The organism is Paraburkholderia haematera (assembly GCF_905220975.1).
Lineage (GTDB): Bacteria > Pseudomonadota > Gammaproteobacteria > Burkholderiales > Burkholderiaceae > Paraburkholderia > Paraburkholderia haematera.
Genome location: NZ_CAJNBK010000007.1, coordinates 172,814 through 228,790 on the forward strand (window position 1 = coordinate 172,814; position 55,977 = coordinate 228,790).

The window sequence follows — 55,977 nt, forward strand, 5'->3', positions numbered from 1 at the left end:
ACCGACCACGCCCCAGACACCTGGCTCGCCGGCCAATGCCGCGATCGTCACAAACGACGGCTGGTTTCCCGACATCGACATGAACGCCTTGCGCGCGTCGATGCGGCTCGACGGCACCGCGACACATGAGCGCTTGCGCGACGCCACGATCGATGCGATTGCCAGCATCAATGCTGAGCTGGGCACATGGCAGGCCGGCCAGCTCGCGGCCGGCTTTGTCGATCTGGCCGCCGTACCGGCGCCAAACATCGGCGGCGAAAGTGTGCAGCTCGCGCGCTATCGCCGCGCCGTTTTCAACTGCGCACACGCGGACCTCACCGAGCGGTACCGCGATTTCGATTCGACGAAATCCGGTGGCCAGAAGGCCGAAGACCTCGAAACGACCATATGCGATGCGCGCCGTAACGTGCGCTGGGCACTAAGCGACATGCGCGGCCTGCCGCGCGCCACGATTGAGCTGATCTGATGATCGTCACCGCACAACAGGGCGACACCGTCGATTCCCTTTGCTGGCGCCACTACGGCCGCACCGATAGCACGGTTGAGGCGGTACTCGAGGCGAACGCTGGCCTCGCCGATTACGGCGTATTTCTGCCGATCGGCACGCCTGTTTTTCTTCCCGAGCTGGCGAGTGTCGATACATCGACGCCGCTCTTGCAACTGTTTGACTGATTGACACACACGGACCCAGGAGCCGACATGGCCGAACCGAGCACCACCACCCTCGCACTGTCGGCCGCGATCGGCCTCGCGAGCCTCACGCCGGGTATCGACGGCAACGCGCTGATTGGCGCCTTCACGGGCGCCGCGCTCGTCGTCGTCACGTCGAAAGATATCGGCGCGTTAAAGCGCGTCGCCTACATGCTGATTTCGCTGGTGATGGGCTATCTGGCCGCGCCTGAGATCGTCAACTCGACACCGATCAAGTCAACCGGCGTGGCGGCGTTCTTCGCGGCCGCACTGGTTATCACCGTGACGCTGCAACTGATCGATCGGGTCAAAACGCTCGACCTGTTTGCGATGTTCAGGAAAGGAGGGTAGGCCGTGCTGACTCCCGTTGCCTTGATCGCGCTCGCGGCCTACGTCGCCGCAATCGTGCGCGTGCTGACGTTTCGCAGGCAGGGCGCGCGGCACCGTCGCCATGTTTCATGGATCGCCTGGGCGCTTGTCGTCGTCATGGGCGGCTCGGCGATCGAGCTGGCGCTCCACGCGAAATCTGTCGGCATTTTCGAAGCTGGCTCGGCGGTACTGCTGGCCCTGTTTGTGTTTGGCGTGCGCGGCAACGTCGCGCGCCTGCTCTGGAGCAATGAATCATGATGACGCACCGTTTTGGCGACCACGGCGACGACGTGGGCCTGTTGCAACGCCGCCTTATCCGCGCCGGCTTTGCCGTAGAAGTGACGCACCTGTACGACGGCGCGACCGAAGCCGCGGTGATCGCGCTGCAGAAGAAAACCGGCCTGATCGATGACGGCGTCGCCGGCCCGAAGACGCTGGCCGCGCTCGCGACTGGCCGGCGTGACCCTAAACACCTCGCGCTGGCCGATCTCGTCGCGGCGGCCGACAAACTCGGCGTACCGCTCGCATGCGTGCGCGCCGTCAATGAGGTGGAATCAAGTGGATCTGGTTTTCTGCTCGATGATCGGCCGGCGATCCTGTTCGAACGCCACAAATTCTGGAAACAGCTACAGGCGCGCGGCATCGATCCGGCGCCGATCGCGGCGAAGTATCCGAACATCCTTTCGCAGACGGCCGGCGGCTACCTCGGCAAAGCGGCCGAGTACACGCGCCTGGCATCAGCCGAGCTGATCGACGCCGGCGCCGCGTACGAGTCGGCGAGCTGGGGCGCATTCCAGGTGATGGGCTATCACTGGCAACGGCTCGGCTATTCGAGCATCGACGATTTCGTCGCACGGATGGAAAACGGCGAAGCCGACCAGCTCGACGCGTTCGTGCGCTATGTGGCGGCCGATGCGGGCTTGCTTTCGGCGCTGAAGGGCAGGAAGTGGGCGGCGTTCGCCAAAGGCTACAACGGCGCGGATTACGCCCGCAACCTGTACGACGCGAAGCTCGCACAGGCTTATCTCAAGTACGCCGGGCCGACCAAGGCGGCCGCATGAACGCGTTCGCCGCACGTCTTGTTGCCCGCGTCGTCGCCGGCGTCGTCGCGGTGCTGCTGATCGTCGCCGGCGTCCAGTACGTGCGCGGGCTGCGCGCCGAGCTGGGCGGCGCACAGGACGCCGCCAAACGTGCCAAAGACGATCTGGCGGGCCGTGACGAAACAATCAGGCACCTGCAGGACGATGCGGCCGACAAGGCAAGGCAACAGCGCAAGCTCGATGCCGATCGCAACGGCATCGACGCGAAGCTCGCCGGCATCCGTGACGAAATGAGGAGATACAACAATGAAAGCGCAGAACTCCGCGCGTGGGCTGCTGGTGCTTTGCCTGCTGACATTGTCCGCATGCACGCAAGCCCCGCTCTCACCGGCGCCGCCGATTACCTTGCAAGAGTGCCAGGCGGTGACGCGGTGCACGCTGCCGGCGATGGCACCGACAACTAACGGCGCCCTCGACGACGCGCTACAGATGGTTAAGGCCGCGTGGGCAGCATGCGCGTCCAAGGTCGATATGGTGTTCGACTGCCAGTCGAAACTTAGGGCGCGGACGGCCGACCATGATTAAACCTGCAAGCCTACGCGCGGCGCTCGTCGCCGCAATTCCATCGCTGGCGACCGATCCCGAGCGCCTTACCGTTTTCATCGACGCCGGCCACGTTGCCGCGACCGGCACGCGAACGCCGTCATTTGAATACCGGTACACCGCGCATGCGATGGTGCTGGACTTCGCCGGCGAAGCCGATCACGTCTTTATCGCTATCGTCGAATGGGCGCGCGCCAATCAGCCTGACCTTGTTACGAACGCCGATCAACGCGAATCCGGCATTACTTTCGAAGCCGATATCCTCAACAATCAAACGGTCGATCTGTCGATCAAACTGCAGCTCACTGAAAGTGTCGTCGTATCGACCGACGCGAGCGGCAAGCGCACAATCAGGCACGTCGACGACGCGGCCGATCACTGGCTTGGATGATGGACAACGATCTACACGCGCTCGACAAGTGGGCAGGCGGGCTGCTCGCGCAGCTCGCGCCGGCCGGCCGGCGCGCTGTTACGCGTGACATAGCGCGCGAGCTGCGGCGCAGCCAGCAAACGCGCATTGGCGCGCAGCGCAACCCCGACGAAAGTCCGTTCGCTGCACGCAAGCCGCGAACAGGGAAGGGCGGCAAGCTGCGCGAGAAAAAAGGGCGCATCAAACGCGCCGCGATGTTCGCGAAGCTGCGCACGGCTCGCTATCTCAAGGTCGAATCCGATGCGATGGGCCTCGCTGTTGGCTTCGCCGGCCGCGTCTCGCGCGTGGCGCGCGTCCACCAGTTCGGGTTACGCGATCGTGTCTCACCGAAGGGCGCCGAATACCAATACCCCGCCCGGTCGCTGCTCGGCTTCACTGCCCAGGATCGCGAACTGATACGCGACGTGCTGCTTAATCACATCACGAAATAGCCCTTGTTGAGGGGCTTTTTTTGTACCCAAACCCCTTACGATTCCGATGACTCGCATCGCGCGTGTGCGGCCGGCAACATGGTCGGCATGGACGCTAACGAAATCCGACGACTGATTATCAACATGATCCGCAAGGGCGCGATCATGGAGGTCAATCACGACAGCAACCCGCCGACCTGCCGCGTGTCTGTTGGCGACCCGACCGACCCGGACGGCGAAGGCCTGCAAACGAACTGGCTGCCGTTCATTTCGGCACGCGCTGGCGCGACACGTGAATGGAATCCACCAACCAAAGACGAAAAGGTCGTGCTGTTCTGCCCGATGGGCGATCCGGCGCAAGGTGTCGTTCTCTGCGGCCTTAATTCCGACGATGCGCCGGCGCCAAGCAATAGCCCTGACACGCACACGCGCGCCTATCCCGATGGCGCGATCGTTGAATACAACCACGCCAATCACTCACTCTCGGCCACGCTGCCTGACGGTGCGACCGTGCTGATCGTCGCGCCCGGTTCTGTCACGGTGCGCACCAAAGAGGCCACCGTGAAGGCCGACGCAATGACCATCGACGCAAAAACCACGACCGTGACCGGGTCGATGCTCGTTAAGGGTGCTTTCGAGTTCCAGTCCGGTATGACGGGGTCCGCCGGCGCTGGCGGCGGCTCGACCATGAAGATCAACGGCGCGGCCGACTTCACGGGCGAAGTGAAATCACAGGGAATCAGCCTGCCGAAGCACACGCACATGGAACAGGGCGACGGTAAAGAAGTGAGTGCCCCGCGATGAGAGGCATGGACGCAAAGACCGGCCGTGCCATTTCCGGACTGGCTCACCTTTACCAATCGATCGCCAAGATCCTGACGACCTCGATCGGCTCGCGCCTGAAGCGCCGGCCGTTCGGCTCTGAAATTCCCGACCTGATCGACGCGCCGAACAATGGTGAAACGCGCGTGCGCCTGTATGCCGCGATCGCCACCGCCCTCATGCGCTGGGAGCCACGTCTAAGGCTTAACCGTGTGCAGCTCTCGACCGAAACAACCGGGACCGGCGCTGGCGTACAGGTTGTCGATATCGAAGGCACGACGATCGATACGGGCGACGTGGTATCGACCCGCATTCAGGTTGGCAATGGGGGGGCTGCATGAGCGTAACGCCAATCGACCTGTCACAACTGCCGTCCCCTGACGTTGTCGAGACGATCGACTATGAAACGCTGCTGGCCGTACGCAAGGCGCGGCTCGTTTCCCTGTATCCGGCCGCCGAGCAAGCGGATGTTGCGGCCGCGCTCGAGCTCGAATCAGAGCCGATGGCGATCCATCTGCAGGAGAACGCCTATCGGGAAATCGTGCTGCGCCAGCGTGTCAACGATGCGGCGCGCGCGGTGATGCTCGCCTATGCGATGGATAGCGACCTCGAACAGCTCGCCGCGTTCTTCGATATCAAACGGCTGACGCTCACGCCGGCCGACCCTGCCAACGGCGTGGCGGCCGTGATGGAAAGCAATACGGACCTACGCAAGCGCACGCAGCTCGCGCCGCAAGGGTTTTCTGTCGCCGGCCCCGAAGGCGCCTATATCTCGCATGCACTCAACACCGATGGCCGCGTGCTGGATGCCTCGGCGATTAGCCCCGCGCCGTGCGAAGTGCTAGTGACGGTCCTGTCGCGAGACGGCGACGGCACTGCGCCGAAAGACCTGCTTGACGCAGTAGCCGCGAACCTGCAGGCCGACGATGTTCGCCCGCTGACCGACAAGGTGACAGTGCAGGGCGCGACCATCAACCGCTATGCAGTGTGCGCGGATCTGGTGTTCTTTTCCGGGCCTGATCGCTCCGTCGCACTCGCGGAAGCTCGTAAGCGCATGGCTACTTACACGACCGAAATGCACAAACTCGGCATGGAAATCACGCTTGACGGCATCTATGCCGCGGCGCGTCCGGCCGGCGTTCAGAAAGTAATTCTGCGTAGTCCGCTTGCTGACATTCCGGCGTCGAAAGCGCAAGCGCCTTACTGCACAAGCATCGATCTGCGCGATGGAGGCGTGTACAGCAATGTCTGATCTGCTGCCGCCAAACTCGACCGTGCATGAGCGCAACCTTGCGAGCGTCAATGGACGCATCAGCGACATTACAACGCCACTGCGCGACCTGATGAACCCGGACAGGATTCCGCTTGAGCTGCTGCCCTGGCTCGCGTGGCACATGGGCATCGACGCCTGGAAAGACTACTGGCCCGAGCAAATCAAGCGCGCCCGCGTCAAGGCGGCGATTCCGATCGCACGAAAGAAGGGTACGGCGGCGGCAGTGCGCGAAGTCGTCGCGACGTTCGGCGGAAATATCGCACTACGCGAATGGTTCGAGATGAACCCGCCAGGCGTCCCCGGCACATTCGACATTGTCATGACGGTAAGCGGCCGTGATGGTGTGCCGGTCACGGCCGCCTATGTCGCGGACATCATCGCCGAGATCGATCGCACCAAGCCGGTACGCGCTCACTACACCTTCACGCAAGGCTTTTCGTTGCAAGGCTCACAACGCGTAGCAGCGGCTGTTCGGCCGGCCCTGTATCGCCGTCTTTCACTTACGGATAAATGACCATGGCCGGAGCCCTCATAAACATCACCGATGCAGGCCGCGCGGCGCTCGTCGCGCCCGGTAATACCGGCACCAATGCACACAGGATCGTCGAGATCGGTCTGAGTACGGCTCTCTTCGATGCGACCGATCGCACGCTCAGGAAACTGCCGAACGAGCTGAAGCGGATCACCACGTTTGGCGGCGACAACGTCGCGGCCGATACGGTTCACGTGACATTGCGTGACGACACGCCCGACCAGTACAAGCTGTATGGCCTTGGCCTGTACCTCGAAAACGGCGTGCTATTCGGCGTCTACTGCCAGAAGGCCGAAGACGGCCCGATCATGGAGAAGGCACCGGCGGCACTGCTGCTTCTCTCGGCTGATATGCAGTTCGTGACGATCGATGCGGCCCAGCTCGTTTTCGGCAATGCGAGTTTCACGAACCCGCCGGCGACGACCGAACGTCAAGGCGTCGTCGAGCTGGCGACGCAAGCCGAAGTCAACGCCGGCGCCGATGACTCCCGCGCCATTACGCCAAAGACGGCGGCCGCCCGCTATGCGGCGCTCACTGGCGCCACGTTTAGTGGCCAAATTATTCTGGCCGAAGGGAGCGTTTCGGTTCCAAGCCTGACGTTTGACAAGGACGGCACGCCTGACACCGGCCTGTATCACATCGCCGATGGTTCGTTTGGCATCACGTCTAACGGGAAATCTGTTGCCCGCTTCACGCCAGGCGGAACCGTATTCGACAAGGGTATTCAAGTGGCAACCGGCGTCCGCGCGCTGTTCGGCACCGCGACCGATGACGGCACGAACCTCGTGCAGATTGGCGGCAACGCGAGTACGCGCGGCGTCCATACGTTCGGCTATGGCGTGACAATCGGATGGGTCACGGCCGACGCGACGATCGCCTATTTCCGTTCGAACGGTCACGTATCGGTCGGCTCTGAAAGCACGGCGGGATTTCTCGACCTCTTTGCCGGCAACGTCGCCCGCGCCCGAGTCCTGCCCAATGGCCGCATGCTTGTTGGCACAACAACCGATGACGGCGTTAATACGCTACAGGTGAAAGGCCAGGTAAAAGGCTCGAATGACGTTGGTAGCCTCGTCGCCTCGAACGGTAGCGGCACAGGCCAAACATCGATCCTGCTGACGCGTGAAGGTGCCGCGGCCGACGAAAAGCGCTGGGAAATTCTGCATACATCGACCGGCGCATTCTCTATCCGATCGATCAATGATGCGTACTCGGCTGGTCGCTCGGCCATGGAGATAGTGCGGCCCACCGGCGGCGGTATTGCGGCGACCCTCATGAAACTGATGCTCGACGGCGGCCGCGTGCTCGTCGGTACATCGGCCGATGACGGTTACAGCCGGTTGCAGATAGCCGGGCATATCTCAGTCAACCGGGCCGCCGGCGAAGGCCAACTGGCGCTTGGCCAGAATGATGGCTACCTCTACGGCAACACTGCGGCGGCCGGCTGGTATTCGCCGACCAAAGGATCGTGGAGCTACAACTACACGCAGAAGAATCTTTACGTCAATGACTCTGCGGTATGGCATGCCGGCAACCTTGTACCGCTCGATGCGAACAAGGGCGGCACGCTCAATAACGATGTGACGTTCGCAGCAGGGAAGCGGCTAATTCTGAGTGAGGGGAGCGCTGTCTATCCGTCGCTTACGTTCATCAACGATGGTGCGCCCGATACAGGCCTCTATCACGTCAACGATGGGACGTTCGCCGTGACGTGCAACGGTGTGACGACTATTCGATTTACCCCAACCATCACCGCATTTGATCGACCGCTTACGGGGCCGACGCCGGCGGCCGGCGACGTGTCGACGCTGATCCCGACGACCGAATGGGTTACGGCGGCGATCGGCGCGGCCACGATCGGGCAAATCGTCATGGAGCCGCGTACGTCCGCGCGAGCGGGTTATCTCAAGGCTAACGGCGCAACGCTGAAACGGGCCGACTATCCCGCGTTGTGGGCGTATGCGCAGGCAAGCGGCGCAATGATGACGGAAGCGCAGTGGAGCGGAGGCAGTTGGGGCTGTTTCTCAAGTGGCGATGGCGCAACCACGTTCCGCATTCCCGAGCTGCGCGGCGAGCATCTGCGCTGCTGGGATGACGGGCGCGGCGTTGACGGCTCTCGCGCGATCGGGTCATGGCAAGACAGCCAGAACCGCTCGCACGCGCATGGCGCCTCGGCCGCGGGTGTTGGCGACCACGGCCACAGCGCCTGGACCGACACCCAGGGCTGGCACGGTCACGGAGTGAGTGACCCAGGGCACGCGCACGGCTATGTCGCCGGCAACATCGCAGGCGCCAACAGTGGCCCTGGCGGTGCAGTGTCGAACGGCAACAGTCAGGTCCGCTGGCCTGGAACAGAAGCCGCCGGGACCGGCATCGGAATTAACGCCGACGGCAACCACGGCCACAACGTTGGCATCGGCGGCGGTGGCGCTCACAGCCACGCAATCACCGTCAACGCGGATGGCGGTGCAGAAACGCGCGTTCGGAATGTCGCGCTGCTCGCAATGATCCGCGCTTACTGAGTTAGAGAGAACGAACCATGCTGATTCACCAATTCGACAACACGACCGGCGCCTATCTGAATAGCTGCCTGGCCGATGCGGATCCGCGCAACGATGGGCGCTGGCTTATCCCTGCCTTTAGCACGTCCGACACGCTGCCCGAGCGCACGCCGCTTTCATGGCCGTTCTATCGCGAGGGCGCATGGGTTCTGCTACCTGACTACCGCGGCCGTCCGTTCTATCGCCAGGACACCGGCGAGCCGACCGAGATCCTCACCGCCGGCAGGACGCCGGCCGAGCTGAACCTGACCGACAAGCCCCGGCCGTCCGATCGGCATACGTGGATTGACGGGGAATGGGCGGTATCGGCCGAACAGCTCGCACAGGAAAAGCGCGCCGCGATGATGGCCGAATTCGAGCTGCGCATGTCCAGGGCGCGCGCGCAGAACGCCGGTAAGGCCGACGCGCTCGCGGCCGGCCTGCTCAATGACGAAGAAACGTATTACTTCAAGGCCTGGTCGGCGTATCAGATGGCGCTTGTTCGTGCGATTGAAAGCGACACATTCCCCGGTTCGGTCGAATGGCCGGATACGCCGGCCGCCTACGTGCCACCGCCACCGCCGGAACACGAAGCGCCTGCAACCGACACGCCGGCCGACGATGCGCCGGTGCAAGAGCAAACCCCGGCTTAGTGCTGATTCACCCGGCCGGAACACCGAGCCGGGAAGACTCCCGCTTTCTCTCACCATAGGAGCTGTACAACATGGCGCAGGACTATCACCACGGCGTACGCGTCGAAGAAATCAACCAGGGCACGCGGCCGATTCGCGCAATCTCGACGGCGATCGTCGGCATTGTCTGCACGGCCGAAGACGCTGACGCAACCGCGTTCCCGCTCGATACGCCCGTGCTGTTGACGAACGTTATTTCGGCGCTCGGCAAGGCTGGCAAGAAAGGCACGCTTTACAGGACGCTGAACGCGATCGGCAAACAGACCAAGCCGATCACGATCGTTGTGCGTGTCGCAGAAGGCAAGGACGAAGCCGAGACGACCTCGAACGTGATCGGTAAGGTCACGCCCGAAGGCAAATATACGGGCCTTAAGGCGCTGCGTTCCTCACAGGCCTCGCTCGGCGTGAAGCCGCGCATTATCGGCGCACCATTTCTCGACACGCAGGCCGTAGGGACCGAGCTGGCCGCCACCGCCAGGGCGCTGAAGGGGTTCGCGTACATCTACGCCGCCGGCGCCAGGACGAAGGAAGAAGCCACCGCCTACCGCAAGCAATTCAGCGCGCGGGAAGTCATGGTGATCTGGCCGAATTTTCTTGCGTGGGACGACAACGAAAACAAAACCGTCGAAGTGCCGGCCACGGCTTACGCCGTTGGTTTGCGCGCCCTGATCGACGAAGCAACCGGCTGGCACAAGACGCTTTCCAACGTGGCGGTCAATGGCGTGACAGGTATCAGCATTCCGGTTTCGTGGGATCTGCAGGACCCGGCCACGGATGCGGGCTATCTGAACGAACAGGACGTGACGACGCTTATCAACCGCAACGGGTATCGCTTCTGGGGCTCGCGCACCTGTTCCGATGATCCGCTGTTCGCATTCGAGAACTACACACGTACCGCGCAGGTGCTGGCCGACACGATGGCCGAAGCACAGATGCCGGTCGTCGATGGCCCGCTCAATCCGTCGCTCGCCCGCGACATTATCGAAGGCATCAACGGCAAATTCCGCGAGTGGAAATCGCAAGGCTACCTGATCGACGGTTCGTCATGGTTCGACCCGGAGCCGAACACGACCGATGTTCTGAAATCGGGTAAGTCCTACATCGATTACGACTATTGCCCGGTTCCGCCACTCGAAAACCTGATGCTTCGCCAGCGTATCACCGATCGCTATCTCGCCGATTTCGCCTCGCGTGTCACGGCCTGATCTACTAATATTAGAAGGAGTCTTAAACGATGGGCATGCCACGCAAACTCAAGGGGTTCAACCTGTTCCAGAACGGGGCGAACTTTGTCGGGCAGACAAAGGAAATCACGCTGCCGAAGCTGTCGCGCAAGATGGAGGAATACATGGGCGGCGGCATGAGTGGCCCGATTCAGATCGACTATGGGCAGGAAGCCATTCAGCTTGAATGGACGTGCGGCGGCTTCATGCCAGAAGTCATCAAACAGTACGGCATCACGAAACACGATGGCGTTCTGCTGCGCTTCGCCGGCGGCTACCAGGCCGAAGACAGGGACACTTACGACGCGATCGAAATCGTCGTGAAGGGCCGCCACAAGGAAATCGACCCCGGCACCGCGAAGCCGAAGGAAGACACCGATTTCAAGGTGACGACCGTGGCGAGCTATTACAAGCTCTCGATGAACGGCGAAGACCTGATCGAAATGGACTTCATCAACATGGTGGAGAAAATCAACGGCGTGGATCTGCTGCAGCAACTGCGCAACGCCATTGGTCTGTAACCCCTAGGCCTGTAGTCCCTCGCGCCTGCCCCTCGACCGGGCAGGCTGCACACCCAAATTCATCACTCGCACGGATAGACCATGAACACGCAAAACACCGCCTCGCAGGACCACGACACCGCCGCGCCGGCGGCAAAAGACCCGAACACGCACACGCTTGATTTTCCGATCGTGCGCGGCAAACAGACCATTACCGAAATCACGCTGCGCCGGCCGAATTCGGGCGAGCTGCGCGGCACATCCCTTTCGAGCCTCGTCGATCTGGATATTGCAGCGCTCCAGAAGGTGCTGCCGCGTATCAGCACGCCGACGCTTACCGAAATGGACGTTGCGCAGATCGACCCGGCCGACCTCGTTCAGCTGGGGGGTATCTTCGCCGGTTTTTTAATGCCGAAGGCCATGAAATCGAAACTGGAATCCCTGAACGCGTAGAAGACCCAATGGCCGATATCGCGACGGTGTTCGGATGGACACCGGCCACGATGGACGCCTTCAGCCTTACCGAGCTGATGGAATGGCGCGAGCGAGCGCGGCAACGTAGCGGAACAAATAGCGATGGATAACGCCCTGAAACTGCGCGTGATGTTCGACATGATCGACGGCATCACGAAGCCCCTGAAAACCATGCTGGCCGGCAACAGGGGGCTTGCCAGCTCGCTTAAGGACACACGGCGCGAGCTGGCCGAGCTGGGCAAGACGCAAAAGAACGTCGCCACGTTCCGCGAAATGCATGCGGGTCTGTCTGCGACCGATAGCAAGCTCACGGCGGCCCGCAAACGCGTCAAGGAAATGGCCGATTCGCTGCGCGCGTTTGGGCCGCCCTCGCAGCAGATGACGGCCGATCTGGCGAAGGCACGTCAGGCCGCGTCGCAGCTCAACGCCGAACAGAAGAAACAGACAGCCGGCCTGCAGGAAATGCGCGAACGGCTCGCCGGCGCCGGCATCGACACGCGCAATCTGTCGCAGCACGAACGCGAGCTGCGCACGAACATCGCCGCCACTACGGCAACGATGACTGCGCAGATGGGCAAGCTCGACGCAATCAGCCAGCGCGAGCGAAAGATGGCGGCCGCCCGTTCGCAAATGCAGGCCATGCAGGGTGTGGCCGCCGGCATGGCGGTCGGCGGCTATGCCGCGCGATCGACCGGCATGCATATGCTTGGCGACATGCGCGAATCGCTCGACGAATCGAAGAAATATGAAATCGAAGTGATGCGTATCCGGGCGCTCGGCCTCGGCGATCACGCGTCAGAAGACGCGGCGAAGTACGCACGCGCGATGAAAGTCTATGGCACCAGCACGACCGACAACGTGACGATGATGCGCGACGCGCTGACGATCTTTGCGGACGAACATCATGCGCAGATGGTCATGCCGACGCTGTCAAAAATGAAGTTTGCCAATGAGGCGATGTTCGGCGCGGAAGACGCGCACGCGAACGAAGAAAAGTTCATGAACATGCTGAAGGTGATCGAGCTGCGCGGGGGCACCAAAGACGAAGCCACGTTCAAGGACGAAGCGAACATGGTGCAGAAGGTGCTGACGGCCACGGGCGGCCGCGTCGGTGGCGATGAGTGGCGCAACTTCATCCAGACCGGCGGCGTCGCGGCCAAACAGATGCGCAAGGACGCGTTCTATTACCAGATGGAACCGCTTATTCAGGAAATGGGCGGGCACGCTGTCGGCACCGGGCTTATGTCCGCATACAGCAATGTCTATCAGGGCAAGACGACCGTGAAAGCGGCCAAGCAGATGATGGCGCTCGATCTGCTCGATAAGCACAAGGTCGAGTACAACAAGATTGGCATGATCAAGCAGATTCGACCGGGCGCGCTCGCCGGCGGCGACATGCTCAAGGCCTCGCCACTTGAATGGCTTGAAAAGGTGCTGCTGCCGAAGCTGGCCGCAAAGGGCATCACCGAACCGGACAAGGTCAAGGACATGATCGCCACGATTTTTACGAATCGGACGGCGGCGAATCTGTTCACGACGATGTACATGCAGAAGGATCAGATTCACAAAAACGAGCGGTTGAACGCCGGCGCCGATGGCATCGACGAAGCGAACGCGAAAGGCCAGCAACTCACGCACGGCCGCGAAATCGCAGCGCTCGCCAAACTGCGCGACCTCAAGCTCGAGATCGGCGAAAAAATCTCGCCGCTCTATAACGCCGCCCTCAAGGCAACGGCCGCGGCGACCGATAAGGTCGTCGGTTTCATGAAAGAACACAGCACGGCTGCTCGCGTGATCCTCGTTACGCTGGCCGCGCTCGCCGCATTGTTGGTCGTCGTCGGCACGATGACAATCGCGCTTGCCGGCGTACTCGGCCCGCTCGCGATTGTGAAATTCAGCATGAAAGCGCTGGGCATGGAAGGCGGCCTTCTGACTCGCGCGCTAGGCGCCGGCGCGACCGCATGGCGTGGCTTTGGCTCGGCTGCCATGTTCGCCGGCCGCGCCGTGCTGGCGACGCCGATCGGGCTGGCGATCGCCGCGATCGTCGCGGCCGTCGCCGTCGCGGCGCTGGTGATCCGCAAGTATTGGGAGCCGATCAAGGCATTTTTCGGCGGCATGTTCGACGGTCTGCTTTCTGGCCTCGCGCCGATCGGCGCCGCCCTCGGCGCTGTGTTTGGCGCGCTCAAACCGATCTTTGCGCCGGTTATCGACCTGTTTGCAGGCGTCTGGAACTGTTTTTCCCAACTGCTCGAACCGGTACGCAGCACAGGCGCTGAATTGAGCGCGGCCGCCGGTTACGGCCGCACGTTCGGCGAAGTACTCGGCGGGGCGCTGCGACTCGTTTTCCTGCCACTGGACCTGCTGGCGAAGGGCATCGCAGGATTACCACGCGTCATCGAATCATTCCTGGCCGATGCGAACACCGCGTTTAGTGGCGGCCTCGCTGGCATCGCTGCCTTAATTCTCAACTGGTCGCCGCTCGGCGTTTTCTATCAGGCATTCGCCGGCGTGCTGTCATGGTTCGGGTTTGAGCTGCCCGCGAAGTTTTCGGAGTTCGGCGCGAACATCCTTTCCGGCCTCGTCAATGGCATCACCAGTGGGCTAGGCGCCGTGAAGGATGCGATTACGGGCGTCGCCGACTCGACCGTCGGATGGTTCAAGGAAAAGCTCGGCATCCATAGCCCTAGCCGCGTATTCGGTGAGCTGGGCGGTTTCATCGGGCAGGGCGCGGCGATCGGCATGGAAGGCGAACAGGGCAGGGTAGCGAAAGCGGCGATCGGCCTCGCCACGATCGCGGCGACCTCGTTCGGCATGCCCGCGCTGGCTAACGGCGCAGCGACCGCGCAGGCGGCCGCCGTGCCGATCGTACGCGCGACCGTACCCATTGACACCCGCCCGCCTCTCGGAGCGTCACCAGAGGCCGCCAGAGCGGCGGGCAATGCGGCGCCGGCGGCGATCGGCCCGATCACCATCAACATTTATCCGCCGGCGGGCATGGACACGGCCGAAGTCGGCCGCATGGTTCGCGCCGAGCTGGAGCGCGCGCAGCGTGCACAGCAGGCGCGCAAGGGTTCAAGCCTGTCGGATTCGTGAACGGAGAAAAGAACCATGATGATGTCCCTTGACCAGTTCGTGTTTAGCCTGGCCACGGCGCCCTATAAGGAGCTGCAACGCCGGCGCAACTGGAAACACAGCAGCAGCTCGCGCGTAGGCGCCCGCAATTCAAGCCAGTTCAACGGCCCCGGCGAAGACACGATTACGCTTACCGGCACCGTCGCGCCCGAGTCGATCGGCTCGATCGCGTCTATCAAGCAACTGGCCGACATGGGCGATACCGGCGATGCTAATGTGCTGGTGGACGGCGCTGGCAACGTGTACGGCGCCTGGATCATTGACGGACTGGACGAAACGCAGACGTATCACACGCCCGAAGGTATCCCGCGAAAGATTGAATTTTCGCTGACGCTCAAGCGTGTTGACGACGACATGATCTCGATGATCAAACGGAAGAAAGAGAAGGCGAGCGAATAATGTTTGCTGCGCAGAGCAACGCAACGGCACGCACGGCCGACCCGATCGATCGCGTCGAGCCACAAGCCGACTACCGCATCACCCTCGACGGCCGCGACCTGTCGCGTCTGATTTCCCCGCGCCTGATATCCCTGTCTGTTTCGGAGTCTCGCGGCGACGAAGCCGACATGCTCGACCTCGTACTCGACGACTCAAGAGGCGATCTCGCTATTCCGAAGCGTGGCGCTGAAATCAAGGTGGCGATCGGATGGGTCGGCGACCAGCTCATCGACAAGGGAACATTCACCGTCAATGAAGCGGAACACAGCGGCACGCCCGATATCATCACCGTGCGCGCTCGCTCGGCCTCGATGACGAACGAAATGCATGAGCGAAGGGAAAAGAGCTGGCACGGGCAGACGATCGGCGCGATCGTGCGTGCGATTGCCGGCCGGCACGACCTCAAGCCGGCGATCGGCGATGCACTCGCAAAAATCCTGATCGATCACATCGACCAGACCCACGAAAGCGATATGTCGTTTCTGACGCGCCTCGCGAAGCGTTACGACGCGGTGATGAACGTGAAGGATTTGCGCCTGCTGTTCATGCCGATCGGCACGGGCAAGACGGTTAGCGGCAAGGCGCTAGGCGTTCTCGCCATTACACGGGCCAGCGGCGACCGCCACCGTTACCACGTGTCGCAGCGGGAAAGTTACGCGGCCGTGCGCGCGCATTACCACTCCAATTCAAAGGGCAAGCGCAAATCTGTCGTGGTCGGCGGGGAGAACAACAGGAACGTAAAGGTGCTACCAGAAGACTATCCCAACGAAGCACAGGCCCGCGCAGCAGCACAAGCGGAATACGACCGCACGCAACGCAGCCAGGCGACGTTCGGCTACGAACTGGCACTGGCGCGGCCTGAGATATTTCCCGAAATGCCCGTGACCGTGTCGGGTTTCAAACCTGAGATCGATGAAACGCCGTGGCTTGTGAAGAAGGCGACGCACACGATCAACGCCGATGGCGGTTTTTCGACCTCGCTCGATATGGAGATGCGCGACGACCCGACGACCGAGCGACACCGCTCACATTTTCGCAAGGGCGGGCAATGACGTACACCAGCCGATTTTATGAAGTGTGAGACGGGATGGCTCCCGTAAAACGGCGTTTTGGCCAGACTAACACCAGGCTTTTTTGCCAAAGACTCATGAACCAAACAGGTCGTCGACGATCCGTCGTCCCGCGCTATAACCGCCCATGAGCGCATCAGCTTCGCTTAAAAATGGCTTTCCTTGCGATTCGCCAAAACGCAACGGGGAGAAAACGGCAAGAGCGGCACCGGCCTTGCAGATCCTCACGACCGCGACATATCCCACGCTGGATAACGCACTGCGTCCGGCCTGCCAGCTGGAGTCAGCCTCGACGGCCACCTCGACATTGAATCCGTGATAGTGGTAAGTGCGGTTCATGGGCTCATCCGTTCCGCCTGCTGCGAAATCCGCTGAACGTCGTCAGATTCCAGCGTGCAGATATACCGGAAGAAAAGCTCTACGATTCCACGAGTAGGGATGCTGGCGGAAAGCGTCGCTATCTTGACCGGGACGAACCACCTGCACTTCGAGATTTCGTTGCTGGGCTGCACGCTGGCATGGTGCGCGACGTCAGCGAAAAAGACATGGTGCAAGGTGTTGAAACCGGTAAATTGAAAGAGGTATGTCAACTCATCAGCCACAAGCGTTGTTTCTTCCACCAGTTCACGTCGCGCAGCTTCCAGGGGCGTCTCGTCCCGATGGATTCTCCCGCCAGGCAACGCCCATCTTGATCGTTCTCTGGCAACCAGCAGAATCCGGTTTTCCCGCACACATACTACGGTCGCTCTGTCTTTCATTCTCTCCCTGTACGCTTGGTTTCTTGAGAATCAGTCGAAACCGGCGGTGATGTAACGCCGGCAGACCTTTATCGGGCATTGTAAGTCCTGTCCAAAATACGGCGCGGCAATCTCACAGGTGCTATACCGACAGACGCCCCGATGCCGAATGCGAGAATCCGTGAAGAATTGTTGTTTTCCCCTCCAACAATCGGGAAGATATCGCGTTAGACTGGCTCACTACGCGATCGGGCACTTTTTTGCTTATGCAACTCTAGCGTGCTGACCACGCGCCGGGATAGTTGAGTGCCAGCCGTGCTTAGAGGGTTCAAGCAACCGGCATCGATTCGCTGCGACGCCCGGCCACGCAAGGGCGGAGCAGTGGCGAAGTCGCATGAGCAACGGTTGGACGCCAGGAGTCCAAATCATGATAACGACGTTCACGCTGATCGATCTCGCTGGCTCCGTTGCTCTGCTACTGTTGGGCACCCAGATGGTTCAAACCGGCATGCACCGGGCATTCGGCGCCGGACTTCGGTCACTCCTCGGCAGGTCGCTGCGCGGTGGCTTCCGGGCTTTCATGGCCGGGACGGGTGCGACCGCGGTATTGCAAAGCAGCACGACGACCGGACTCATGATTGAGGGCCTCGCTGCTGAGGGGGGCGTCGGACTTGTGCCAGCGCTTGCGGTAATGCTTGGCGCAAACGTCGGCGTGACATTGATCGTGCAGGTACTGTCCTTCGACCTCGCGGCAGCCGTTTCGCCGGCCCTGATCCTTGTCGGCGCGCTGATGTTCCGCAAGGTATCGAACACACGTGCACACGACCTGGGACGCATGTTCATTGGTCTGGGCTTGATGCTGCTCGCGCTGCACCATCTGCTTGAGCTGATGACCGATTACGAGGATGCCCCCAGCCTGCGCATGCTGCTGGGCGCTGCTTCCACCGTACCGGTCGTCGATGTTCTGCTCGCTGCGGGCTTGACGTGGGCCGCGGACTCGAACGTCGCGGCTGTTCTGCTCATCACCTCGCTTTGTGCGCGGAACGTGGTTCCTCCCAATACGGCTTTTGCACTGGTGATGGGTGCGAACCTCGGCACCGCTATCAACCCGGTGCTGGCGGGCACGGGACCATACGATCCCACATCGAAGCGGCTACCGGTTGGAAACCTGCTCACGCGATTAATCGGCGTTGTGGCGGCCCTTGCGGCGCTCGGACCAATCGGCCGCTTCATGGTTACCATGGAACCGGACAACGCACGTGTGGTTGCGGACTTTCACACACTGTTCAATCTGGTTCTCGCCGGTGTATTCCTGCCAATACTTCCCCTCTATGCGAGCCTCTTAACCCGGTTACTGCCTTCACTCGTGGCGGTCGCTGCTCCGCAGCCGCCGCCTGTTATCGATCCTACCGCGAGGCAGATTCGGAAGGGAGGGGCCGAAACCGCAGCACCCAACGCACTTCGACTCGCCGATCGTTTTGGCGAGATCCTGTCGGGCACCCGTGCGGCACCGACAGATCGCGAGCGGCAGCTCATCGTGGAGATCCGCCAGCGTAGCGATATTCTGGATAGCATGAACAGCGCGGCAAGGACTTACCTGACACCACCTGATCCGGAGCAACTCGCGGCGAGCGCCCATCCGCGCCTCGATGAAAAAGTACATGTGGCTTATCGCGAGGGGAGCCGTGGAATTGGATTGAGAGAGGGCAGTGGCCACTCGCTCGAACACGTCGGGCCTGATGGCAACGCGACGACGTATTACCCAGCAAGCTCACTCTGGCTTACCTTGCAGGATCTCCAGGTCGTTCAGCAACTGGAACCCGCAGAGGGAGAAATGCAATCCGCCCTTACTACCTGTGTCCGTGGGACCGCTTCCTTCGATGACGTTCGCCTGTCAATTATTGGGGAGCCGGTGAACAGCACGCGCGTGGTCCAGATCTGCTTTGCGGCCAGGGAAATCCGTTCGGCAGACCGGCATGGCCTTCGCGAATGGCAAGACGCGCTCGGTACGACTTTCTCGGACGTCCCACTGGGCACTGCAAGGCTCGGCTATAACCGCCCGGACAGGGAGATGCAGGAACCCGATCAGTGGTGGGCGTCTTGCCATGTGCCGGAAAGCAGCATGAAGGCGCTCATCGAGGGCGTTGAGGCCGGCAGGCTCGCTGCGGTCAAGGTCGGCCTGTGTCTAAGGAACGTTTATACGTTGGGGCAGGTGTGTGCTGACCTCCCTGGAGAAGCGTATCTGTTCCTCCGGCCGGGCAAGGAAGACAGCACTGCGGAATCGCCGGAAATCGCGAGCGGATACGTTGTTCATCTCGCACTCGATTTCGGGAAAGTCAGCTTCGGCCCGCTCGACCACAGCGAGAGATCACCCGATGGGCAACAGCAAACAAACGTTAGCGAGGTGAATTCAATTAGTGCACTGGTGGACAAGCTCAGCAAGCTTGTCGCCAGTTTGAAATGGCTTGCAGCGCTTGTCACGGTCCTCGCTCTCGTTTTTGCATTCAAGAATCGATGATTGAACGGCGGCTCGCATTGCGCCTAGTTGGACCGAGCTGCGCGCGTTGTACTCCATATAAGGCGAGCGTCCCGATCGGGAGTAAGCTGAAAGTCGGCTCGATTCTGAACGGGAGAACACGGCGTGAGAACGCGTTCGAAACTCGAGATCTGTTTGCCGCTTGCTCTGTTCGTTGCGGCCTGCCTCTTGTCATTTCCAACCCTGCTGATCGCGTTCGCCTGGATGACGGTTGGCGTTATGTCGGTTGGACATCGCCCACTGGAGAGTTTCCCCACAGACGGAATCCGCCCGGAGTGGCTCAGGGGATACCGCGGAGCTTGCCTGTGGTTCTACCACATTGCCTGGTGGCCCTGGTACATGCGGTCTTCTCTTCGGGACACCGCTGATCGGATCGGAAGGCGGCTGTCGAGAGGGAAGAAAACCCCACGTCACGGGTCGGCGGAGCCGGCGAATGACCTGACGGATGAAAAGAGCGAGGAGGGCAGTGAGGGCGGCAGTGATTCGAAAAGGCGTGATTGACTGGGTCTCGACATATAAGCGTGCAACGAGACTCATTTAGGGGGCGGCGAAGTATGACGGCGGGCGGCTAGGTCCTGCACCTTTTGATCGTCACAGATTTGTCCTACGATAGAAAAATTGAAGCACCACAGTCCGCTCGCCGAGCGATGACAAGGAGCGAGATACCATGCACGCTGAATCTGTGGAGTACAAGACATCGACGATCATGCCTCTAGCCCCGGTTTCCATCCCAGGCTACGCAGCAACAGCGATAGTCACGCACCGAAACGGCAAACGCGTAGCGTTTGGCATTCTTGGTTACTTCGCATCCGAAAGCGCGGCATGCATGTTTGCCGTTGAATACGCAAAAGCCCATATCGATGGTCGGCGACACCCAAAGCCGCCGTTTTCCCTTCGGTAACCGTGCGGATGACTCGCGCACACTCTTGGGCGGTTCCGAATGTATAAAAAGAAGCCGCAGACATTGCTGCGGCCCGAAACACACACGTCGCGCAAGTGGCGCTGGCGTTGGTTCCATCGTACACCTGCGTGCAACTGTTATCGATCCTCGCCAGTGCTTCCGCACATCGACAATCAAAAGATGCCCGTTCAGGAATATTGGGCGTAGCGCCCGCGCGTCTCAGCTAAAACATTGAGCCTTACAACCAGGTGCGGCAAACAGCGCGCATCTAGGGAAATGGCAGTGCAACAGGCCGGGCGCGGGACAGATGGATGTACCCAAGGGTATCGGCGAAGCTCGTCGGCAGGGACTGTTGAAAAAGAAGTCAAGTTGATTTAAACTTATATTTAACTTATAATTGCGTCATGAACGCAATCAACTGGACCCAGAAAGCGGCAAAACAATTGCGCAAGCTCGACCGGCAGCATCAGGTTGCGATTCGTGACGGCGTGAGCACTCTGGCCGCGATGCCAGATTGCCAGAGCGTGAAAGCGCTGACCGATCACGAATACGGCTACCGGCTCCGCGTCGGCAATTACCGGGTCTTGTTCAACTGGGACGGCGCTATCAAGGTCGTCGAGATTGAGGAAGTGAGGAAACGCAATGAACGCACGTACTAACATTCAGGTTATCAACGGACCGGACGGCAAGCCCGCCTATGTCGTGATTCCGTACGCGGAGTATGTCGCCGAGCATAGTGCTGAACGCGGCCTGATTCCGCACGAAGTCGTGAGCCTGACGGTTGACGGTGCGACGCCGGCTCGCGCCTGGCGCGAGCATCTTGGCCTGACGCAAGTTGAGGTCGCTGCACGTATGGGCATCAGTCAATCGGCCTACGCACAACAGGAAGGCAGCGATCGCTTGCGCAAGGCTTCACGTGAAAAGATCGCGACTGCGCTCGGTATCACGGCGGCTCAGCTCGATTTCTGACCGTTCCCAAACCATCCAGATTACATGGGGCGCTAGACGCCCCATTTTTCTGCCCGTACGTCCATCGGCCGTCACGATGCTGTTTTGTCGTGCACGTACGCCGGCGGACCGATGCCCGCAAACATCCGGCCAGAGCGCCACATTCGTGGCAGCTCGACGGCCTGCGTACGCCAGCGCGCGAGTACAGCCGCGAACGTGCCTTCACGCTTGGCACGTCGGATTTTTTCAACTACGTTCCAGCCGCGCACATATAGCGCGAAGCTGCGCCTGCTGGAAAGGTAATGCGGGGCATGAACGCCGACCCACGCAAGCAGTTCAGCCGGCGGGACGTCCGGAGCTGCGGGATCGGGTTCGATATTGGCCACTACAGGCGTTTCGTCGGCCGTCATACCGTCGCAGGAACTGCCTTGCGTCGCCGAGGTTTCAAGCGCGAGCAGGCGAAGCATTTCGATGCGATGCCACGGTATGGGCGAACGGCCAGCGACGTAGTTGCGGATCGTGCGCGAGCAACAGCGCAATGTTCGGGCGACTGCGGCGATTGAAAGACCGTTGGTTAGGGCGAGAAACTCTTGCAGGCAGCCATGCCGTTGTTCTGCAGACACCTGGAATCCTGCTGGAAATCGGAAGCGGCGCGTAATCTAACGTAAACGTTACAAAACTTACAAATAGATACAGCCGCCGGCCGAATGTAGTCCGAGGTGAGCAAGTTAGAGAACTTCAATTTGACATAATATAAATTATCAACATCAGTGGTGTAGAGGCTAAGCTGTAATGTCGTACCTGGGCAAAGCTGAAACGTCGCATGTCATGCTGGCTGACCTTTGACGGGAGGCTCGCATGACGACATCCGGGACGATCACCATGACGATGCGCGAGGTTGACCGGCTCAGGACGATCCAGTCGGTGGTCGATGGCGTGCTGATGCCGTGGCAGGCTGCGGAGCGGCTCCATCTGAGCCGGCGCCAGGTCGAACGGCTGACGGTGCGTTATCGCAGCCAGGGCGCCTCGGGGCTGCTGTCACGGCATCGCGGGCACCCGAGCAACTACCAGCTTGCAGACGGCGTGGCTGAGCGCGCGTTGAACCTGATCCGGGACTGCTACGGCGATTTTGGGCCGACGCTGGCCTGCGAGAAACTGCGCGAGTGTCACGGGCTGGCGCTGTCGAAGGAAACGGTGCGTCACCTGATGACGGAGGCCGGCCTGTGGATCCCGCGCAAACAGCGGCCGCCGAAGATCTACCAGCCCAGAAGCCGTCGTGCGTGTCTGGGCGAGCTGGTGCAGATCGACGGCAGCGATCACCGCTGGTTCGAGGAACGCGCGCCGGCGTGCACGCTGCTGGTGTATGTCGACGATGCGACCAGCCGGCTGATGGCGCTGCACTTCACGGCGACGGAGTCGACGTTCAGCTACTTCGAGGTGACCCGGGCATATCTGGAACAGCACGGCAAGCCGGTGGCGTTCTACAGTGACAAGGCCAGCGTATTCCGCTCGACGCAGACGGCAACGACCGGCGGCAAGGGCGTGACACACTTCGGCCGGGCGATGTTCGAACTGAACATTGACGGACTGTGCGCGAATTCGAGTCAGGCCAAGGGGCGCGTCGAGCGCGCGAACCTGACGTTGCAGGACCGGCTGGTCAAGGAACTGCGGCTGCGTGGCATTGACACGCGGGACGCGGCCAACGCTTATGCGCCCCGCTTCATCGCCGACTACAACATGCGCTTCGGCAAGGCCCCGAAGAGTGCATTCAACGCACACCGACCGTTGCGTGCAGACGAGAATCTCGACACCATCCTGACGTGGCGTGAACCGCGTCGGGTCACGCGTTCGCTGACCCTGCAGTATGACCGGGTGATCTATCTGCTGGACGATACGGACGCGAACCGCAGGCTGGTGGGACGCTACATTGATGTGTACGAGTATCCGGACGGACGCATCGAGATCCGCGCGGATGGCATCGCCCTTCCCTGCACGCCCTATGACCGGCTCTCGGAGATCGACCAGGGCGCGGTGGTCGATCACAAGCGGCTGGGTCACGTGCTACAGGTCGCGCAGTTGATCCAGGCGGATCGCGATAACCGCCGTGCGTCAGGTTCGCCATCACGAACCAATCAGGGGCAGGCGCCAAAGTTAAAGGAGCGCAAGGCTGGCACAAGGAAGCAGCGGGAAATCACCGTTGAGGATCTGAACACCGCGATTGGCAGAACGACGGCCAGCCTCCAGGACCCTGTGCTCAAAACCTCGTCAAAGAGATAACAAAGGCACAAACCACGACATTTCTACTTTGCTGCCGCTACGACACTTCAGAATGGCTTTGACAAGTGGTGTAGAGGCTAAGTTGTAATGTCCGCTTTTAGCTAGGTTCAGATGTCCGCTTTTGGGCGGCATAAGCTTACCCGGCGTCGATCCTCCGGCGCCGGCGGCTGTGGCGCATGCTGCGGGACGATCACCCTCTACCGAAGACCCAGTCGTCGATTAGCAGGCTAACCGCCTACGCTGAACACATCAGCGCTTTGAACAGAATGCGCACGTGCGCAATTCCGTCGCAGCGGTGGCCTGAAAGCAAGGTCTTGGATCGAGAATACGGCCGACAGACGCACATAAAACAAAACGGCCGAGTCTTTCCTGCCGATACAGGCAGGAAAGACTCGGCCGAAAACTGCGCGATTGACGAAAATCGCGCGCTAACACCCAGTATTACAAACCGCTTGCTGCGCCCGAACGAGACGTTCCGTCAGCAGCACCGCCGTATCCTGAAACGGGGGCTTGGGCTGTGGCGTTCTGGGCGGCAACTTTTGCTTCAGCAGCCTGGATGTTCTCCGGGTAGTGAATCCAGTCGTGCGGATCGTAGCCAGCCTGCTCGAGCTGCGCCAGTTCGGCGCGCACCTGCGCCCGACTTACCGGCTGACTTGACTGCGCGAACGACGCTACGGGTGCTGCAAAAAGAGCAGCAATAAGGACTATCCTGGTGACCGACTTCATGATGACTTACCTCTACGATTTTTTTGGTGGCGCTACAAAGAAGCTTCTCTGCCACGATTGAGCCTAGTCTAAAGAGTCGCAATCATTAGGGTAAGTACTAATTTTTCCAAATCTCTGTTGCAGATGCAGCAACAATCGGCCAACAGGCTGTCGACTATTCAGGTCCGAAATCCGCAAGCCTAAGACTTATTGCGCGGCGGAAGGCGCTGCTTTCCCCTTCGCGTTGCGTCTTAACGAAGCGCTAAGGGCCGATCCCGACAACGCTTATTACCGTTGGCTGATAGGCAGTGATCAAGACGGCGTGATCGGACGCGCTCGAGCCGATGCGGACCTTCCCATGAAAATGGCGATGGTTCGCCAACGCCGTCAAAGCCGCCGCTAATCCTTCCGCGAATTTCCAGGCGGAACGGTCCGAACCTGGCGTATCGAGCAGGCCGACAAACACCCGCGACACCGCATCAGAAAAATTCTTGCATATATCTGCATTATCAGATAATGTCTCATCAGAAATAGCCGTGACGTGGATGCTGGCCCACTTGCCCGTAGGCCAGCGCGGGCCGCCGGACAGATTTCCTGGGCGAATGGCGCTTATTTTTTTGCTCATATATCTGACTAATCAGATATTGTGGTTGCCGAGAAATGGGCAGCCAACCTCCGGATCAACTTACAGGATGCAAGATGAACCCGTCGACAACTACAGGCGCTCCGGCGCCATTGACTGGTGCAAGATTCGCACTTGGCACGCTCGCCGTGGCACTCGCCACTTTCATGAACGTGCTGGACTCATCGATCGCGAACGTCGCGATTCCGACCATATCCGGTAACCTGGGCGTGTCGATCGACGAAGGCACGTGGGTCATCACCCTGTTCGCCGCGGCCAACGCCATATCAATTCCGTTGACCGGGTGGCTCACGCAGCGTGTGGGGCAGGTCAAGCTGTTCGTCTGGGCGATCCTGCTATTCGTCTTCTCGTCGTGGTTGTGCGGGCTGGCCCCCACCCTGCCGGTGCTGCTGGCGGCCCGGATACTGCAGGGCGCGGTCGCGGGACCGCTCGTGCCACTGTCGCAGGCGATGCTGCTCGGCTCGTTTCCGAAAGAAAAGAGCTCGAGTGCGCTGTCGCTCTGGGCGATGACGGCCACTGTCGGTCCTATTGCGGGACCGGCATTGGGCGGCTGGATTACGGATAGCTACAGTTGGTCGTGGATCTTCTACATCAACATTCCCGTGGGCCTGTTCGCCGCCGGGGTGATCTGGACGATCTACCGCGACCGCGAAACACCCGCACGTAAATTGCCGATCGACAAAGTGGGCCTGATCTCGCTGATCGCATGGGTCGCGTCACTGCAGATCATGCTCGACAAGGGTAAGGACCTCGACTGGTTCAATTCCCCGGTAATCTGGGTGCTGACTATCGTGGCAGCGATCAGCTTCGTGTTTTTCCTGATCTGGGAATTGACCGAAGAAAAGCCGATCGTCAACCTGCGGCTCTTTGCCGGACGCAACTTCCTCGGCGGCACGGTGGCGATTTCGGTCGCGTATGCCATATTCTTCGCGAATCTGGTCATCCTGCCCCAATGGATTCAGGGCTTTCTTGGCTACCGCTCGGTCGACGCAGGGCTCGTCACAGCGCCGCTCGGCATCTTCGCGGTGATCCTCGCGCCTTTGCTAGGCAAGATCATGCCGAAGTCGGATATGCGGGTGCTCGCGACGTTGGCCTTCCTCGGCTTTGCCGGCGTGTTCTTCATGCGCTCGCATTACACGACCGGCGTCGACCCCTATACCCTCGTGCTGCCGACGCTGCTGCAAGGCATTCCCACCGCCCTCTTCTTCACGCCGCTCACCGCGATCATCCTGTCGGGCCTTTCGCCTGACAAAATCCCGGCGGCGGCCGGACTCTCGAACTTCGTGCGGATCTTCGCCGGCGCGGTCGGGACGTCGCTGCTGAGTACCGGCTGGAACAACCGGACGATCCTGCACCATGCGCAACTGGCTGAACAGACGAGCGTGAACAACCCGACCTTTGTCGACGCCATCGCCAACCTGCAGACGACGCTCGACGTCAGCACCGCCAAAGCCACGGCGTTCTTTGAGACGTCGTTGAACACGCAGGCCACGATGCTGGGCCTGAACGACATCTTCTGGCTGTCGGGGGTCATCTTTCTTGTGATCATTCCACTGATCTGGGTGACGAAGCCCGGCAAGGGTGCAAGCGCGGGCGCAGCGGGTGCCGGTGGGCACTGATGACTGATGCATGAATCAGCGGATAGGAGGATTCGATGGATCATTACTCGAAGGAGAGTTTCATGCTTACGCAAGGCGTCGGCTTCACGCTGTGCACGGCGCGAAACGTGATCACGGCAGAGATGGACGCGGCACTCAAGGATCTCGACATCAGCAGCCAGCAGATGGTCATCCTGCTTTCGCTCACGCGTGGCGCCGCGACGACGCCGTTCGAACTGTCGAAGCTGCTTGGCATCGACACGGGCCTGATGACACGCATGCTGGATAAGCTGGAAACGAAAAGTTTGCTCGGGCGCTCGCGCAGTGTCGACGATCGCCGGGTGGTCAATCTGGCGCTGACTTCGAAGGGTGAGGACGTTGCGGCCCAGATTCAGGAAATCGCGCCGCAGGTGCTGAACGCCCGGCTGAAGACGTTCACCAGGGCCGAGTTCGAGACGCTGTGCCACCTGCTTCGCAAGTTCGTTGGCGATTGAGCCAGTTCTCACAGGTCCGTTTTTTTTGCCCAATTATCTGACAGGTCAGAAAATGAATACACAGATTCATCAAAGCAGCAGCGGCTCTCGCGTGTTGAAACTGGGCGTGTCGGCCATCTTCGCCGCTGTGCTCTCCGCCTGTGCCAACTACGCCGGCATCCACAGCGACAAGCAGATGGCCACGCCGCACCAGTACGAATCCACGCAGAGCGTGCCGGCCGGGGACGGTCACTGGCCGGCTGCCGACTGGGCCGACCAGTTCGGTGACGCGCAACTGAAGGCGCTCCTCGCCGAAGCCCTCAAGGGCAGCCCGACGCTCGAACAGGCTCGTGCCCGGGTCGCCCAGGCGCAGGCGTTCAGCGAAACCGCAAAAGCGAACACGCTGCCGCGCGTCGACGCGGACTACTCGCTCACGCGCCAGCAGTACAGCGGCACCGCGCTCGTGCCGCCGCCCTACGCCGGCGCCTGGCAGACCGAAAACAAGGGCCTGCTCTCCGCGTCCTACGACCTCGACCTGTGGGGCAAGAACCGTGAAGCACTGAAAGCAGCCGTGTCGCAGACAGAGGCCAGCCAGGCCGATGCGGAAGTCGTCAAGCTCACGCTGAATACATCGATTGCACGCACCTACAACCAGTTTGCCCGCCTGTACGCACTGCGCGACATCGCGCAGCAGGAGGTGACGCGCCGCGAACAGATCGACCGCATCACCGCGGGCCGTATCGCTACCGGTCTCGATACCGAAGTGGAGCGCAAGACCGCGCAGGCGAATCTCGCCACGAGCCGCGCCAGTCTCGCGGCCCTCGACGGCAGCATCCTGACCACCCGTTACCAGCTCGCCGCGTTGCTCGGCGCAGGCCCGGATCGCGGCCTGTCGATTGCGCGCCCGACGCTCGGCGTGGGTGACGAGGTGCGTCTGCCGGACAACCTGCCGGCGGATCTGGTGAGCCGTCGCCCGGACATCGTGGCGGCCCGCTGGCGCGTCGATGCCCTCACCCACGAGGTGAAGGAGGCCAAGGCCGAGTTCTACCCGGACATCAACCTGAGCGCAGCCATGGGGCTCGACGCGTTCGGCTTCGGCCGCTTCCTCACTGCCGCGAGCCGCACCGGCTCGGCAGGCGCCGCGATCCATCTGCCGATCTTCGATGGCGGCGAATTGCGTGCACAACTGAAGGGCCGTTACGCCGAATTCGACTATGCCGTGGCCGGCTACAACCAGACGCTCATTACCGCGCTGACCGACGTAGCCACGCAACTCGCGCAGATCCGTTCGAGCGACGTGCAGCTCGTCGACGCACAGACCGCGCAAGAGGCCGCGCAGAGCGCCGACGAACTCGCGATCACGCAATACAAGGCCGGCCTGACCAACCAGTTGACCGTGCTCAATGCCGACATGAACGCGCTGCATGCCGATCAGGCAGTGGCCGATCTGAAGATGGACCGCCGCGACCAGCAGATCGCGCTCGCTTCCGCACTCGGTGGCGGTTATGTCGATACCTCGAAAGATCCAAACCGTCGCGCGGATGCTGCCGCGCAATCCAACCCCGTCGTCGCCGTACGTTGATACGACACGTTCGCATACCTGTCAGGAGAACTGAAATGAGCGATACCACCACGTCCGACCGCAAGACGGCGGATACCGATACCCTCACCCTCAACACCCGCGGCGCGTCCGCGGCAGCTTCGACACCCGCGGACCACGCGCCTGAAGCGACCCCGCCCGGCAAGCGCAAGCTGCTGCTCGCGCTGCTCGGCCTGGCCGTGGTGGCGGCGGGCGCGGCCTATGGTGCCTACTACATGACATACGCCCGCTATCACCAGTCGACTGACGATGCCTACGTCAGCGGCAATCTCGTCCAGCTGACACCGCAGGTCACCGGAACGGTGGTGGCGGTCAACGCCGACGATACGCAGATCGTCAGACAGGGCGACCCGGTCGTCACGCTCGACGGCGCCGATGCAAAAGTCGGGCTGCTCAACGCCGAAGCGACGCTCGGTCAAACCGTGCGGCAGGTCAGCGGCCTTTACGTGAACAACAATTTCTATGCCGCCACAGTGGCTCAGCGCGAGGCCGATCTCGCCCGCGCCAACGACGATCTGCACCGGCGTCAGGCTGTTGCAGGCACGGGAGCGGTGTCCGCCGAAGACATTGCCCACGCGCGCGATGCGGTGAACGTCGCCCAGGCCGCGCTCGATGCGGCCCGCCAGCAGGCCGAGGCCAATCACGCCCTGACTGACCGCACGACCGTTGAGCAGCATCCGAATGTGCAGGCCGCCGCCTCGAAGGTGCGCGATGCCTATCTGAACTACGCGCGCAACACGTTGCCGGCTCCGGTCACCGGTTATGTGGCCCGCCGCTCGGTGCAGGTCGGCCAGCGCGTCGCGCCGGGCACGCCGCTGATGGCGATCGTGCCGCTCGACGGCGTGTGGGTCGACGCGAACTTCAAGGAAGGACAGCTCAGGCACATGCGCATCGGTCAGCCCGTCGAGCTGACGGCGGACGTGTACGGCGGCAGCGTCAAATACCACGGCCGGGTGGTCGGCTTTTCGGCGGGCACGGGTAGCGCCTTTGCCGTGCTGCCGGCGCAGAACGCCACGGGCAACTGGATCAAGGTCGTCCAGCGTCTGCCGGTGCGCGTCCAGCTCGACCAGCGCGAGCTCGCCGCGCACCCGTTGCGGATCGGCCTGTCGATGCAGGTCGATGCCGATACGCGCAACGATTCCGGCACGCAACTCGGCGCGGCAACGAACACGGCCTACCACACCGACGTGTTTGAGCAGTATGGCGCGCAGGCCGACGCCGAGATCGCGAAGATCATTGCCCAGAACGAGGTGGTCTCGCACACGGTTGCCGCAGCCCCGTCAGCGAAGAATGTGGCGACGCGCGATCAGGCGCGCAATGCGGGCTGACACGGTATCGGATTGGGATTGCAGCCCGCAGCGCGACACTCGCGGCGACCCACTCACTGGTGGTCGGCTCGATCGCATTGATTCCGTTGTTTCACTGCCGGGAAGCGGATTGCGTCGCTACAGCGATATCCCGCGCCACGGACACGAGAGCCCGGCTGTGTGCGTTGACCAGCGCATCGTAGCCGGGCCCGCTTACGACCTCGTGTACAACCGTGCGTCCCGTAACAGGTTCTCCTCGCTTCGGCGGTCGCACTGACCAGATCGCCGCCAGCGTCACCGTACCGCTCGTGGATGAATCGAAGCTTTGTACGTCAACGGAAACCCGGCAGGCATTGTCGTCCACGCGTTGTGGATAGACGGATACGATCGAACCCGGGATGAACTGAGTGAGTTCTGCAGCCAGTACGCGTGGAATCTGACTCTTCAACGGATCGGCCCAGCGGGCGAATTCATTGATCGACACACGGTTCGCGTCGATCCTGGACACGATTTGTGGTCGATCGACCAATTCCGGAACCGTAACCGGACCGATCGCAATCGCCATCGCCATGGCCATCGGCTTCATATCCGGCCGCAACTGCGCAACTTGCACAGCGCTCAACGTATAGAACTGCGAGGACGGCGACGTTGCACACCCAACAACAAGGCTTAGCAAGATCACTCCCAACGAAAACGACGAAAATCGGCTCATGGCTTATCCTCGCTTTTGCCACGAATCAGCGCTTCCGGATGGCGTTGAAGATAGTCCGCCAGCGAGCGAACCGAGGCTGCGGCTCGCGATAGTTCTTGCATGGTTTCAGTCGTGCCTTGCTGCAATGGCGAGTCGCTTTGCATCGCGCGATTCGCTGAGTTTAGCGCCTCACGAGCGGCGGCCAGCGTAGCCTTTGCATCAGGTGCCAGATCCGTATTGATGGTGTTCAAAAGCGCATCCGCGTCAGTCATGGTCTTGCGGAGATCTTTGCTGATTCCCTCGAACGGAATGGCGTTCAGCTTCGCGACGAGACTTGCGATAGCGTCTTGCAAACCCTGCAGGTTACCCGGCACCGTTGGCAATTGGGGAATCGGATTACTCCAGTTCACTGTCGCCTTCGGCGCTGCGGGGAAGAAATCGATCGCAATGTACAGTTGCCCCGTAAGCAGGCTCGCTGTCCTCAGTTGCGCTCGCAGCCCTTTCGATACCAGATAGTCCGCAAACGCCCTTCTTTCCGACTCCTTAGTGCCTATGCTGCCTTGCCAGTTCCCACGCGGGACCAGGCGTTCAGGAAAGATGTTGACCTCGACAGGGATGCTGAATTCCTTGCTGACCGGATCGAAGTGCGCCGAAATCGCCGATACCTCACCAATGACTATTCCGCGGAAGTCGATGGGGGCGCCGACGGTCAAGCCACGCACCGAGTCGTTAAAGTTCAGCACGTATTTGTCGACGATCGCATCATGCCGCTTCATCGCATCGGCCCGATCGCCGAAAAGCTGAAACTGGCGCTTCGCGTCTGCTTCAGACGTATTCGTTGTGTCGGGTGGGGTCTCGAACGCAAGACCGCCAATCAGAACGGAGACCAACGATTCGGTGTTGACCTTCACGCCGGTCGTGTCCAACGTCACATCAACGCCGCTCGCTTGCCAGAAGCGCGTGTCGTTCGTGACGTACCTGTCGTACGGCGCGTTGATAAAAACGTGGACGGTCATGCCTGCGCCGTCGGGATCGAGTGCGTAGGACACGATCTGGCCAACCTGAAGCCGGCGAAAGAATACGGGCGAACCGATATCGAGTGAGCCAATGTTGCCGCTCCTGAGCACGAACTCCCGCCCCGGCGCCCCTGAAGCGAGAACAGGCGGTGACTCGAGACCGACGAAATCGCGTCGCACTTTTTGCGACGTACCGATGTCCATTCCAATATGAGAGCCGGATATCAAGGTACTGATGCCCGATACGGTGCCTCCCGCAATGCGGGGTCGAACGACCCAGAAGCGGGTGTCGTCGACAAGCATGCTGGATGCGTTGCGAGACATTTCAGCGCTGGCTAGCACGGTTTTGTGATCGTCGGAAAGCGCGAGACTTTTGATCACGCCAATGTCGACATTCTTGAACTTGATCTTTGTCTTGCCGGCCTCGATACCCTCACCTGTGGCAAAACTGATGGTAATGGTCGGGCCTCTTTGCATGATCGACTGCGCCGCCAGTCCGCCGGCTATCAGCACGGCCACAAGCGGCACGAGCCACACAAGCTGCATGTGCCATCTCGACTTTTTCTCGTGGACCGCCATTGGAAAACCCGCCGTCTCTTCGCTATCGCTCTGCCCTGATGCGTTATTCACCGTCCAGCTCCACTGCATCCCATATGAGCCGTGGATCGAACGACAGTGCGGCGAACATGGTCAGCACGACTACCGAGCCGAACGCGATCGCCCCGGGACCCGCATCGATCGTTGCAACCGAACCGAATTGCACGAGCGCCACCAGAATGGTGATGACATAGATATCGAGCATCGACCAACGGCCGACGAGCTCCACCCACCGGTAGACACGTGTCCGCTTGCGCGGCATGAGAGACGAGCGCAACTGGGTACTCCAGGCGAGATAGGCTAGTGACAGGATTTTGAGCATGGGCACCACGACGCTGGCGATGAAAACGATCGTGGCAAGCACCCACGATCCAGAGGTCCAAAGGAACACAACGCCGCTTAGAATCGTGTCGGATTGCGCGCTAAATAAGGTGCTGGTGACCATGACTGGCAGGAGAACCGCCGGGATATAGAGAACCATCGCGGCCAGCAGGAATGCCCAGGTGCGTGCGAGACTATTGGGCTTGCGCCGATGCAGCACTGCGCTGCAACGCGGACAAATCCCGCCATGAACATGGCTTGGCGGTTTTGACAGCAAGCCGCAATCGTGGCAAACGAATAGACCGGCGCGTGCGGCGGTAACCACATTGGCGCCTGCCTTTAACACGTGTGAAGCGACGTCGCCGCCTGGCGCGCTTTCAATGCGCGCCCATATATCACGCGGATTGAACGAAACAGCCGCTGCCGCGAGCAGCACCATCACCGCGCCGAATGCCCAGATCGCGACGCCGGGAACGACACTCGCGAAGTGCTGGAGTTTGACGAGCGCGACCAGCATGGCAAGCATGAGCACTTCGATCATTCCCCAAGGCGCGACATGCCTTAGTACACGCAGAACGATCTCGGGACGTTGCGGCACACCGCCGATATGCAGCGGCAAGAGCAGATAGATCACCGCCGCTATGTTCAGTGCCGGCATCAGAACCGTCGTCACCAGAACCAGACCTGCAATCGGCCACATACCATCGGCATACAGCGAAGAAATCGCCCCAAAAAGCGTGCTTTCGACGAGCGCGCCCTTCACCCAAAGTCCGACAATCGGAAAACAGTTGGCAATCGCGAACAGGATCCCGGCAGCCAGCGTGAACGCCAGGGCACGATCGTAGGTGGCCGGCAGATTTCTGTAGAGGGCCGCACCGCACCGCTGACAGCGCGCGGTGCCACGCTCGAATAGCGGCGCCTTCCACTGGAGCAGATCACATTCGTGACACGCGATTAATTTGGCTTCGTTCATGTTCTGCATCCACTTGCGGGCGCATACCCCCGCACAATCCACATCCAGACTTGACGACTCAAGTGAGGCGCCAGCGTAACACTGCAATTCCAGGATGTAAACCGCCCAGACGGTTTGTTTTTAGGCCGGACTTTTGAATCAAATTCGGCCACCGGCTTGCTCACCGCTACATCGCGGTTCCTTGCCGGCCGCTCAGGCCTTGATCCATTCGACTTATGCGGCTGTCAGCTCGTGCAAGGCGCGACAGCCGCGCAAGTCAGCCCGCGGACTGCCTGCTGCGTTTTGGCGGCACCGTCTGACCCTGCCAGCGCTCTTCATCGAGGAGACGATCGAACAGCCTGTTGCGAGCCGAATTGCTCACTGGCGACAAGCCCAGCAGAAAGTGAAACGCGAGGCCGCTGGCAGCAAAGTATCGCAACAGCGACAAATCCAGGTCGGTCGCTTCGTCTTGCAGCGCCTTCATTTTCGCCGCGTCAGTCGGCTTCATGTCGTCAAGCAAGGCCGGGCTCTCGATAATCGCCGCGAGAATGGCGCGTGCCACCGAATGCGGCTGATTGACGGATTCCCGATAAATCGCGATCTGGGCTGCCAGGTTCGGTTCGGCCTTCGACGCCCCTTCCTTCGCCATATAGTCGCGCCCTATCTGCTCGAACTGCTGCCGCTGAAAGTCCAGCAGCGCGGACAGCACGCCGTGTTTGGTGCGGAACTGATGCAGCAGTCCGCCCTTGCTGATGCCGCTTTCGCGCGCTAACGAATCGAACGTCAGTCCACCGACACCGTCCCGGGTGAGGATGGTGAAAGCGGCTTCAATCGCCCTTCTGCGGGAAATCTCCGAACGGGTCTGGTTATCCATGATCGATATTGATGAAATCGCGATGATTGCGGCGCTGGCCCGACAACTGCGGCGCGGCAAAGGTGTTTGGCAAGTAATACGATGAATGCGATGCGGTGAATCAGAGTCCGCGAGCAGACTCGCAAACCGTCGGCGCAAGCGGGCTCAAAAGCGGGCTTGAAAGCAGGCTTGAAAGCGGGCTCGCGCTGAGGGTTGGAATTGTACCGTGACAGGCACGTCATAAAAACAACCCGGATAGACGGTTTACAAAAAATAACGACGATGCTACTGTTCGGCCTCATCGGTCCCGCCCTGGACAGGACGCTCTCCCTACACGCTGATTTACCCTTCAAGGAACACAAAATGCTGAAGAAAAACCTCGCCCCGCTGCTATTCACCGCCGCGGCGGTGCTGACTTTGACCGCGTGCGCGGGGGTGCAGCCGGTCGCCTACAAGGGCATCTCCTCTTCGCCGCAGTTGACGCAGAACCGCGGTGACGATTCAGGCAAGGTGCCCTATCAATACGCTGCGCCTGTGGTCTGGTCGCGATACACGCAGGTCCTGCTGGATCCGGTCGTCGTGTATCAGGGCACCGACAACCAGTTCGGCGACATGAAGAGCGCCGACCGTGCCGCGCTTGCCGATTACATGGGAAAGACGTTTTCGGAAAAACTGGGGGCACGCTTCCATGCTGCGCAGCAAACCGGCCCTAACACCCTGCGGGTCAAGCTGACCCTGACGGGCGCCGAAAAGACAACGATGCTCGTCGGTCAAGTCATGCATTTCGACCTTGCGGGCAATCTCTACAACGGCGTGCAGTCGATCCGCGGCGGCCAGGGCGCATTCAGCGGCTCGGTTTCCTACGCCGTGGAAATCTACGACGGTGCCAGTGGCCAACTGCTGAAGGCCTACGTGTCGAAGCAGTATCCGAATGCGATGAACCTTCCGGCAGCCTTCGGTTCACTGAGTGCGGCGAAAACCGGCCTCGACAAGGGCGCGGACGCATTGGTCGCGCAACTTCATTGACGGGTTCCAGACTCGCGCAATCGCGCGGACTGGCGCTTTGCCCGGTGCGGCGCGCTTGCGCCGGTTGAATCACCGGAACTCGCCGTGGAGGGAAAGCGGCTGTTCCGGATTTTTTCAGGGTTTGCGCATGCGCGCATTGGCCGACTTCGTTGTTTCACTCGCGCCGCCGCCTTTGATGGTCGCCATCGTGTTCGCGCTCGCGTATCTGCTGGTGGGCATTCCAGTTCAATTCCGGCGCGGCCCAGGCGCGCGAGACGCGTTCGGTACGCTGGCAGGCCTCTTCGCTGCCCTCGTCTACATAACGCTCGTCGTGGGTTTCCATCCGGGTATTCACATGACCCCGCGATAGTCCCGCAGGTTTTTGCAGAAGGTACGGACAACTATGCGCCCGCGGCATCAGCGAATCCAGTTCACACAGGTCCGGATCAGGCCGCTTCGCCCGCGCGGGCTGGAGTACGAAATCATGGCGCGTTCGGGTTTCATCCGCGGTGGCGTCACGCGCTGGATAGCGTGCATGCTGCGCTATCTGGGTACGCACTACCGATATGTTTGCCGGATAGCGAAGAGCGTATCCGATGTGGTTCGCGGAAGACTGTAAATACGACTTCGCCCGCAGCCGTATGGCTTGTTCCTCTTGCCACAGGCTGCGGGGAATCGGCTTCAGTTTCCGGCACTATCAAGCCGCGAGCGCGGCAAGATTCGCCCCAGAAAAAGCGGAGAAAAGTCCCGCCAGAGCGACCGCCATGGCGGGACCCCGCGCCCGCTCAGGCGAGCTCGAACCGGTCGAGGTTCATCACCTTGACCCAGGCGGCGACGAAGTCGCGGACGAATTTCTCCTGCCCGTCCTCGCTTGCATAGACTTCGCCAAAAGCCCGCAGTTGGGCATGCGAACCGAAGACCAGATCGACGCGGCTACCGGTCCACTTCAACTCGCCGCTCTTGCGGTCACGCCCCTCGAACACGTCCAGCGCCGACGAGGCCGGCTTCCACTCCGTACCCATGTCGAGCAGGTTGCGGAAGAAGTCGTTGGTCAGCGTTTCCGGCCGGTTGGTGAATACGCCGTGCTGATTCTGCCCAGCCTGAACGTTCAGGGCGCGCAAGCCGCCGATCAGCACCGTCATCTCAGGGGCGGTGAGCGTCAGCAATTGCGCCTTGTCGATCAACAACGCCTCCGCCGGAACGCTGTATTTGCCTTTGAGGTAGTTGCGGAAGCCATCGGCGACCGGTTCGAGGGCCGAGACGGATTCCACGTCGGTCTGGTCCTGCAAAGCGTCCATGCGACCGGGCGTGAACGGCACAGTCAACTGACGGCCCGCCTTCTCCGCCGCCTTTTCGATGCCCGCGCCGCCGGCCAGCACAATCAGGTCGGCTAGCGAAACCTTCTTGCCGCCGGACTGTGCACCGTTGAATTCGCTCTGGATGCCTTCGAGGACCTTCAACACCTTCGCCAGTTGCTCCGGCTGATTGACCGCCCAGTCCTTCTGCGGAGCGAGACGAATCCGCGCGCCGTTGGCGCCGCCACGCTTGTCCGAACCACGGAACGTGGACGCCGATGCCCAGGCTGTCGAGACGAGCTGCGAAACGGACAGGCCTGACGCCAGAATCTTCTGCTTGAGCGCGGCGATATCCTGCGCCTCGACCAGCGGGTGGTTGACCGCCGGAATGGGGTCTTGCCAGAGCAGTTGTTCGGCCGGCACGTCCGGGCCAAGATAACGGGCGCGCGGTCCCATGTCGCGGTGCGTCAGCTTGAACCAGGCACGCGCGAAGGCGTCGGCGAGCTGATCGGGATTCGCCAGAAAACGCCGCGAAATCTTCTCGTAGACGGGGTCGAAGCGCAGCGAGAGGTCGGTGGTGAGCATTGTCGGCCGCTGCTTCTTCGAGGAATCGAAAGCGTGCGGGATCGTTTCATCCGTGCCCTTCGCGACCCATTGGTTGGCACCGGCGGGGCTCTTGGTCAGTTCCCATTCGTACTTGAACAGGTTCTCGAAGAAGCCGTTGCCCCACTTCGTCGGGGTGGTGGTCCAGGTGACTTCCAGACCGCTGGAGATCGCGTCGGCGCCCGCGCCCGTGCCGAAGCTGCTCTTCCAGCCCAACCCCTGGTTCTCGAGGCCGGCGGCCTCGGGTACCGGACCCACATGGTCGGCGGGGCCGGCACCGTGCGTCTTGCCAAAGCTGTGGCCACCGGCGATCAGCGCGACCGTTTCCTCGTCGTTCATGGCCATGCGCGCGAAGGTTTCACGGATGTCATGGGCCGCGGCGAGCGGGTCGGGATTGCCGTCGGGACCTTCCGGGTTGACATAGATCAGGCCCATCTGCACGGCGCCCAGCGGATTCTCCAGGTTGCGGCCGTTGTCGCCGCGGCTGGTCTCGCTGCCGTGCAGCGCGGGGTCAGCCACGATCGCGCCCTCATCGCCCTTGCCATAACGGACATCGCCGCCCAGCCAGGTCTTTTCGTTGCCCCAGTAGACGTCCAGGTCCGGCTCCCAGCTGTCCTCGCGACCGCCGCCGAAGCCGAAGGTCTTGAAGCCCATGGTCTCCAGCGCGACGTTGCCGGTGAGGATAAACAGGTCGGCCCAGGAAATTTTCTGGCCGTACTTTTGCTTGATGGGCCAGAGCAGCCGGCGAGCCTTGTCGAGGCTGACGTTGTCCGGCCAGCTGTTGAGCGGCGCGAAACGCTGCTGGCCGCGCCCTGCACCGCCACGGCCGTCGCCGATACGGTACGTGCCGGCGCTGTGCCAGGCCATGCGGATGAATAGCGGGCCGTAGTGGCCGAAGTCTGCCGGCCACCAATCCTGCGAATCGGTCATCAACGCCGCCAGGTCCTTCTTCACGGCAGCGAGATCAAGGCTCCTGAAAGCCTCGGCGTAGTTGAAGCTGTTGTCCAACGGGTTGGATTTGCTGGAGTGCTGACTGAGCAGGTCCAGCCGCAGTTGCTTTGGCCACCAGTCACGATTCGTCATGCCGCCACCTGCGGCATGGTTGAACGGGCACTTTGCTTCATTTGACATGCGTTATCTCCTTGAGAGGACGTACCCACTACATGTTCTGCTACGGCGTCAGAATTCTATGCTGCATCGACCGATCCGCGCAGGCAGGGTGTCCGGAAATCACCGTGGGCGCGTTGGCGCACCCTTGTCGATTATCCGACGCGCATGCTCGTCGTCCAATGACGGGTGTCCTGGCGTGCGTTGGGCGAGACGGCTCGCGTCGGCAGCGTACTGCAACTCAAAATATAGGTGCCACTGGCCAGCAATTGAATGCGAATGTTGCAATGCCGTCGATAGGTCGCGACTATGGCCGCGTCAGTCGTACGCCAGAGCCCACTGGGTTCCACGCAACCAGCATCGGTCGTCGGGCAGATCTGCGGCGCGGTACAAGCGCGTCACGGCGCGCCAGCCGCCCTTTTGAAAGGCGGCGTCGAGCGCGGCTTCCGACGCGCGATCGCGCCCTCCTTCACACGGGTAGAGGCCGACCGCGGAAATCCAGGCGGCGAAATAGTCATCGCCTTGGCGTTCAATTCGAAATACCGCGCCGTAGTGGGAAATCAGTGTGGCGCCATCTGGAGACCATGTCCTCTCCGACGTGAGGGGGAGAATCAGCCTGCCTCGGTCGTTCAAGCGATCGAGCCAGATATCGGCGGGATGGGTGACGCCCGCGTTGACGTAGATGACGTCAGCCGGATCAAAGGACATCGAGAACCCGTCGCCCTGAAAAACCTGAACGTTGCTCGCATGTGAGAAGTTCGCCGCCGCGCGCCGGGCCAAGCCGGTATCGAACTCGATGGCGGTGACTCTGCCGGCGGGGCCGGCTAGACGGGCCATGATGGCCGTGTAATAACCGACACCCGCGCCGATATGAACCACGTGCTCACCGGCTCGAATATCGGCGCTTGCGAGAAGCGGCACATGGTAGGACGGCATGCCGTTGTTCAGGCCGCGTTCCGGAATGATGCCGATCAGAATATCGGCATAGAGATGGACGGGATCGTCGTCAGGCGTGGGGATGTAGCCGATGGAACGCAAGATTGGCCACGGCCCGGGACCAAGATAGCGTTCCCGTTCGACCGTAGCGAAGGCCGCCTCAATGCCCGGATTTGCAATGCCGGCTGCAGCCATGAGCCGCCGGGCAAACGCCCGGCGGACGATGGCAAGCTCGTACTGACGATCCATGTCGAGACCTGTGGGTTTGGCGTGATGAATCACGCCGCCCGTTCAGATTAGCCGAAAGTGAATGCATACGCTTGCACACCTGGGTCCAGAAATTCAATCGAGAACGTGTGATCCGCGACATCGCCGGATTGCCGCACGAGCTGGTAAAGGCGCTGTTCGGTGACCGTGCCGGTCCCATCCGCAGTGACGTCCGTGCCATGCGCCGCGCCCGGTGCGGCGCCATCCACGCTCACGCGGAAGCGAACGGGTTTGCCGTCCTTGTCCGGACCGAGCACCAGATGCAGATCGCGTGCATGGAAGCGATAGACGATGCGCCCGGATGCCGCCGTGAGCGTCGCGTGTTCGGCACCCACCGTCCACGCGCCGGCCAGCCCCCAATCGTTGACGGCGAGCTGCGACGGCGCCGCATAGGTGTGAACCTTGTCCTGCGCTTCACCGCCGGGCGACGCGAAATTCTCGGCACGGTCGTATCCGATATACGTTTCCGGCGATTGCATGTCGGCGTTGTCGGCCGCGGCCTCTACGCCTTGCGCGCCCGCACCGCCAAGGCCCACTGCAACCTTCGAGACGTTCGTATGCCCAGCCTCGATCAGCAGCGCCTGAATCACTTTTTCCGATTCCGCATAGTCGCCTTCGCCAAAATGGTGATAGCGAATCTGACCTTTACCGTCGACGAAATAATGGGCCGGCCAGTACTGATTGTTCAGCGCCCGCCAGATCGCATAGTTGTTGTCGATCGCGACGGGATAGTCGACGCCGAGATCGTGGACGGCCTTCTTCACGTTGTCGACATTGCGTTCGAACGCGAATTCCGGTGCATGCACGCCGATGACGACGAGCCCCTGGTCTTTGTATTTCTGCGCCCACGCCTTCACGTACGGCAGCGAACGCAGGCAGTTGATGCACGAATACGTCCAGAAATCGACCAGCACGACTTTGCCGCGCAGGTCCTGAACCGTCAGCGGCGGTGAATTCAGCCATTGAACAGCGCCGTTCAGGGTAGGCAGCACGCCTTCGACGGGCAGCGCAGCCGCGCCGCCCGGCACGCTTTGCGCGGCAGTATGCATCATGGCGCCGGCGTTGCTGGCATCGGCGGCGGAATTGGTGGTCGTCACGGCATCGTTGTTACCCGAGGCATTGGCCGGCGCATCGACCTTGCCACCTGCCGCCCCCGGATTGGCCGGCGTCGCACCGGGCGAAAGCGTGTCGACCAGTTTCTGTTCGATCCCGCCGGTGGCGATAGTCGATACACGCGCCAGTACACCGGTGTCGAGCCCGAGCGAAATCGCCACCACGCCGCCCAACATGGCCACGCCGATCCCGCGGCGGATCCATTCGCCCGCGCCCAGTGAGCGCTTCATCGCCGTGAACACCCGGCCGCCGATCAGCAGCGCCACCGCGAGCGACGTCGCGGCGCCGGCCGCATAGGCAACCAGCAACAGCGTGGTGCCGACGCTTGCGCCCCGCAATGCCGCGCCCGTCAGCACGAGGCCGAGAATCGGACCGGCGCACGGCGCCCACAGCAAGCCGGTCGCAATGCCCAGCAGAAAGGACGATCCCGCGCGCACCTGCTGACCGTCGGCCTGCGCGAAATTCGACAGACGATTGCCGGCGCTCACCAGGGGGCGCATCAGATGATCCGCGAAGCGCGGAAACAGCAGCGTCAGTCCGAAGACGGCGAGCAACGCGATCGCGAGCCAGCGGCCATACTGGTTAGCCTGCGTGACCCAGCCGCCGCCCACGGCGGCAAGGGTCGCGACGATGGCGAACGTCAACGCCATGCCGGCGAGCAATGGCAGCCCGCTGCGTACGAATGGCTGATCGGCGCGCGCGAAGACAAAAGGCAGCACCGGCAGGATGCAGGGACTGAGGATCGTCAGGGCGCCGCCAAGATAGGCGAGAACGATGAGTAACATGTCGATTCCAGGCGTTGTTGTCAGTCGGTTAGGGTAGGTACGCGGTTGAATACGGTGCGATTCCGCGGAAAGTGCCCACATCCTAGGTCGCCCGGGATGTCGAAGTCCTCACGAAAAGTTAAATTAAATGTGATAACTCGCCGCCCGGAAATTTTGCACAATGGCGCAACGGCCCGCTTTTTGCGGGCGCCCTTCTTTCCATTGTTCTGAACCACGCCCAGACTCTCTGGCCAAAGCCCTCCATGGACCAACCCAAGCGCATCCTGATCGTTGAAGACGACGTCGACATCGCCAACGTGCTGAGCCTGCACCTGCGCGACGAGCGCTACGAGGTCGTGCACAGCGCCGACGGCAATGAAGGGCTGCGCCTGCTGGAGCAAGGCGGCTGGGACGTGCTTATCCTCGACCTGATGCTGCCCGGCGTCGACGGACTGGAAATCTGCCGGCGCGCCCGCGCGATGACGCGCTATACGCCGATCATCATCACCAGCGCGCGTTCGAGCGAAGTGCACCGGATCCTCGGCCTCGAACTCGGCGCCGACGACTATCTCGCCAAGCCGTTCTCGCTGCTCGAACTGGTGGCGCGCGTCAAAGCTTTGCTGCGGCGCGTCGAAGCCATGGCGAAAGACTCGCGCATCGACGCGGGCAGTCTGGAGATCGCCTGGCTGACGATCGATCCGCTACCACGCGAGGCGACGGTCGACGGCAAACCCATTGAGCTGACGCCGCGTGAATTCGACCTGCTCTATTACTTCGCACAGCATCCCGGCAAAGTGTTCTCGCGGATGGACCTGCTCAATGCCGTGTGGGGCTATCAGCACGAGGGCTACGAACATACCGTCAACACCCACATCAACCGGCTACGGATGAAGATCGAAACCGATCCCGCCCAGCCCGAGCGCATCCTGACCGTCTGGGGACGCGGCTACAAGCTCGCAGTGCCTGCCGCTCCAGGCACGCCAGGCGAAACCGGAACACGTCAGAATCAGGACGCATCGTGAACCTGACGCTGACCCAGCGGCTCTCGCTCGTCTTCTCCGCGCTGCTGCTGGCGTGCTGCGGCGCTTCGGCGTGGCTGCAGATCCGTTCGAGCGATCTGCACGAAAAGGAAGTCGTGCAGAGCCTCTCGAAGGATCTCGCCGAACATATCGCGCACCGCACCACGCTGATGGACGCGAACGGTTTGCGGCCCGACGCGGTACGCCAACTGTTCGGGCAGTTGATGATGGTGAACCCGAGTGTCGAGGTATACCTGCTCGACAACCAGGGGCGTATCAAGGGCGACGACGCGCCCACGGGCCACGTCAAGCGCGCGCAGGTGGATCTCGCGCCGCTCAGGCAATTCATCGCCGGAGAGGCGTTGCCGATTCTCGGCGACGACCCACGCAGCGTCGACGGGAAGAAAGTGTTCAGCGCCGCGCCGCTGCAATTGAGCGGGCAACCGCCGTCGGGCTATATCTACGTGGTTCTGCTCGGCGAGGAACACGATGCGCTCGCTGCGCGCGTGGCCGCCAGTTCGGTGCTGCGAACTACGCTCTGGTCGATGGCGCTGGTCGCGCTGCTGGGATTGCTCGCCGGTTTGACGGCATTCGGCCTGATCACACGGCCGCTACGCCGCCTGACTGAGGCGATGCGCCGCTTCGATGCCGATGGCGAACCTGCCAGTCAACCGGCAGTGCCACGCTCGTCGCCCGCCGGACGAGGCGACGAAATCGCCGTGCTCGAAGCGGCGTTCGCGCAGATGGCCAACCGCATCGGTACCCAATGGCGCGCGCTGACGCGTCAGGATCAGCAGCGGCGCGAGCTGATCGCCAATATTTCGCACGACCTGCGCACGCCCTTGACCTCGCTGCACGGCTACCTCGAAACGCTGTCGCTGAAAGCCGACACGCTAGGCGAAACGGAGCGCAAACGCTATCTGGCGATCGCGCTTGCACAGAGCGTCAAGGTCGGACGGCTCGCGCAGGCGCTATTCGAACTGGCCCGGCTCGAACACGGCAACGTGCAACCCGCGCTCGAACCCTTCTCGCTGGTCGATCTGGTCCAGGACGTCTTTCAGAAATTCGAGTTGCCGGCCGAGGCGCGGCAGATCCAGTTGCGCGCCGGCTTCCCCCCTCGCCTGCCGGCCGTCTGCGCCGATCTCGGGATGATCGAGCGTGTCTTGACGAACCTGTTCGACAACGCGATCCGCCACACACCCGCCGGAGGATCGATCGACGTCGATCTCGCGCACAAGGACGGCAAGGTATCGGTCACCGTCAGCGACACCGGTCCTGGCATTCCAGCCGAGCAGCGCGAAGGACTGTTCGAACGTCCGTTCAATTCAGGCGGCGCGCATCGCGGCGGCGGACTCGGACTGCTGATCGTGCAGCGCATGCTGCAATTGCATCACAGCCAGATCCGTCTGCTCGAGCGCGCGGGAACGGGCACGGCATTCTGTTTCGAGTTGCCGACCACCGAAAAGCCGGCTGTTGCCGAGCTCCCGCTCTAAGCGATCAGGGTGCCGGTGACACATGGTTGCCGCCTCTGCCACCTCTACCGCCTCTGCACCGCGACAGCAAACACGCATTCAGCTTGTGCCCTGTTCCAGCAACTGAATCCAGAGACGCTGCGCCACGGGTCCGTGTGCGGCGTCCCGAAGCCGCGCCGCATAGTGCTTAAGGGTAGCGCCTTGCAGATGCCGCCCCTCCAGCGATACCAGACGATGTTCCTCGAGGTCGCCGGCGACCAGATGAAGGGGCATGTGGCCCCACGCGAGCCCTTGCACGATCAGCTCGCGCTTCATCAACTGATCGGGCACGGTACAGGTTGGCGCGCCCTCGATCAGATAGTAATTGGCGTCCGAAGGCTGCCTGCTCGTGTCACGAATAACGCACTGAACGTAAGGCCTCAAGTCATCGGGCGCGATCGATTTATCGGGGGACTGCTTGAGAAATCCTGGCGCGGCAACCGGCACGAGCTTTACCTCGAAAAGTTCGACGGTTTCAATGGCAGGCGACGGTTTGTCGAGGTGATGGAAGATCAGGTCACACTCGCCGTTTTTCAGCCGCTCCCAAGGGCCGCTAATCGCCTCGAATAGCAGCGTAAGGCGCGTGCCGCGACTCGCGTCAAAGAACCGTCTAAGCGTACCCAGTGTTTCCGGCAACGGACACAGATCACCCACCACGACGCGTAACTCCGCCTCCTGTCCGGCCGCGAGCTGGGCGGCTTCGCGCTGGAGATTTTCATATTGATGAAGAAACTGCGCGACCCGCGCGTGATACGCCGCGCCTTCCGACGTGAGCGACACACGGTACCCGGCCCGGTCGAGCAGGATCATTCCCACTTGAGCTTCAAGCGCTCTCACGGCGGCATGGACTGTTGGGTGTGTCCGGTTCAGGCGAACCGCGGCCGCGGCAAAGCTGCCTTCGACAACCAGAGCCTCAAAGCACTGCAACTGCAATAGCGTAGGTGCGTTCATTGTAGAAACAGACTTCAGTCTTTGTCGAAACATAGTAATTTATCTCGACGAATCTCGATCCTACCATTCAGTCTCCTATTGAGGAGATCGACATGAAGGCAATCGTGAGAAAGCAGTTTGGTGGTCCTGAGGTGCTCGGCATCGCCGAGAGACCACTGCCGGCAGTAAAACCAGGTTGTGTGCTGATTCGCGTTCGGGCATTTGGCCTGAACCGCGCCGAGCTCTACATGCGCCGCGGGTCGTGGGGAGAGGTGGCGGAAGTGAGCGGCATTGAATGTGCTGGGTCGGTGGTGTCCGATGCCACCGGTACCCTGCGCGAAGGTCAGAAGGTCGTGGCGCTGATGGGCGGAATGGGTCGAACGATCGACGGCAGTTATGCGGAATACGTCGCCGTACCCGCAACCAATGTCGTGGCCGTCGAGAGCGACCTCGACTGGGAACATCTCGCCGCCCTGCCGGAGGCTTATGCGGTCGCGTGGACGTGCCTTCACAGAAACCTGGCTGTACAGGCCGGGCAGACGCTCGTCGTGCGCGGCGGGACGTCGAGCCTCGGACTGGCCGCCATCGATATCGCCTGCCAACTTGGCGCAGAGGTGATTGCGAGCACGCGTCGGCCAGAGGGAGAAGCCTTGCTGCGTTCGCGTGGGGCCGCACATGTCGTGACGGCGGCGGATGAGTTATGCGCGGCGCCGGGCTGGCCGGGGGGCAAGGCCGACGCAGTACTCGAGCTGACCGGAAACAGCACCGTTCTCGACTCAATGCGCGCCACCCGCCGTGGAGGTCGCGTGTGCCTGGCCGGATTTCTGGGCGGACTCGCGCCGCTAGCAAACTTCGATCCGCTCAACCAGATGCCCAGTGACGTTCATTTGAGCTTTTTCGGGAGCTTCAACTTCGGCAACCCCGACTTTCCACTATCAGACGTGCCCATGCAGCAGATCGTGGATTTCGAGGCAAGCGGTGTCTATCACGGCAAACCAGCGCACGTATTTGGCTTTTCTGAAGTTCCGCTCGCGCACGAACTGATGGAGCGCAACGAGGCGCTTGGGAAGTGTGTCGTGCTGGTCTAAAGACTAACCGGGTTTTCACCCCAACCCACACGAAGTTCAACATTTCGACGCCGCATGTTTGTCTGCCAATAGCCATATAGCCCACATCCCCAACAGAATGGGATGTGCCTGCCGTTCAGGGAGGCATGCGTGGTTGCCGCAAGCAGCCGTTCCTGCAAAAGGAAAATCGTATGTTGATGCGTGACGCAATCCCTACCGCCCTGACCCGAGGATCCGCCCTTCTTTCGGAAGACCCGATTACGCCGTCCTCGCTAAAGACCTTCCAGCATACGTTCGACATTTATCTAAAGGACTCGAACGCCTTCATGAACACGTATTTCTCACGCTACTTCGAGTGGCAAGGTGTTTGCCGCGAACGGTGGTTCCATGAGTGCATACACAACGACCTGCTGGGATCGGACGGCATGTTCGTGACCAAGCGAGCGCACCAGGAGTACGTCCACGAAACTTTCCCTTTCCAGCGCGTGGATTGCTATCTGAACACGGTGCAGGTCAAGCAGTGCTCGGCCTACCTGCTGTTTCGCTTCTGCGTGGATGGGCGCCAGGTTTCGCAGGGCTACCAGCAGATCCTGTACGCCGGACGGGACCGGAAGATCAGGCGGTTCCCGGAAGGCATCGTCGGGCGGGTCAAGGAGTATGAACTGCCGTTGACGGCACTAGCCGCGTGATCTCAGCGGCTGACTTCCGCCATAAAGTCTTATCGCTGGGTTTTATCGCTGGGTTTTATCGTTAAGGTTCACCCTTAACTTTCACCCTTAACTTTCACTCATGACGCCGGCGCAAGGACCGCGCTGGCGCCTCCCTCAGTGCGCGATCCGCGGGCGACCCCGGTACCGGCAAACGCACAGTGAAGGTCGTGTGCGCACCGCGCAACGAACTGCATTCGATACTGCCGCCCAGAAGCTCCGCAGCGCGGCGGCAGAATGCGAGCCCCATTCCCGCGCCGCTTCCGTGCCGCTTGGTCGAGAAGAAGGCGTCGAAAATATGCGGCATCACGTCGGGCGCGATGCCCGGCCCCGTATCGCGGAATCGCAATACGCAAAAGCCGTGCTCCTGAACCGCACTAATGACGATCTCGCCCTCGCCGCTCACGTGAATAGCGTGCAACGCGTTTTTCAGCAGATTGAACAGCACGAAAACCGCCAGCGTGTCGGAGCCCGAGAAGCATAGCGTTGCGTCGATTGGCGCCACCGTCACACGCGCACGTTCGTCGCCACGGAACGGATAGCGCTCCAGCGCCGACGCCACGCATTGCTGGATGGAATGCGGGCTAAAGCGGGTACGGTCGAGCCGGTCCAGCGTGAACGATGCGAGCGCCATTTCGACCATCGCACTGGTGCCCGCAACCTCCCTTCTGATCGCCGTGGCAAGCTGACTGATGCGCTCGGACTGCCCGGTATGCATCTCCTGATCGTCGTAAAGCCCATGTGTGACGGCCAGCCGGTAACCTTTGAACACGTGAGACCACACGCTGGCGATTTCGTCGGCGTGCATGGCGATCGTCGCGAGCGGCGTCGCGATTTCATGCGCGATGGTCGCCGCGATCGCATAGGGATGAATCAGGTGATAACGGACGATCGTGATCGCAAGCAGCCCCAGGCTAAGGGCGATGAACAGCACCCCCGGCGGATAGAACGCATAGCCGTAGTTGACCGCGTAGTCGACTGCCGCGAGCGAATACAGGCAAAGGCTCGCAAAGCAGAGATCGAGGCGCCTGCGCGCTTCGCCGCCGGCCTGCTTGCGGGCCATGAGCAGAAGCTGTCCGCTGCGGCCGGCGAGCAAGACGGTTTGCAATACGTGCAATGGATGCAGCAGCCCTGCGCTCGGATAGTAGCCAAAGAAGTAGTGCCGGTAGCCGGCGACCACTTCGTTGCCGGGCAGCAGCACGGCGAGAACAAGGCACATACCGTAAGACGCGAGCAATATCGGCTGCTCGCGGCGCTTTGCCGCCACCTCCGTGACGAAGTGATAGAACGTGGTGGGCAGGAAGAGAATGAAGAGATAACCGACCCGAACCAGCACGCTCGCAATGTGGGGGTCTTCCGTCTGGAACAGCAAGGTCCACGTGCCCTGCCAGGCAAATGTCGCCGTGCACATCAAAAGGAATGGCGCGGACAGGCGCGTCACCCCTTGTGTGACGAGTACGTAAAGGCCGAACACCACGAACAACGCAGACACAAAGGCAGTCGGAATGGCGTACATGTGGCTCAAGGTGTCAGGAAACGTGGTTCTATTCCGGCGTGTTTATAGGGGAGCGATAGCGGAGTATGCGAACAGGCCAGTTCCTCATGTGCGGGCTTGCTGATTCCGGTCACTGCGCCATTGCGAAAATGTCAGCGTGCTCAAACCCACGTCGCTCGAATCTATCCGGGTCCAGCAATAGAACGCGTCGTCCCAGCCAGGGACGGTTTGCGGCGTTACCGTTTTGAAGTCCGCACCGGGACGAAACGCCAGGTGTGGCCAGAAAACAGGCATCGACTCGCGCACCGCCATCCGCCTCAGCAGATCGGCCGGCCCACTCTCATCCGCCACGATCTCCGCCTGCGAGATCCAGTCGTTCTCAGCCCACGCAAGGAAAACACTCGGGTTGCCCGCGCGGTCGAACATCAGAATCGCATTCTGCTCCGGACGCCAGTAGTACTCGACGATGCCTTCAGCGGCAACCACCGCGTCGATCACCTTGATGGTTCGCGGATCGCAATAGATCATGCCATTTTCGCCCAGGCCCAGCCAGCCTGCCTCCGAACAATGCCTGTTCCTGGCGTCTTTCAGAAAGTGGACCAATCGGTTGGCTGAATCGGCATCCGTCTTTCTCAGATACAGATCGACGATTCCGGCATTGAAGGCCTTGACCGCGACGGTCTCATCCGCGACGCCGGTCAGGAGTACCTTTGCGCAACGCAAACTGGATATGGACGAAAGGAATTCGACGCCGCTCAGTCCGGGCATGTCGTAATCGACGACAACCGCGGCCACCTCCGCGAATCGTGAATCCCGGGCCAGCACGTCTCGCGCCGCCGAGGTTTCGACCAACCGCTCAAGGCCGGTCTCGCTCAGACCGGCAGACGCCGGCGCAAACGCCAGCGAATTCTCGCGGGCGTGCTTGCGAATAAAAGCGAGCGCGGTTTGCGGCCGCGTGAAAAACAGATTGGTTGAAATATCCGGAAAGAATCGACGCAATGCATCAAGGTAGCTGTCGCTGTCGTCCACGAAAACGACCGATGCCGGATAGAAAACAGGGGGGCGAATAAAATTGTTCATGTCTATTACGTGGAATATGTGGCGCGCCTCGCGCCGGCTTACACGCCGGCTTCTCTCACGCTGGCTCCCGGGCCGATTCCCGCTGAACCGTATAGTACCGGGGTCTTTGCATGAACAGTGCAAACTTGCGCGGCCTTTCCGCCATAGTATGCGGATGGAATAAATTGAATTAATCGAGTCGAGTCGAGTCGATTTTATTCTGCCGCAATCGATCCCGGCATGCGAGATGCCCGAGTCAGGGTTTGACCGCGCAGCGCTCAGGTTGACGCGGGAGCCATACTGGAGTTCCCGGCTGACTCGCCGGCGTGAACCAGAACGGAGCAAGCGAATGCGCAACTTCGATGAAAACAACATCACCACTGCGGTCATTGATCGACTCGCAGAATGCACGTCGCCGCGCGCCCGGCAAATCAGCGAGTCGCTTGTCAGGCACCTGCATGACTTCGTGCGGGACGTGGAGCCCACTCAGGAGGAATGGGGCGAGGCCATTGGCTTCCTGACCGGTGTCGGAAAAATGTGCTCCGACACGCGGCAGGAATTCATCCTCCTTTCGGACGCCCTGGGCGTTTCAATGCTGGTGGATGCGATCAATCACCGGCTTGCGAAGCACGCGACCGAAACGACGGTGCTCGGCCCGTTCTACGTCGAGAACCCGCCCGAATACGCCCTGGGCGATCTCATCGACACACGCCCGGGGCCTGCTCTTTTCTGCGAGGGCAAGGTGACGGACGTCGACGGCAAGCCGCTGGCCGGCGCGATCGTCGACACCTGGCATTCCGATGCAGAAGGGTTCTACGATGTCCAGGCCGAAGCCGGTCTGAAAAGTTTGACAGGACGCGCCCGCTTGCGCACGGATGCGGAAGGCCGCTTCTGGTTCCGCTCCATCGTGCCGAAGTTCTATCCCATTCCGCACGACGGCCCGGTCGGCAAGATGCTTGAAGCACAAGGCCGCCATCCCTATCGCCCCGCGCACGTGCACTTCATGATCAGCGCACCGGGCTACGAAAAACTGATAACGCATGTGTTTCTGGACGGCGACCCGTACCTCGACTCGGACGTGGTGTTCGGCGTCAAGGACTCGCTCGTCAAGCCGCTCGTTGCGCAGCAGCCGGGTACGACGCCCGCCGGCCACGCAGTCGATGCCGGGACCTCGCTGCTGCACTATGATTTTGCGCTCGCCCGGGAGGCGATCTCGTCATGAAGAGGCCCTCGTGGCGCAGACGTGTGTTTCGTGACGTGTGTTTCGTGTTGCGAGAGCCGCTAAAAACGCATAAACCCGTTTCGGGCAAGCGCATCCGGATTGCCAGCCGCATACTCGAGGATCGTATTTTTAGTGTCGATGCCTACGGTGAGCAAGGTTTCCCAGCGCTCCGTATCCGGTTGCGTCAGATCCGGGTAAAAACAGATGGGCGCGGCGTCTCCCCGCTGGCCGCACATGGCGGCCGCCCGTTCCCGCAAGTCGTCGCAGACCATGCGAGGGGCAACCTGCTGCAGGTGCTCGAGGCGAAGGCGCGTCGTCGAACTCTCCTCCATGCATTCGCCCTTGCTAAGTTCCCGATCGAGAAAATGGTTGGTATGCAAAAGCCAGCCGTCTACTCGCGGCACGACCACAGCGGTACGCGCCGGGCTGAGCTCGATACTCGCCGCTCGCGGATCCGCATCCCTGCATGAAACAACTGTCAGGACCGTGGACGCGCTGACGCGCGCCGACCGAGCAAGCGCGACTGCCTCGTCCACACTCGTGGCCTCCTCCAGCAAACGGCGGGCAATCGCGTGGACGGGAACACCCGCTGCCGCATGATCGGCTTCATGATGAAGAATGTTGAAGTGGAGTCCCAGTCCGGCGCTATTCACACCGATCTTCCCCAGCATCCCGAACTCCGTAAACAGCTTGACGATATGACCGCTTCGGGCTGTCAACTGCAGCATCAGGCCGTGCGGCGCCAGACTGTCGTGCCAGTCCCAGGTTTGAATCGTTAACGGTGTTAACGGTTCGCGCGCACCGGAGGGCGCATAGACGGCGGTCGAGCACTCTCCTTCGGTAGAATACGGCATTGTCGCGAGAATCTCGGTGCGCGCATTGAGACTCGCAAGCTGCCAGACGGGAAGCCGCGCGCCTGCCGCCATCGCCACTACTTCGCTCGCCAGATCGGGAGACCAGGCTTGCAGCGCGCACAATGCGGCTTCACCCAGCGCGCGGACCTGTTGAGAGGCGATCCCGACGCGAGGAAAAAAGTCGAGATAAAGCGACACAGTGTGCCTGATTTCCTCGGCCCATCGTTCTCCTATCTGTTGTCCACGCCGCTGCGGATTGGGGGTATCGGTGACGAAGGAATATATTTTCAATGCGAGGACTCCTTGCTAATCGGTTTCCCGGCCAGGCGCGAATGCGCCACGGCTTGAACGTATAGACAAATTGCAGCGCGGCTATGTCGTTGCTGCGCGAATAGCTCCCGTCGCTGGCCCGAAACACCGGATGACTCGCGGCGTCATGGCGGTATTCCAGTTTCACGATGATCTGGGCCGTCGGATAGAACAGCATATCGGCGGTGATGTCATAGCGAGCCGCGCCCTTGCACTCGCTTCCATGACTCGCCGATTGCTGCAGGCAGCCTGGATCGACCCCGAAGCCGCTCGTGCCGTTGACAGCAGGATTGCCGCCCGCAAGCCCATAGAGAATGTTGCTGCCCCCGCCCCCATTGGCCGTATCGTTCAGATAATCGAAGCGCAGGGTCGCGCCCATGTGCCCAAGCCATGCGGACGTCCATTTCTGATGCCCGAGTAAGGACAGGCCATACCACCGCGCCGTGCCGCCGTTCCAGGCGCCCTTCTGCAATTCGCCATAGTCGAGCTGGGCGTTCAGTTGCAATTTGTCTTTCGTATAGGTCAGGTCGGTTTCCAGATAACGCACCATGCCGAACGGCGACGAGGCATTGCACTGATAGCCATAGCCGCCCGCCTCCGAACAGGGCGAAAAGAGCGACTGCCACCCGATTGTGCCGGAGACGCCGACATCCAGTGCCGTCGATGTGGCGTTATCGAAGCGGGCCGTCAACGTGGGCGTCCAGTTGCTCTTTGTCGTGTTGTTCGCGGCGTTGACGATCGCCCCCGAGGTCCGCAACTGTTCATTGCCGAGCATCACCTGCCAGAAACGGGTGGCAGTCGCATCCGAGCCCTTCAACCCGATGCCGACCATATTGCCCGGCTCGCTGAAGTCATACAGCAGGCCGTGCGTGAGCGCGAGCATCTGGTTCGATGGCTGGACTTCGTAGCCGGCAAGACTCGTCATCAGGCCGACCTCGAACGTTTGGGTCGAACTGAACGGGACGGTCACATTGGCCTGCGTCACAATGTTGCCGCCAATCACACCGTGTTCATTGCTGAGTTGCGCACCAAAGCCGCGATTGGGCTGGATGACGATCTCCGCCGCGGGCGCCAGCGGACCGACGCCGAAGGTCTTTTTGATGTCGAGATAAATGTCGCCGATCGTGCTGTTGTAGTAGTCGTAGACGCCCGGATCGTGATTCAGGAACATGAAGCTCGACGAATGCTGCGCCCGGTTGTACAGATAAACGGGGTCGATATAGCCGGTGATGCTGAGGCCGGCAAGTGGTCCGGTGGTTGCGGCTTCTTCGAGTGAGTCGACCTTGAGCGAAGCACTGGCGATCTGCTCACGCATCCGGGTCACGTCGTCATTGGACAGCGCGGCAGGTGCATCGGGGCCAGCCGCCTGGCCGCCCGAGACGGCGGCCGATGGCGCTGTTGCCGACGGTGTCGCCGAGGAGGCGACACTCGCACGCAGCGCGTCGACCTGAGCCTGCAGCGCGTTGACCTGCGCTCGCAAAGCCTGAAGCCGATTCGCGTCCGGCGTGGACTTCTGCGGGTCCTGAGCAAACGCCGCTGCGGCCTCGAATGCCAGCAAACACAGCGCGGCAATATTCTTGCGTTTCATAGTATTGATTGATAGGGACGAGCTTACCCAGCCCGCCTCGGCAGGCGGGATCTCGGAACATGCAAAACAGGCGGGCGTCAGCCGGGCGTCAGTCCGTTTTCAACTTGGCCCAGAGCCGGTTCTGAAGGCGCTGAAGTTCCGCTGGCATGGGCTTGCCCACGATCAGCCGGCGGTACACCTCGGGCGGCGGGAAAACTGCGGGATCGGCAAGCACGTTGGGATTGACCAGGTGCTGCGACGAAGGGACCGCGGACGGATACGACGTGTCGTTGGTCAGATTGGCGCTTTCCTTTTCGGACAGGACGAAGTTGATCCACTTCAGCGCCGCTTCCGGGTGCGGGGCGTCCTTGGGAATCGCCATCATGTCGAACCAGATCGCAGTGCCGCCGTCGGGAATCACGTACTTGACGTGATAAGGCTTGTGGGCACCTTCAGCCGCCAGACGCGCAGAGTTCACGTCACCCGACCAACCGAACGCGAGGCAGATATCCCCGCCCGCGAGGTCGTTGATATAGCTGTTCGAATTGAACTGTGTGATGTAAGGCCTGATGGTCTTGAGCAATTCGTACGCCTGCTGATAGTCGGCCGGATTGTTGCTGTTTGGATCCTTCTTCAGATAGAGAAGCGCGATGCCGAACGCGTCGACGGGCGAATCGATCATCGAAATACCGCAGCTTTTCAGTTTTTGCGCGTTATGCGGATCGAAAAGCAGCGACCAGCTGTTGAGCGGCGCGTCGTTGCCGAGCGCGGCCTTGACCTTCTCCACGTTGATGCCGAGTCCGTCGGTTCCCCAGGACCACGGCACACCATAGCGATTGCCCGGATCGTCGGCCGCGAGAAGCTTGAGGATTTGCGGGTCCAGTTTCGAAAAATTCGCCACCTTGCCGGCATCGATTTTCTGGAAAATGCCGGCCTGGAGCTGACGCGCCCAGAAGATATCCGAGGGCACCACCACGTCGTATCCCGACGAGCCCGACAGCAGCTTTGCCTGCAACGTCTCGTTCGAATCGAACTCCTGGTAGACGACCTTGATCCCGGTTGCCTTCTCGAAGTTGGCGACCGTGTCCTTTCCGATCGAATTACCCCAGTTATAAACATTGACGACCTGGTCTTCCGCATGCGCCGACGGTATGCCCAGGCTCGCTACGCCACCGAGCGCCAGCGCCGCGCACATCGCTCTCAACTTTTTCGCCATTAACGTGGTCATTTGCGGTCTCAACATGGATTTATTTTTTCCGAGTTTGTCAACACAGTCGCCGCATTCGTGAACGAGAGCATTGCCGTGGATGCGGTTCACCTGGAACGGTGGCGCTCCGACACGCGTAGCGGCTCCGGCTATCAGGTTGAATGGCTGGGCAGCGGCGGGATGCAGTACGCGGAGCTTTGCAGCCTGATGGACATCTACTATCGGAGCTACTGCCAGATCGATCCGCTATTCCAACCGGTTCGCGGCAAAGCAGGAACGATCCTCGTGCAGCGGAATGTGAGCGGGATTGCGGATAGCGAGTTTCGCAGGACCATGTTCGACGAACCCGAGATAACCCAGGAATGCGTACTGGTGCACGGCACGGCAAATATCCAGTACGCGTTCGCGCTCGCACGGAACAAACAGCAGTCCGAATTCACGACGAACGAGCTGTTCTATTTCCGTCAAATGGCGGATCTGCTTTTCCCGCTGTTCGAACTCCACGCTCGAACCACAGCCGCCCGCAGGACAACCGCGGTCCCTGTCAGCGGCACGCCGCACGCGGGATTCGATGAGCGCCTGTCCAGACAGAATGTGCAACTCTCCCGTCGCGAGTATGAGATCTGTAAGCTGCTGCTCAACGGGCGGACGATTCCCGATGCAGCGGCCCATCTGGACGTCAAACTCTCCACCGCCGAGTCCTACGTGAAGCGGGCTTTCACGAAGCTCAGCGTTCGCACCAAGCGAGAATTATTCGACTGGGCGTTGCTGGCGAGCTAGCGGGTTGGGGGCGAAAGGCTTCAACTCCCCTGCTCCCTGAGCCGCTGGCGATGAGCCGCGACCTTCGCGCGGTTACCGCACATCGCCATGCTGCACCACCGGCGTGCGTGACCACGCGTGTGATCCACAAACATCAAGGTGCACCTGAGGCCTTCACACGCTTTCACGTAAGTGAAGTCTTCTTCACACACGAGCCTCGCCAGCGCCTCGGCGATCGGCATCAATAGCGACTCCGGCGACTGCCAGCGCCGATTCGCGCGAAGCTCAAAGCTCGTCACACCGCCCGAAGCGTTCGTCACGATTTCGCCATGCTGCTGGTCCCGCTCGAGCAGTTGATTCAAGGGTTCGAGCTCACGCAAGTCTTTGGCGGCCAGCGGCCGCCCCTTCCTCTTCCGGACAAATCCCCTGAACCACTCGCGCAGTTCACGCGCGCGTGCCGCCACCTCGTCGAGTTCGGCCGCCGACGAACGAACCCGCATGGCGTCGAGGACCGCACGCGGTGCCAGCCCTGTCTGGTCTAACCAGGCAAGCAGGCCTTCTCCGTCACTGATCCAGTCGACTTCTTCATCCACCGGTGTAGCGACCGAATTCAGAAAATCGAGGCCGGGCGCATCGGCCAGCACTATCGCGGGCATCTGACGGTAGTCCATTTCTCATGACGAATATGAATTGACGATGATTGCATCGTAACCACTAAAAATGCACTTGACAAGTTACATCGTCAGTTTGTAACCTGTATTAACGGTTTTATCGGGTTACATGTCGCA

General features: G+C 61.2%; 57 protein-coding genes (1 of these 57 running past the window's edge). 38 read left to right on the forward strand and 19 right to left on the reverse strand.

Annotated features, from left to right (window positions below):
• From KHO23_RS15520 to KHO23_RS15620, 22 genes are all read left to right on the forward strand, one after another.
• On the forward strand, nt 1–466 hold the 3' portion of the coding sequence (locus KHO23_RS15520) for a head completion/stabilization protein (RefSeq protein ID WP_211612095.1). It extends 26 nt beyond the left edge of the window; only the last 466 of its 492 coding nucleotides appear in the window; its start codon lies beyond the left edge, outside the window; it ends in the stop codon at nt 464–466.
• Nucleotides 466–672, forward strand: coding sequence for a tail protein X (locus tag KHO23_RS15525; RefSeq protein ID WP_211612096.1), 207 nt, complete (start codon nt 466–468; stop codon nt 670–672). The genes KHO23_RS15520 and KHO23_RS15525 overlap by 1 nt, the downstream gene beginning before the upstream one ends.
• A 27-nt stretch (nt 673–699) precedes the next feature.
• Complete coding sequence (locus KHO23_RS15530) at nt 700–1,041, forward strand: putative holin (RefSeq protein WP_211612097.1); 342 nt, start codon at nt 700–702, stop codon at nt 1,039–1,041.
• A gap of 3 nt (nt 1,042–1,044) precedes the next feature.
• Nucleotides 1,045–1,317, forward strand: coding sequence for a phage holin family protein (locus KHO23_RS15535; protein ID WP_211612098.1), 273 nt, complete (start codon nt 1,045–1,047; stop codon nt 1,315–1,317).
• Nucleotides 1,314–2,120, forward strand: coding sequence for an N-acetylmuramidase domain-containing protein (locus KHO23_RS15540; protein ID WP_211612099.1), 807 nt, complete (start codon nt 1,314–1,316; stop codon nt 2,118–2,120). The genes KHO23_RS15535 and KHO23_RS15540 overlap by 4 nt, the downstream gene beginning before the upstream one ends.
• On the forward strand, nt 2,117–2,563 hold the full coding sequence (gene lysB / locus KHO23_RS15545; protein WP_211612100.1) for an Rz-like lysis system protein LysB: 447 nt from the start codon (nt 2,117–2,119) through the stop codon (nt 2,561–2,563). Before KHO23_RS15540 ends, lysB begins: the two co-directional genes overlap by 4 nt.
• Nucleotides 2,457–2,684, forward strand: a complete 228-nt coding sequence (gene lysC / locus KHO23_RS35070) for an Rz1-like lysis system protein LysC (RefSeq protein WP_236066866.1) — start codon at nt 2,457–2,459, stop codon at nt 2,682–2,684. Before lysB ends, lysC begins: the two co-directional genes overlap by 107 nt.
• Nucleotides 2,677–3,093, forward strand: a complete 417-nt coding sequence (locus tag KHO23_RS15550; RefSeq protein WP_211612101.1) for a phage tail protein — start codon at nt 2,677–2,679, stop codon at nt 3,091–3,093. The genes lysC and KHO23_RS15550 overlap by 8 nt, the downstream gene beginning before the upstream one ends.
• On the forward strand, nt 3,093–3,563 hold the full coding sequence (locus KHO23_RS15555) for a phage virion morphogenesis protein (RefSeq protein WP_211612214.1): 471 nt from the start codon (nt 3,093–3,095) through the stop codon (nt 3,561–3,563). Before KHO23_RS15550 ends, KHO23_RS15555 begins: the two co-directional genes overlap by 1 nt.
• A gap of 87 nt (nt 3,564–3,650) precedes the next feature.
• Nucleotides 3,651–4,346 (forward strand): phage baseplate assembly protein V, encoded by a 696-nt coding sequence (locus KHO23_RS15560; RefSeq protein ID WP_211612102.1) that lies wholly within the window; start codon nt 3,651–3,653, stop codon nt 4,344–4,346.
• Nucleotides 4,343–4,705 carry a GPW/gp25 family protein gene (locus tag KHO23_RS15565; RefSeq protein WP_211612103.1) on the forward strand — a complete coding sequence of 121 codons (363 nt, stop codon included), beginning with the start codon at nt 4,343–4,345 and terminating at the stop codon, nt 4,703–4,705. The genes KHO23_RS15560 and KHO23_RS15565 overlap by 4 nt, the downstream gene beginning before the upstream one ends.
• Nucleotides 4,702–5,616: a baseplate J/gp47 family protein gene (locus KHO23_RS15570; RefSeq protein WP_211612104.1), complete on the forward strand. Its 915-nt coding sequence runs from the start codon at nt 4,702–4,704 to the stop codon at nt 5,614–5,616. The genes KHO23_RS15565 and KHO23_RS15570 overlap by 4 nt, the downstream gene beginning before the upstream one ends.
• Nucleotides 5,609–6,151: a phage tail protein I gene (locus KHO23_RS15575; RefSeq protein WP_211612105.1), complete on the forward strand. Its 543-nt coding sequence runs from the start codon at nt 5,609–5,611 to the stop codon at nt 6,149–6,151. Before KHO23_RS15570 ends, KHO23_RS15575 begins: the two co-directional genes overlap by 8 nt.
• 2 nt (nt 6,152–6,153) lie before the next feature.
• Entirely contained in the window at nt 6,154–8,691 is a 2,538-nt protein-coding gene (locus KHO23_RS15580) for a phage tail protein (RefSeq protein ID WP_211612106.1), read from the forward strand.
• A 17-nt stretch (nt 8,692–8,708) separates the two neighbouring features.
• Nucleotides 8,709–9,362: a tail fiber assembly protein gene (locus tag KHO23_RS15585; RefSeq protein WP_211612107.1), complete on the forward strand. Its 654-nt coding sequence runs from the start codon at nt 8,709–8,711 to the stop codon at nt 9,360–9,362.
• A 71-nt stretch (nt 9,363–9,433) separates the two neighbouring features.
• Nucleotides 9,434–10,606 carry a phage tail sheath protein gene (locus KHO23_RS15590; protein WP_211612108.1) on the forward strand — a complete coding sequence of 391 codons (1,173 nt, stop codon included), beginning with the start codon at nt 9,434–9,436 and terminating at the stop codon, nt 10,604–10,606.
• A gap of 29 nt (nt 10,607–10,635) precedes the next feature.
• A complete protein-coding gene (locus tag KHO23_RS15595) occupies nt 10,636–11,145 on the forward strand; it encodes a phage major tail tube protein (protein WP_200652701.1) in 510 nt (169 codons plus the stop codon).
• An 81-nt stretch (nt 11,146–11,226) separates the two neighbouring features.
• The gene (locus tag KHO23_RS15600) at nt 11,227–11,577 is read left to right on the forward strand and encodes a phage tail assembly protein (RefSeq protein ID WP_211612109.1); all 351 of its coding nucleotides are present in this window, start codon (nt 11,227–11,229) and stop codon (nt 11,575–11,577) included.
• A gap of 8 nt (nt 11,578–11,585) precedes the next feature.
• Nucleotides 11,586–11,708: a GpE family phage tail protein gene (locus KHO23_RS15605; RefSeq protein ID WP_200652703.1), complete on the forward strand. Its 123-nt coding sequence runs from the start codon at nt 11,586–11,588 to the stop codon at nt 11,706–11,708.
• Nucleotides 11,701–14,691, forward strand: a complete 2,991-nt coding sequence (locus tag KHO23_RS15610; protein WP_211612110.1) for a phage tail tape measure protein — start codon at nt 11,701–11,703, stop codon at nt 14,689–14,691. The genes KHO23_RS15605 and KHO23_RS15610 overlap by 8 nt, the downstream gene beginning before the upstream one ends.
• Before the next feature lie 15 nt (nt 14,692–14,706).
• Nucleotides 14,707–15,129 carry a phage tail protein gene (locus KHO23_RS15615; protein WP_211612111.1) on the forward strand — a complete coding sequence of 141 codons (423 nt, stop codon included), beginning with the start codon at nt 14,707–14,709 and terminating at the stop codon, nt 15,127–15,129.
• A complete protein-coding gene (locus tag KHO23_RS15620) occupies nt 15,129–16,220 on the forward strand; it encodes a phage late control D family protein (RefSeq protein WP_211612112.1) in 1,092 nt (363 codons plus the stop codon). The genes KHO23_RS15615 and KHO23_RS15620 overlap by 1 nt, the downstream gene beginning before the upstream one ends.
• Before the next feature lie 93 nt (nt 16,221–16,313).
• Here the strand turns inward: KHO23_RS15620 and KHO23_RS15625 are convergent, their stop codons facing one another.
• Together KHO23_RS15625 and KHO23_RS15630 are read right to left on the reverse strand one after the other, a co-directional pair.
• A complete protein-coding gene (locus KHO23_RS15625) occupies nt 16,314–16,577 on the reverse strand; it encodes a hypothetical protein (RefSeq protein ID WP_211612113.1) in 264 nt (87 codons plus the stop codon).
• Nucleotides 16,574–16,996 carry an NUDIX hydrolase gene (locus KHO23_RS15630; RefSeq protein WP_211612114.1) on the reverse strand — a complete coding sequence of 141 codons (423 nt, stop codon included), beginning with the start codon at nt 16,994–16,996 and terminating at the stop codon, nt 16,574–16,576. The genes KHO23_RS15625 and KHO23_RS15630 overlap by 4 nt, the downstream gene beginning before the upstream one ends.
• Before the next feature lie 406 nt (nt 16,997–17,402).
• Between KHO23_RS15630 and KHO23_RS15635 the strand changes: the two genes are divergently transcribed.
• The 3 genes from KHO23_RS15635 to KHO23_RS15645 all read left to right on the forward strand — a co-directional run bounded on the left by KHO23_RS15635 (nt 17,403) and on the right by KHO23_RS15645 (nt 21,381).
• A complete protein-coding gene (locus tag KHO23_RS15635) occupies nt 17,403–19,493 on the forward strand; it encodes a Na/Pi cotransporter family protein (RefSeq protein WP_211612115.1) in 2,091 nt (696 codons plus the stop codon).
• A 1,323-nt stretch (nt 19,494–20,816) separates the two neighbouring features.
• Nucleotides 20,817–21,071 (forward strand): type II toxin-antitoxin system RelE family toxin, encoded by a 255-nt coding sequence (locus KHO23_RS15640; protein WP_200655540.1) that lies wholly within the window; start codon nt 20,817–20,819, stop codon nt 21,069–21,071.
• Complete coding sequence (locus tag KHO23_RS15645; protein WP_211612116.1) at nt 21,055–21,381, forward strand: helix-turn-helix domain-containing protein; 327 nt, start codon at nt 21,055–21,057, stop codon at nt 21,379–21,381. The genes KHO23_RS15640 and KHO23_RS15645 overlap by 17 nt, the downstream gene beginning before the upstream one ends.
• A 71-nt stretch (nt 21,382–21,452) precedes the next feature.
• On the opposite strand, the gene KHO23_RS15650 is transcribed toward KHO23_RS15645, so the two are convergent.
• Nucleotides 21,453–21,983 (reverse strand): IS21 family transposase, encoded by a 531-nt coding sequence (locus KHO23_RS15650; RefSeq protein WP_211612117.1) that lies wholly within the window; start codon nt 21,981–21,983, stop codon nt 21,453–21,455.
• Nucleotides 21,984–22,218: 235 nt separating this feature from the next.
• On the opposite strand from KHO23_RS15650, the gene KHO23_RS15655 reads away from it, so the two are divergent.
• Complete coding sequence (locus KHO23_RS15655; RefSeq protein ID WP_211612118.1) at nt 22,219–23,637, forward strand: ISNCY family transposase; 1,419 nt, start codon at nt 22,219–22,221, stop codon at nt 23,635–23,637.
• Nucleotides 23,638–24,078: 441 nt separating this feature from the next.
• On the opposite strand, the gene KHO23_RS15660 is transcribed toward KHO23_RS15655, so the two are convergent.
• Nucleotides 24,079–24,363, reverse strand: coding sequence for a DUF4148 domain-containing protein (locus KHO23_RS15660; protein ID WP_211612119.1), 285 nt, complete (start codon nt 24,361–24,363; stop codon nt 24,079–24,081).
• 241 nt (nt 24,364–24,604) lie between these two features.
• Nucleotides 24,605–24,967, reverse strand: a complete 363-nt coding sequence (locus KHO23_RS15665) for a hypothetical protein (protein WP_211612120.1) — start codon at nt 24,965–24,967, stop codon at nt 24,605–24,607.
• Nucleotides 24,968–25,041: 74 nt separating this feature from the next.
• Between KHO23_RS15665 and KHO23_RS15670 the strand changes: the two genes are divergently transcribed.
• Genes KHO23_RS15670 through KHO23_RS15685 form a run of 4 tightly spaced genes read left to right on the forward strand, consistent with a single transcriptional unit; the run spans nt 25,042 to nt 29,984 of the window.
• On the forward strand, nt 25,042–26,604 hold the full coding sequence (locus KHO23_RS15670) for a DHA2 family efflux MFS transporter permease subunit (protein WP_211612121.1): 1,563 nt from the start codon (nt 25,042–25,044) through the stop codon (nt 26,602–26,604).
• A gap of 35 nt (nt 26,605–26,639) precedes the next feature.
• Nucleotides 26,640–27,077 (forward strand): MarR family winged helix-turn-helix transcriptional regulator, encoded by a 438-nt coding sequence (locus KHO23_RS15675; RefSeq protein WP_211612122.1) that lies wholly within the window; start codon nt 26,640–26,642, stop codon nt 27,075–27,077.
• A 52-nt stretch (nt 27,078–27,129) separates the two neighbouring features.
• Nucleotides 27,130–28,638 carry an efflux transporter outer membrane subunit gene (locus KHO23_RS15680; protein ID WP_211612123.1) on the forward strand — a complete coding sequence of 503 codons (1,509 nt, stop codon included), beginning with the start codon at nt 27,130–27,132 and terminating at the stop codon, nt 28,636–28,638.
• A 35-nt stretch (nt 28,639–28,673) separates the two neighbouring features.
• The gene (locus KHO23_RS15685; protein ID WP_211612124.1) at nt 28,674–29,984 is read left to right on the forward strand and encodes an HlyD family secretion protein; all 1,311 of its coding nucleotides are present in this window, start codon (nt 28,674–28,676) and stop codon (nt 29,982–29,984) included.
• A gap of 91 nt (nt 29,985–30,075) precedes the next feature.
• Here KHO23_RS15685 and KHO23_RS15690 read toward each other — a convergent pair whose 3' ends face one another.
• From KHO23_RS15690 to KHO23_RS15705, 4 genes are all read right to left on the reverse strand, one after another.
• Nucleotides 30,076–30,675: a PqiC family protein gene (locus tag KHO23_RS15690; RefSeq protein WP_211612125.1), complete on the reverse strand. Its 600-nt coding sequence runs from the start codon at nt 30,673–30,675 to the stop codon at nt 30,076–30,078.
• Nucleotides 30,672–32,249 carry a PqiB family protein gene (locus tag KHO23_RS15695; RefSeq protein WP_211612215.1) on the reverse strand — a complete coding sequence of 526 codons (1,578 nt, stop codon included), beginning with the start codon at nt 32,247–32,249 and terminating at the stop codon, nt 30,672–30,674. Before KHO23_RS15695 ends, KHO23_RS15690 begins: the two co-directional genes overlap by 4 nt.
• A 43-nt stretch (nt 32,250–32,292) precedes the next feature.
• On the reverse strand, nt 32,293–33,570 hold the full coding sequence (locus tag KHO23_RS15700) for a paraquat-inducible protein A (RefSeq protein ID WP_268963892.1): 1,278 nt from the start codon (nt 33,568–33,570) through the stop codon (nt 32,293–32,295).
• 247 nt (nt 33,571–33,817) lie between these two features.
• Nucleotides 33,818–34,414 carry a TetR/AcrR family transcriptional regulator gene (locus KHO23_RS15705; RefSeq protein WP_211612127.1) on the reverse strand — a complete coding sequence of 199 codons (597 nt, stop codon included), beginning with the start codon at nt 34,412–34,414 and terminating at the stop codon, nt 33,818–33,820.
• Nucleotides 34,415–34,756: 342 nt separating this feature from the next.
• Here KHO23_RS15705 and KHO23_RS15710 point away from each other — a divergent pair, with 342 nt between their 5' ends.
• Both KHO23_RS15710 and KHO23_RS15715 read left to right on the forward strand, forming a co-directional pair.
• A complete protein-coding gene (locus KHO23_RS15710; protein ID WP_211612216.1) occupies nt 34,757–35,419 on the forward strand; it encodes a DUF3313 domain-containing protein in 663 nt (220 codons plus the stop codon).
• A gap of 127 nt (nt 35,420–35,546) precedes the next feature.
• A complete protein-coding gene (locus KHO23_RS15715; RefSeq protein WP_211612128.1) occupies nt 35,547–35,768 on the forward strand; it encodes a hypothetical protein in 222 nt (73 codons plus the stop codon).
• A gap of 415 nt (nt 35,769–36,183) precedes the next feature.
• On the opposite strand, the gene katG is transcribed toward KHO23_RS15715, so the two are convergent.
• The 3 genes from katG to KHO23_RS15730 all read right to left on the reverse strand — a co-directional run bounded on the left by katG (nt 36,184) and on the right by KHO23_RS15730 (nt 41,504).
• Nucleotides 36,184–38,427 carry a catalase/peroxidase HPI gene (katG, locus tag KHO23_RS15720; RefSeq protein ID WP_211612129.1) on the reverse strand — a complete coding sequence of 748 codons (2,244 nt, stop codon included), beginning with the start codon at nt 38,425–38,427 and terminating at the stop codon, nt 36,184–36,186.
• Between the two features lie 294 nt (nt 38,428–38,721).
• Nucleotides 38,722–39,588 carry a protein-L-isoaspartate O-methyltransferase family protein gene (locus KHO23_RS15725; RefSeq protein WP_211612130.1) on the reverse strand — a complete coding sequence of 289 codons (867 nt, stop codon included), beginning with the start codon at nt 39,586–39,588 and terminating at the stop codon, nt 38,722–38,724.
• A gap of 47 nt (nt 39,589–39,635) precedes the next feature.
• Nucleotides 39,636–41,504 (reverse strand): cytochrome c biogenesis protein DipZ, encoded by a 1,869-nt coding sequence (locus KHO23_RS15730; RefSeq protein WP_211612131.1) that lies wholly within the window; start codon nt 41,502–41,504, stop codon nt 39,636–39,638.
• A 242-nt stretch (nt 41,505–41,746) separates the two neighbouring features.
• On the opposite strand from KHO23_RS15730, the gene KHO23_RS15735 reads away from it, so the two are divergent.
• Both KHO23_RS15735 and KHO23_RS15740 read left to right on the forward strand, forming a co-directional pair.
• Nucleotides 41,747–42,505, forward strand: a complete 759-nt coding sequence (locus tag KHO23_RS15735) for a response regulator transcription factor (RefSeq protein ID WP_211612132.1) — start codon at nt 41,747–41,749, stop codon at nt 42,503–42,505.
• The gene (locus tag KHO23_RS15740; protein ID WP_211612133.1) at nt 42,502–43,995 is read left to right on the forward strand and encodes a sensor histidine kinase; all 1,494 of its coding nucleotides are present in this window, start codon (nt 42,502–42,504) and stop codon (nt 43,993–43,995) included. The genes KHO23_RS15735 and KHO23_RS15740 overlap by 4 nt, the downstream gene beginning before the upstream one ends.
• A gap of 78 nt (nt 43,996–44,073) precedes the next feature.
• Here KHO23_RS15740 and KHO23_RS15745 read toward each other — a convergent pair whose 3' ends face one another.
• Complete coding sequence (locus tag KHO23_RS15745; protein ID WP_211612134.1) at nt 44,074–44,964, reverse strand: LysR family transcriptional regulator; 891 nt, start codon at nt 44,962–44,964, stop codon at nt 44,074–44,076.
• 92 nt (nt 44,965–45,056) lie between these two features.
• On the opposite strand from KHO23_RS15745, the gene KHO23_RS15750 reads away from it, so the two are divergent.
• Nucleotides 45,057–46,031 (forward strand): zinc-binding dehydrogenase, encoded by a 975-nt coding sequence (locus KHO23_RS15750; protein ID WP_211612135.1) that lies wholly within the window; start codon nt 45,057–45,059, stop codon nt 46,029–46,031.
• A gap of 170 nt (nt 46,032–46,201) precedes the next feature.
• Nucleotides 46,202–46,699, forward strand: a complete 498-nt coding sequence (locus KHO23_RS15755) for an acyl-CoA thioesterase (protein WP_120292058.1) — start codon at nt 46,202–46,204, stop codon at nt 46,697–46,699.
• Between the two features lie 94 nt (nt 46,700–46,793).
• Here the strand turns inward: KHO23_RS15755 and KHO23_RS35560 are convergent, their stop codons facing one another.
• Both KHO23_RS35560 and KHO23_RS15765 read right to left on the reverse strand, forming a co-directional pair.
• Nucleotides 46,794–48,233, reverse strand: coding sequence for a sensor histidine kinase (locus tag KHO23_RS35560; RefSeq protein WP_211612136.1), 1,440 nt, complete (start codon nt 48,231–48,233; stop codon nt 46,794–46,796).
• Nucleotides 48,234–48,317: 84 nt separating this feature from the next.
• Nucleotides 48,318–49,292: a response regulator gene (locus tag KHO23_RS15765; RefSeq protein ID WP_211612217.1), complete on the reverse strand. Its 975-nt coding sequence runs from the start codon at nt 49,290–49,292 to the stop codon at nt 48,318–48,320.
• 328 nt (nt 49,293–49,620) lie between these two features.
• Between KHO23_RS15765 and KHO23_RS15770 the strand changes: the two genes are divergently transcribed.
• Nucleotides 49,621–50,493, forward strand: a complete 873-nt coding sequence (locus KHO23_RS15770; protein WP_211612137.1) for an intradiol ring-cleavage dioxygenase — start codon at nt 49,621–49,623, stop codon at nt 50,491–50,493.
• A 59-nt stretch (nt 50,494–50,552) separates the two neighbouring features.
• Here the strand turns inward: KHO23_RS15770 and KHO23_RS15775 are convergent, their stop codons facing one another.
• From KHO23_RS15775 to KHO23_RS15785, 3 genes are all read right to left on the reverse strand, one after another.
• Entirely contained in the window at nt 50,553–51,545 is a 993-nt protein-coding gene (locus tag KHO23_RS15775) for a C45 family autoproteolytic acyltransferase/hydolase (protein ID WP_236066867.1), read from the reverse strand.
• Nucleotides 51,478–53,244 (reverse strand): DUF3138 family protein, encoded by a 1,767-nt coding sequence (locus KHO23_RS15780; RefSeq protein ID WP_236066868.1) that lies wholly within the window; start codon nt 53,242–53,244, stop codon nt 51,478–51,480. Before KHO23_RS15780 ends, KHO23_RS15775 begins: the two co-directional genes overlap by 68 nt.
• Nucleotides 53,245–53,332: 88 nt before the next feature.
• Nucleotides 53,333–54,451, reverse strand: a complete 1,119-nt coding sequence (locus tag KHO23_RS15785) for a polyamine ABC transporter substrate-binding protein (protein ID WP_211612139.1) — start codon at nt 54,449–54,451, stop codon at nt 53,333–53,335.
• A gap of 57 nt (nt 54,452–54,508) precedes the next feature.
• Between KHO23_RS15785 and KHO23_RS15790 the strand changes: the two genes are divergently transcribed.
• The gene (locus KHO23_RS15790; protein WP_236066869.1) at nt 54,509–55,210 is read left to right on the forward strand and encodes a helix-turn-helix transcriptional regulator; all 702 of its coding nucleotides are present in this window, start codon (nt 54,509–54,511) and stop codon (nt 55,208–55,210) included.
• Nucleotides 55,211–55,230: 20 nt separating this feature from the next.
• Here KHO23_RS15790 and KHO23_RS15795 read toward each other — a convergent pair whose 3' ends face one another.
• Entirely contained in the window at nt 55,231–55,860 is a 630-nt protein-coding gene (locus tag KHO23_RS15795; RefSeq protein WP_211612141.1) for a CGNR zinc finger domain-containing protein, read from the reverse strand.
• Nucleotides 55,861–55,977 lie beyond the last annotated feature (117 nt).

Bases quoted from the DNA above. Each gene is read 5' to 3' on its own strand.
- KHO23_RS15645 (WP_211612116.1), top strand. From the start codon at position 21,055: ATGAACGCACGTACTAACATTCAGGTTATCAACGGACCGGACGGCAAG.
- KHO23_RS15755 (WP_120292058.1), top strand. From the start codon at position 46,202: ATGTTGATGCGTGACGCAATCCCTACCGCCCTGACCCGAGGATCCGCC.
- KHO23_RS15570 (WP_211612104.1), top strand. From the start codon at position 4,702: ATGAGCGTAACGCCAATCGACCTGTCACAACTGCCGTCCCCTGACGTT.
- KHO23_RS15540 (WP_211612099.1), top strand. From the start codon at position 1,314: ATGATGACGCACCGTTTTGGCGACCACGGCGACGACGTGGGCCTGTTG.
- KHO23_RS15705 (WP_211612127.1), bottom strand. From the start codon at position 34,414: ATGGATAACCAGACCCGTTCGGAGATTTCCCGCAGAAGGGCGATTGAA.
- KHO23_RS15565 (WP_211612103.1), top strand. From the start codon at position 4,343: ATGAGAGGCATGGACGCAAAGACCGGCCGTGCCATTTCCGGACTGGCT.
- KHO23_RS15745 (WP_211612134.1), bottom strand. From the start codon at position 44,964: ATGAACGCACCTACGCTATTGCAGTTGCAGTGCTTTGAGGCTCTGGTT.
- KHO23_RS15690 (WP_211612125.1), bottom strand. From the start codon at position 30,675: ATGAGCCGATTTTCGTCGTTTTCGTTGGGAGTGATCTTGCTAAGCCTT.
- KHO23_RS15575 (WP_211612105.1), top strand. From the start codon at position 5,609: ATGTCTGATCTGCTGCCGCCAAACTCGACCGTGCATGAGCGCAACCTT.
- KHO23_RS15610 (WP_211612110.1), top strand. From the start codon at position 11,701: ATGGATAACGCCCTGAAACTGCGCGTGATGTTCGACATGATCGACGGC.
- KHO23_RS15785 (WP_211612139.1), bottom strand. From the start codon at position 54,451: ATGACCACGTTAATGGCGAAAAAGTTGAGAGCGATGTGCGCGGCGCTG.
- KHO23_RS15675 (WP_211612122.1), top strand. From the start codon at position 26,640: ATGGATCATTACTCGAAGGAGAGTTTCATGCTTACGCAAGGCGTCGGC.
- KHO23_RS15560 (WP_211612102.1), top strand. From the start codon at position 3,651: ATGGACGCTAACGAAATCCGACGACTGATTATCAACATGATCCGCAAG.
- KHO23_RS15530 (WP_211612097.1), top strand. From the start codon at position 700: ATGGCCGAACCGAGCACCACCACCCTCGCACTGTCGGCCGCGATCGGC.
- KHO23_RS15640 (WP_200655540.1), top strand. From the start codon at position 20,817: ATGAACGCAATCAACTGGACCCAGAAAGCGGCAAAACAATTGCGCAAG.
- KHO23_RS15550 (WP_211612101.1), top strand. From the start codon at position 2,677: ATGATTAAACCTGCAAGCCTACGCGCGGCGCTCGTCGCCGCAATTCCA.
- KHO23_RS15600 (WP_211612109.1), top strand. From the start codon at position 11,227: ATGAACACGCAAAACACCGCCTCGCAGGACCACGACACCGCCGCGCCG.
- KHO23_RS15555 (WP_211612214.1), top strand. From the start codon at position 3,093: ATGGACAACGATCTACACGCGCTCGACAAGTGGGCAGGCGGGCTGCTC.
- KHO23_RS15625 (WP_211612113.1), bottom strand. From the start codon at position 16,577: ATGAACCGCACTTACCACTATCACGGATTCAATGTCGAGGTGGCCGTC.
- KHO23_RS15735 (WP_211612132.1), top strand. From the start codon at position 41,747: ATGGACCAACCCAAGCGCATCCTGATCGTTGAAGACGACGTCGACATC.
- KHO23_RS15780 (WP_236066868.1), bottom strand. From the start codon at position 53,244: ATGAAACGCAAGAATATTGCCGCGCTGTGTTTGCTGGCATTCGAGGCC.
- KHO23_RS15585 (WP_211612107.1), top strand. From the start codon at position 8,709: ATGCTGATTCACCAATTCGACAACACGACCGGCGCCTATCTGAATAGC.
- KHO23_RS15710 (WP_211612216.1), top strand. From the start codon at position 34,757: ATGCTGAAGAAAAACCTCGCCCCGCTGCTATTCACCGCCGCGGCGGTG.
- KHO23_RS15750 (WP_211612135.1), top strand. From the start codon at position 45,057: ATGAAGGCAATCGTGAGAAAGCAGTTTGGTGGTCCTGAGGTGCTCGGC.
- KHO23_RS15660 (WP_211612119.1), bottom strand. From the start codon at position 24,363: ATGAAGTCGGTCACCAGGATAGTCCTTATTGCTGCTCTTTTTGCAGCA.
- KHO23_RS15680 (WP_211612123.1), top strand. From the start codon at position 27,130: ATGAATACACAGATTCATCAAAGCAGCAGCGGCTCTCGCGTGTTGAAA.
- KHO23_RS15580 (WP_211612106.1), top strand. From the start codon at position 6,154: ATGGCCGGAGCCCTCATAAACATCACCGATGCAGGCCGCGCGGCGCTC.
- KHO23_RS15715 (WP_211612128.1), top strand. From the start codon at position 35,547: ATGCGCGCATTGGCCGACTTCGTTGTTTCACTCGCGCCGCCGCCTTTG.
- KHO23_RS15725 (WP_211612130.1), bottom strand. From the start codon at position 39,588: ATGGATCGTCAGTACGAGCTTGCCATCGTCCGCCGGGCGTTTGCCCGG.
- KHO23_RS15770 (WP_211612137.1), top strand. From the start codon at position 49,621: ATGCGCAACTTCGATGAAAACAACATCACCACTGCGGTCATTGATCGA.
- KHO23_RS15605 (WP_200652703.1), top strand. From the start codon at position 11,586: ATGGCCGATATCGCGACGGTGTTCGGATGGACACCGGCCACGATGGAC.
- KHO23_RS15765 (WP_211612217.1), bottom strand. From the start codon at position 49,292: ATGAACAATTTTATTCGCCCCCCTGTTTTCTATCCGGCATCGGTCGTT.
- KHO23_RS15525 (WP_211612096.1), top strand. From the start codon at position 466: ATGATCGTCACCGCACAACAGGGCGACACCGTCGATTCCCTTTGCTGG.
- KHO23_RS15595 (WP_200652701.1), top strand. From the start codon at position 10,636: ATGGGCATGCCACGCAAACTCAAGGGGTTCAACCTGTTCCAGAACGGG.
- KHO23_RS35560 (WP_211612136.1), bottom strand. From the start codon at position 48,233: ATGTACGCCATTCCGACTGCCTTTGTGTCTGCGTTGTTCGTGGTGTTC.
- katG (WP_211612129.1), bottom strand. From the start codon at position 38,427: ATGTCAAATGAAGCAAAGTGCCCGTTCAACCATGCCGCAGGTGGCGGC.
- KHO23_RS15685 (WP_211612124.1), top strand. From the start codon at position 28,674: ATGAGCGATACCACCACGTCCGACCGCAAGACGGCGGATACCGATACC.
- KHO23_RS15665 (WP_211612120.1), bottom strand. From the start codon at position 24,967: ATGAGCAAAAAAATAAGCGCCATTCGCCCAGGAAATCTGTCCGGCGGC.
- lysB (WP_211612100.1), top strand. From the start codon at position 2,117: ATGAACGCGTTCGCCGCACGTCTTGTTGCCCGCGTCGTCGCCGGCGTC.
- KHO23_RS15620 (WP_211612112.1), top strand. From the start codon at position 15,129: ATGTTTGCTGCGCAGAGCAACGCAACGGCACGCACGGCCGACCCGATC.
- KHO23_RS15635 (WP_211612115.1), top strand. From the start codon at position 17,403: ATGATAACGACGTTCACGCTGATCGATCTCGCTGGCTCCGTTGCTCTG.
- KHO23_RS15590 (WP_211612108.1), top strand. From the start codon at position 9,434: ATGGCGCAGGACTATCACCACGGCGTACGCGTCGAAGAAATCAACCAG.
- KHO23_RS15615 (WP_211612111.1), top strand. From the start codon at position 14,707: ATGATGATGTCCCTTGACCAGTTCGTGTTTAGCCTGGCCACGGCGCCC.
- KHO23_RS15695 (WP_211612215.1), bottom strand. From the start codon at position 32,249: ATGGCGGTCCACGAGAAAAAGTCGAGATGGCACATGCAGCTTGTGTGG.
- KHO23_RS15795 (WP_211612141.1), bottom strand. From the start codon at position 55,860: ATGGACTACCGTCAGATGCCCGCGATAGTGCTGGCCGATGCGCCCGGC.
- KHO23_RS15700 (WP_268963892.1), bottom strand. From the start codon at position 33,570: ATGCAGAACATGAACGAAGCCAAATTAATCGCGTGTCACGAATGTGAT.
- KHO23_RS15630 (WP_211612114.1), bottom strand. From the start codon at position 16,996: ATGAAAGACAGAGCGACCGTAGTATGTGTGCGGGAAAACCGGATTCTG.
- KHO23_RS15730 (WP_211612131.1), bottom strand. From the start codon at position 41,504: ATGTTACTCATCGTTCTCGCCTATCTTGGCGGCGCCCTGACGATCCTC.
- KHO23_RS15670 (WP_211612121.1), top strand. From the start codon at position 25,042: ATGAACCCGTCGACAACTACAGGCGCTCCGGCGCCATTGACTGGTGCA.
- KHO23_RS15655 (WP_211612118.1), top strand. From the start codon at position 22,219: ATGACGACATCCGGGACGATCACCATGACGATGCGCGAGGTTGACCGG.